The following is a 57,671-nucleotide window of genomic DNA, read 5'->3' as shown; positions in this document are numbered from 1 at the left end:
ACATAGACCTTTAGAAAGTTTTTGAAATTTTTTCTAAAGGTTTAATTTTCTAAAGTATTTTTAATGATTTAGGTTGACTAAACATATATATAATTATAAAATGAATATGTACAGAAATAGATTGGACATTATGTATTGTAAAATTTAATAAGTGAATGAAGGTTATTGGAGATACTCTTAAAGAGTAACCGAAGAAGAAAAGAGTAAATTTCGCTATGGATTTATTATGAAACTTTCAGGTGTAAGAACAATAACTGGACACACCCCTGGAGAGATCCGCAAGGGCATCGAAGAAGAAACTTAATATTTTAAAAAGGTATTATATTATTTAATATTACATTTTAAAAGTATTAAGGAATCTTTCAGGTAAAAGGACAGGGATAAATAGCAGAGAATAGAATTACTATCTCTGTATTTTTTTGTATCTGAAAGGAATAATATACTATTAATAGTAATATTCTATAGTATTAATACTAATATTGTGTAGTATTAATACACAACACTTCACAAAGATATAAAACGTGTTATAATAATAATTGTGAAAATTATAAATTTTTAAAACCTATAGCTTTAAAAATTTTAATATAAAATAATATGGAGGAATGACTATGTATAAGATTGTTGAGAAAAGACAATTATCTCCTCAAATATTTTTAATGAATATTGAGGCTCCAAGAGTTGCTAAGTCAGCTTTACCTGGACAATTTGTTATAGTTATAATGGATGAAAAGGGAGAAAGACTTCCACTTACAATTTGTGATTTTGATGAGGAAAAAGGAACAGTAACTATAGTTATACAAGCTATTGGTTGCTCAACACAAAGAATGATGGAGCTTAATGAAGGAGATTATCTACATGACTTCGTAGGACCACTAGGACAAGCTTCAGAATTTGTACATGAAGATCTTGAAAAATTAAAAGACAAGAAAATACTTTTCGTAGCTGGAGGATTAGGAACAGCACCTGTTTATCCACAAGCTAAATGGTTAAGTGAACATGGCGTAAAAGCAGATGTTATAATTGGTGCAAAAACTAAAGAATTAGTCATCTTAGAAGAAGAAATGAAAGCAGTTGCAGATAATGTATACATAGCTACTGATGATGGTTCTTATGGATTTAAGGGGCTTGTTACAAACTTAATAGAAGATTTAGTTAATAACCAAGGAAAGAAATATGACCAAGTTGTAGCAATTGGACCTATGATAATGATGAAATTCGTATGTTTAACAACTGAAAAATTAGGAATAAATACTGTAATTAGTTTAAATCCAATTATGGTTGATGGTACAGGCATGTGTGGTGCTTGTAGAGTAACTGTAGATGGAGAAACTAAATTTGCTTGCGTAGATGGACCAGAGTTTGATGGACATAAAGTAAACTTTGATGAAGCTATGAGAAGAGCTGCAATGTATAAGTCAGAAGAAGTAAAACAAACTGAAGGTATGAAAACAGGATGTGGCTTAGGAGGTGCTAAATAATGGCTATAGATAGAATGAAAAAAGTTCCAATTTCTGAGCAAGATCCAAAGGTAAGAGCAAAGAATTTTAAGGAAGTTTGCTTAGGATATACAGAGGAGGAAGCTGTACAAGAAGCTTCTAGATGTTTAAATTGTAAAAATCCAAGATGTGTTACTATGTGCCCTGTTAGCATAGCTATACCAGAGTTCATTCAACATGTTAAAAATAGAGAATTTGAAGAAGCAGCAAGAACTATAGCTAAATATAGTGCACTACCTGCAGTATGTGGAAGAGTCTGTCCACAAGAATTACAATGTGAGAGCACATGTGTTTTAGGCATAAAGGGAGAAGCAGTAGCTATAGGAAAATTAGAAAGATTTGTAGCTGACTGGACTAGAGAAAACAATGTAGACATTACAGAAACTAAACCTAGAAATGGTAAAAAAGTTGCTGTTATAGGCAGTGGCCCTGCAGGATTAACATGTGCTGGAGATCTTGCTAAAGATGGTTACGATGTAACTATTTTTGAAGCTTTACATGAACCAGGTGGAGTTTTAGTATATGGTATTCCAGAATTTAGATTACCTAAAGATACAGTTGTAAAACATGAAATAGACAACGTTAGAAAATTAGGTGTAAAAATTGAGACTAACGTAATAGTTGGTAGAACAGTTACTATAGATGATTTATTTGAAAAAGAAAAATTTGATGCAGTATTTATAGGTTCAGGAGCTGGACTTCCAAAGTTTATGGGCATTCCAGGAGAAAATTTAAATGGTGTTTGCTCAGCTAACGAATTCCTAACAAGAACTAACCTTATGAAAGCATTTAAAGAAGAGTACGATACTCCAATTAGAGTAGGAGAAAAAGTTGCAGTTGTTGGTGGCGGAAACGTTGCTATGGACGCTGTTAGAACTGCTTTAAGATTAGGAGCTAAGGAAGCACATATCGTATATAGAAGATCAGAACCAGAACTTCCAGCAAGGGTTGAAGAAGTTCACCATGCAAAGGATGAAGGGGTAATACTAGATCTTTTAGTTAATCCAGTAGAAATCTTAGGAGATGAAAAGGGCTGGGTTAAAGGTATGAAATGTGTAAGAATGGAATTAGGAGAACCAGACGAATCAGGAAGAAGAAGACCAATTGAAATTCCAGGTTCAGAGTTTGTTTTAGATGTTGATACAGTAATTATGTCACTTGGAACATCACCAAACCCATTAATTCCTTCAACAACAAAGGGTCTTGAAATTAATAAGAGAAGATGTATTGTAGCAGAAGAAGATACAGGATTAACATCAAGAGAAAAAGTTTATGCAGGTGGAGATGCTGTAACAGGAGCAGCTACAGTAATATTAGCTATGGAAGCTGGTAAAAAAGCAGCTAAAGCTATAGAGGACATGCTAAGCAAATAGAATATAAAAAGGTTTATTGCATAAGCAGTATCCGTAGATGATATAGAACCATGCATGAATGGGAATAAAAACTCCATTTTATGCATGGTTTTATTTTTAAAACTCGCTATGCTCAAACATTAAAAGAATGAATTTCATATATATGCTGAAAGTTTTATAGATATGAATATATATAGAAAAAATTTAATTATAAAAAATATTATTAATAGTTTGACATTTGCTGTTCATCTATATAAAATAGAATTAAAGTATATGAGGGACAGGAATTAGGGGAAAAATTATTTTGTTAATTTTTAGAATATTAAATTAATTTCGCCATTTCTCGTACTACTTTTATAAATTTTAGGAGGGGTTACTTTATGATCGGGGAAAAAACAAAAAATGAAGAAGTAAAAGAGACATCAAAAGAAACAACTAAAGAAAAAAGAATAGTTAAAGTTGTAACAACAGAAACCTATATAGCTTTTGTTGTTATTGCAATCCTATTTGGAGTATTTGCTAGTAAAATGGGTGTGGATAAAATGTTTAAAACCATGATGGGAACTGCACATGACATAATTTTAAACACCATATGGTTTTTAATGGGTGTTATTGTTATTGCAGGTTCATTTACAGCTCTATTATCTGAATTTGGAATAGTTTCTGTAATTAATAAGTTATTATATCCACTTATGAAACCGCTTTACGGATTACCAGGAGCTGCATCTGTAGGGGCAGTTACAACTTATTTATCTGATAATCCATCTATAGTTCCAATTGTACAAGATAAAGGATTTTTAAAATATTTTAAAAAATATCAAATACCTTCTCTTGTTAATTTTGGAACAACCTTTGGTATGGGACTTATAGTAACTACATTTATGCTTGCTCAGTCTACAGCAGAGGTACCATTAGGAAAAGCAGTTTTAATAGGAAATATTGCAGCTTTAGCTAGTGGTATTGTAGGAGTAAGATTAATGCTTAGGGTTGGTAAAAAAGTTTATGGGCCAGATGAAGACGTTATTAAAGGTGAATATGAAGGATATGATATATTAAAGTATAGGGAAATTAGAGATGGTAATGTTGCTCAAAGAGTACTACAAGCGCTATTAGATGGTGGTAAAACTGGTGTTGATACAGCACTTACAATTATACCAGGTGTTGTAATCATGTGCACATTTATAATGATGTTATCTAAGGGTGCAGGTCCTAATGGTGTTTACACAGGAGAAGCATATCAAGGTATAGGTTTCTTCCCATGGGCAGGTAAAAAGCTTGAGTTTATAATAAAACCATTATTCGGATTCTCAAATCCAGAAGCAGTGGCATTCCCAGTAACATCCTTAGCATCTGTAGGGGCTTCCTTAGCAGTTGTACCAGAGTTCCTTAAAAATGGTATAATAAATGCAAAAGATATTGCAGTATTTACAGCAATGGGTATAGCAAATGCTGGTTTCTTAAGTGTTCATGTTGGAATGATGGACGCTATAGGTGAAAGAGACCTAGTAAATCAAGCAATTGTAACTCAATTAATTGCTGGCCTTGTAGCTGGTATATTAGCTAATATACTGTATATGATATTCTAGCAATGAACAATTACCAAATTATCAATGAATAATTAGCAATTATATTTTAAGTTAATAATTTTTTCACAATGATATTACTAAATAGTAAACAGTTCCTATTATTAGGGGCTGTTTTAATTTTATGCTTTATTGGAATAAAATGTTCATATGAGAGTTACTTCATTACTGATTCACTGCCTTAAGAATTTCTAATATTTCTTCCATAAATATTACTAAAGTTTTAAAACTCGCTTTGCTCAAACATTAAAACTTTTTAACGTAATATTTACTACAGAAGTAAAGAAATTCTAAACTTGTTCATAGGTAATTGCGTAACCATCATATGAACAGAATTATCTAACAGAGGTAAAGTATTAATATATGCTTTGTTGGAATAAAATGTTCATATGACAGTCACTTCATCACTGATTCACTACCTTAAGAATTTTTATATAGTTAAAATATATGTTTTTGGTATAATATTATTATATGAAGTGTAAAAATAAATTTAAAAAAAGGAAGAAGTGAATGAGATGTCATATATAGATTATGAAAGTGTGGAAGAGGTTAAAGAAGGGGTTTTAATTAAGAAGGTACGTAATTTCGAACTTAAAGATATATTTGATTGTGGACAATGTTTTAGATGGAATAAGACGGAGAATGGCAGTTATATAGGGGTTGCCTATGGAAAGGTAATAGAAGTTGAGAAAATAAAAGAGGATGTTATGATTTATAACACCAATATGGATGAATTTTATAAAATATGGGAAGAGTATTTTGATTTAAAAAGGGATTATAAAAAAATTAAAGATAAATTAAGTGAAGATCCTATACTAAAGGAAGCTGTTAGGTTTGGGGAAGGTATAAGGATATTAAGGCAAGAACCTTTTGAGATAACTTTATCTTTTATAATTTCTGCAAATAATAGGATACCTATGATAAAAAAAGTTATAAATAATATAAGTGAAAAATGGGGAGAAGAGATAATTTACAAAGGAAAATCTTATTTCTCATTTCCAACTATGGAGCAGCTAAAAGAGGCAACTATAGAAGAATTAGAAGGCTGTAGTGCAGGTTTTAGGGCTAAATATATAAAAGATACGGTGAGTAAAATATATAATAAAGAACAAGATTTAGAATACATAAAGACCTTAGATGATGATCAGTGTCACGATGCAATGAAGGAGTTTAATGGAATAGGACCTAAGGTGTCAGATTGTATAATTTTATTTTCCATGCAAAAGTACTCAGCTTTTCCTGTGGATGTATGGGTTAAAAGGGCAATGCAACACTTTTATGTAGCACCAGATGTTTCTCTTCCTAAAATAAGAATATTTGCAAGAGAGAAGTTCGGAGAACTATCAGGATTTGCACAGCAATATTTATTTTTCTATGCTAGAGAGAATAATATAAAAATATAAAGAAGCAAGGGTTTAGTTAAAAAACTGTAGATAATTTATTAGACTAGGAATTAAAAATATAGTCCTAGTCTAAAATTTTGTTATAACTTATTTTGAACTTATATTATATGTAACCAAAAACTTACTTTAAATCTTTTTTTAGTACGCTTATTCCAGTAATAACCCCAAATAAGAACATAAAAAAACCAATTAATAAAAAAACCCAGGAAGTTTTAAATTCATCATTTATAATTACCAAACATGCTATACCAATTATCATTGTAAATAAAGATAGAAACATTAATTTAATAGTAGGCATGTTGTTAAGAAATACTCTATTTATAATGATGAACAACATAGATGGAATGAGGAGACCAAAAACTATAAAAAAATAATCCATGAAAATCACCCTTTTCAATAAAATGTAGAACGTAAGTATGAACTATACAATAATTAATATCAATTATAACAATATAAAGAAGCCCTAGGAGCTTCTTTTCTTTTTATGGTATATAAAATATAAAATTATGGATATAATAAAGATTATAAAAAGTAAAAAAATACCTTCATGCAAGAAAAACTTTTCTGGTAAAACAGTTATTACAGGATCTAGAGTTTCATCAAAAATCCAATAATCATTATTAAATAGTATATAGTGAAATACATCAAAGGATTTAGAAAAGTTTATCGCTAGTGGAAATAGTAAAATTACAGGTATAGCACATAAAAGTATAGATGTCCATTTTAAGAACTTTAGAGTTTTACTATGTAATTGTTTAAAAATATAAAAAATACTAATAGGCAAAGTTACACATAGACAATAGTTTAATGTTCTTATAATATTTCTAACTTCAAAAAAATGAATCTTACCTTCAGGCGAAGCAGGAAAATATGGCATAGAAAAATTATTACTATTAGAATATAAGAATTTCACTAAGTAGTCATAATTAGTTTTTAATTTGTTAAAACTTAATCCTGATATATTTTCTAAATCTAGTAATTTAATATCTAAATAATAAATATACTTAAAAAGCAATATAAAGTTTATACAAATGCCTATTATAGTAAATGCTAATAAGAGATAAATTATTAAGTTCTTTAATATTGAAAGTAATCTTGCACTTTTAAACCTCTTTAAAATCATATAAATCACCTAAACTTTATAATTTTTTACATCTATTTAATATTATATCATTTAAATTTAATATTAAAAAGGAAACAATTGATTTCATATGAAAAAATAAGAAAAGTTAAGTTATAGGCATTTAAATTAACCATTCATTAGTAAAATCATTAATTTAGGCTAAAATAGGATTTGATATTAAGTATAGTATTAATTAGTATAATAATTGTATTAGCACTCGACATTAAAGAGTGCTAATAAATATAAACTGATTAAATTTTAAAATACTAAATAATAATTTATTTATTAATTAAATAAACAAAACAATTAAGGAGGGTTTTAAATGAAAATAAGACCACTTGCTGACAGAGTTGTTATTAAAAGAATTGAAGCAGAAGAAACTACAAAAAGCGGAATAGTTATTCCAGGAGCTTCTAAAGAAAAACCACAAGAAGCAGAAATAGTTGCTGTGGGACCTGGTGCTGTAGTAGACGGAAAAGAAATAAAAATGGAAGTTGCAGTTGGAGACAGAGTATTATTCTCTAAGTATGCAGGAAATGAAATAAAATTCGAAGGCGAAGAGTACATCATATTAAGCCAAAGTGATATTTTAGCAGTTATTGAAAAGTAGTTTTATAAGGAGGGTCAAACATATGGCAAAACAAATTTTATTTAATGAAGATGCTAGAAGAGCTATGCAAAAAGGTGTAGATATTCTTGGAAATACAGTAAAGGTAACTTTAGGACCTAAAGGAAGAAATGTTGTTTTAGATAAGAAATTTGGTTCACCATTAATAACAAACGATGGTGTTACTATAGCTAGAGAAATAGAATTAGAAGATCCATATGAAAATATGGGAGCACAATTAGTAAAAGAAGTTGCTACAAAGACAAATGACGTAGCTGGAGATGGTACTACAACAGCAACTTTATTAGCTCAAGCTATTATAAGAGAAGGATTAAAAAATGTTACAGCTGGTGCTAATCCAATGATGATTAGAAATGGTATTAAAATGGCTGTAGACAAAGCTGTTGAGGAAATAAAGAAGACTTCTAAACCTATAAATGGTAAAGAAGATATAGCGAGAGTTGCAGCAATTTCAGCAGCAGATGAAGAGATTGGAAAGCTAATTGCTGATGCTATGGAGAGGGTTGGTAACGAAGGTGTTATCACTATTGAAGAATCAAAATCCATGGGAACAGAATTAAGCGTAGTTGAAGGTATGCAATTTGATAGAGGATACTTAAGCCCTTATATGTCAACAGATACAGAAAAAATGGAAGCTTCATTAGAAGATCCTTATATCTTAATCACTGATAAAAAGATAGGAAATATTCAAGAATTACTACCACTATTAGAACAAATAGTGCAACAAGGTAGAAAACTACTTATAATTGCTGATGATGTTGAAGGGGAAGCTCTAGCAACTTTAGTTGTAAATAAATTAAGAGGAACCTTTACTTGTGTAGCTGTTAAAGCTCCAGGATTCGGTGATAGAAGAAAAGAAATGTTAGCTGATATAGCTATATTAACTGGTGGAGAAGTAATTTCAGAAGAATTAGGAAGAGACATAAAAGATGTTACAGTTGATATGCTAGGAAGAGCAGAAAGCGTAAAAGTATCAAAGGATAATACAACTATTGTAAATGGAAAAGGAAGCAAAGAAGAAATCCAAAACAGAGTTGGACAATTAAAGGCTCAAATAGAAGAGACAACTTCTGAATTTGACAAAGAAAAACTTCAAGAAAGACTTGCAAAACTTGCAGGTGGAGTAGCTGTAGTTAAAGTTGGTGCAGTAACTGAAACTGAATTAAAAGAAAAGAAATTAAGAATAGAAGACGCTCTAGCAGCTACAAGAGCAGCAGTAGAAGAAGGTATAGTTCCAGGTGGAGGAACAGCTTATATAAATTCTATAAAAGAAGTTGCTAAGTTAACTGATGAAAATCCTGATGTACAATTAGGAATTAACATAATTGTAAGAGCTCTAGAAGAACCAGTTAGACAAATTGCTGAAAATGCAGGTCTAGAAGGTTCAGTAATAATAGAAAAAGTAAAATCAAGTGCACCAGGAGTAGGTTTTGACGCTTACAAAGAAGAGTATGTTGACATGATAAAATCTGGTATAGTAGATCCAACTAAGGTTACTAGATCAGCATTACAAAATGCAGCATCTGTATCTTCAACATTCTTAACTACTGAAGCTGCAGTAGTTGACATCCCAGAAAAACAACCAGCAATGCCAGCACCAGGAATGGGCGGTATGGGAATGGACGGAATGTACTAAAAATAAAACATTGTATGTAATATAATGAAATATAAAAAAAGGGACTTTGCTAAGCAAAGCCCCTTTTTTATTAGGCTTAGTTAGAAGCAAATACCTAAGAAAAAGTTTTAATGAAAAATAAGGCTCATTTAGAGCGAATACCTAAGAAGAACCTTTAATAAAAAAGTTTTGCTAAGCAAAACCTAATTTTTATATAAAAAACCATTGACAAATGTATAAACTTTAAATAGAATAAATATTAATAATTAGTCAGAAAAAAATGAAATATTACATTCATTTTATTTTAAAAATGAATAAAACTTTTCATATAATCTCTAAATAAGGTAGGGAGTATCTACAGGGAACCGTAAATTCCTCACTATGAAAAGAGCCTTTAGTTTATACAACTATGGACTCTTTTTTGATAGTGTCTCTATGGTTGTATTTTTTGTATTTGAAATTAAATTGATAGTGTAAAGTGAAATATGAAAAAGTTAAGTTTAAAAATGTTTTGCCCGAAGGGCGTAGAATACTAAAATATTTTGTGATTTAAAGATGGATTAACGAATTTTGAGCATGACAAAAAATCCTTTTCAGAGAAGGAAAATTTTTGATATTGCTAATCACCACATTAATTTATCCACGTAGTGGCTCAGAAATATCGTATATTTACTTTATAACTAAATTAAGCAGAGTTTTCAGCTTGCATCTTTAATATTGTTTGTTGACCAAGATAAATAAGTATTTGCCACTTAGCAGGCATATTGCCCGCATTAGTTAAAATATCTATCTCATTTAGTGGCTTCCAGTAGTTATAAGGATGAGGACGTAGAAAGTTATAATAGGCAACCCAAAGGGAAACGCCATAAAGTGCACCATTCTCGCTTCCATAACCGCAGGTAACGCGATAAGAAGATTTGAAGGTGCGGTTAAGTCGTTCTACTACTTGCTTTACCCAACGAAATTCGGTGGATACAGCATCATCATTGGTGAGTCCGATAACTTGAGTAACATCAAAGTCCCATCCATTAACGATTTTGCACTGCTGACTTGCAAGAGGATAGGCACTATAGCCGTCTGCAATGAATTTTAAGGCTTTATTAGGGAATTTTTTAAACTTCTCAAAAGCCATACGCATAGTGAGGATACATGGACCTACAGCACGAGTATCAGATACTTGATAGCCTAAGATAGACTTCTTACAGGCATCCATGATAATCCAAACGTAATGTTTTATACCTTTTACCTTGATATAGGTTTCATCAGCTGAAAGAATATTAGATGGTTTGTAGTCAAATGTGTCAACAAAAGGCTTTATAACTGCGGCAGCAGTCATAGCATAATTAGCAACCATTGTATGTGAAATCTTTATGCCGTGTACTTCTTCCAAGGCATGTGCTGTCTGTCTAGTAGATAGCTTAAGATTAACGTGATAAGTAAGGCAAAGCCCCATAATGTGGGCATTAAACTTCTTATACTTAAAGTTAATTGCTCTAGAAGGAAGTTCATGTAAGTCCATTTTAAAGAAATCTATGGTGAACTCACGATAGATGTAGTGGAGCTTGTACTTGTGTTTATTAGCGTCACTTAAGTCTTTAGGTAGCTTGTCTAAGTTATTGCGGTAGTAAGAACACTTAGGATTAACACATTTATGTATTCTAAAATGCTTACGATCTTTCTTAGGTGTTAAAATATGTCCACAATAAGGGCAACGTAAAGCTAAAGGTCTATTATAGATATTTATTTCGTTAAATAACTCTCCACATACTTTACACTGATATTGACCTTTAGAACCATTATTTTTGTAAATGTATTTGTGCGGAGCACCACAACGAGGGCACACGGTAGATTCACCAACTTTTGCACTTTCAGACCTACGATTTACTGGCTTAACAGTTTTTCCGTACCTGTTCTTGTAATAAGCTAAAAGCAATTGATAATCAACAGGTTCTGAATTGAAGATTTTAGGAAGTTTATCCACCTTAAACTTCTGATATTCAGGACTATGTGAATCCTCAAAAACCAATTGTTTAAGAGGAATATATTTAGATATAAATAAAAAAAGTTCTAAAATAATTTTGTTTTGGTATTGAATATATAAAAGTAAATAAGTTATAATTGAATCCATAGCAATGACATCCTTTCATGTTATTTTGGGTTTTGGCGATTCAATTATAGCATAAAAAAGGGGGTCATTGTTTTTTTGTTTAAAAAAATTCTGTAACCCTTGATATATAAAGATAAAGTAAAAAATATAGTGTGAAAAACTTTACACTAACATTAAATTAAGGGAGGATAAAAAAATGGCAATTATCTTAAAACAAGCATACACTTTTGATGACGTTTTATTAATACCTAATAAATCTGAAGTATTACCTAAGGAAGTTTCTTTAAAAACAAACTTAACTAAGAAAATTAAATTAAATATACCACTTATGAGTGCAGGGATGGACACAGTTACTCAGGCTAAAATGGCTATAGCTATGGCTAGAGAAGGTGGCATAGGAATAGTTCACAAGAATATGTCAATTGATGCACAAGCTGCAGAAGTAGATACAGTAAAGAGACAAGAAAATGGAGTAATTACAAATCCTTTTTATTTAGCACCTCATAATAAAATTCAAGATGCCTTAGACTTAATGAAAAAATATAGAATATCTGGAATACCTGTAACTTCAGAAGGAAAATTAGTTGGTATAATTACTAATAGAGATATAGTTTATGAAACAGACTATTCAAAAGAAATTAAAGAAGTTATGACTAGTAAAAACCTAGTTACAGCACCAGAGGGAACTTCTATAGAAGAAGCTAAGGAAATACTACAAAAACATAAAATTGAAAAATTACCTTTAGTAGATAAGGATAATAACTTAATAGGACTAATAACTATAAAAGATATTCAAAAGACAATTAAGCATCCAAATGCAGCTAAGGATGAAAGAGGAAGATTACTTTGTGGAGCAGCAATTGGAATAACTGCAGATATGATGGATAGAGTAGATGCCCTAGTTAAAGTTGGAGTAGACGTTGTAGTATTAGATACAGCTCACGGACATTCTAAAGGAGTTATAGAAGGAGTAAAGAGAGTAAAAGAAAAATATCCTGAACTTCAAGTTATTGCAGGAAATGTTGCTACTCCTGAAGCTGTTGAAGATTTAATTAAAGCAGGGGCTGACTGTGTTAAAGTTGGAATCGGACCTGGATCTATTTGTACAACAAGAGTAGTTGCAGGAGTTGGAGTTCCTCAATTAACAGCAGTTATGGACTGTGCAGAAGTTGGAAGAAAATATGGTATTCCTGTAATAGCAGACGGTGGATTAAAATATTCAGGAGACTTAGTAAAAGCATTAGCAGCAGGAGCTAGCGTATGTATGATGGGTTCATTATTTGCAGGTTGTGAAGAATCTCCAGGAGAATTAGAAATATACCAAGGAAGAAGTTACAAAGTATATAGAGGAATGGGATCTCTAGCAGCTATGGCATCAGGAAGTAAGGATAGATATTTCCAAGAAGGAAATAAAAAATTAGTTCCAGAAGGAGTTGAAGGTAGAGTTCCATTTAAAGGAGCTGTATCAGAAACTATATATCAATTACTTGGTGGTATTAAATCAGGAATGGGATACTTAGGATCTAAGGATTTAGATACACTATATGAAACTGCAAGATTTGTAGTTCAAAGTTCAGCAGGACTTAGAGAAAGTCATCCTCATGATATAAATATTACTAAGGAAGCACCAAACTACAGTATTAATATGTAATAAGAATGGAGGAACTAAAGTGGCTAAAAATGAATTAATTTTAATAATAGACTTTGGTGGTCAATATAAGCAGCTTATTGGAAGAAGAGTAAGAGAAAACCACGTATACTGTGAAATAGTATCTAATGATATAAGCATTGAAGAAATTAAAGAAAAAGATCCTAAGGGGATAATTTTCACAGGAGGACCAAACAGTGTTTATGCAGAAGGTGCTCCAAAGGTAGATAAAGAATTATTTGACTTAGGAGTTCCAGTGCTTGGAATTTGCTACGGTGCACAATTAATGTCATATACTCTAGGTGGAAAAGTTAGCACTGCAACAGTTAGAGAATATGGAAAAACTGATGTAGATTTAAATGGAGAATCTTTAATTTTCAAAGGCTTAAATGAAAAGCAATGCTGGATGAGTCATACAGACTATATTTCAGAAGTGCCAGAAGGATTTAAAATAACAGCAACAACTAGCGAATGTCCTGTAGCAGCTTTTGAAAATAAAGAGAGAAGATTATACGGAGTTCAATTCCATCCAGAAGTTGAACATACACTATTTGGAAGAGAAATGCTTAAGAGTTTCTTATTTGATGTATGTGAAGTTTCAGGGGATTGGTCTATGACTTCCTTTATAGAAGAAAAGATAAGTGAAATAAAAGAAAAAGTTGGAGATAAAAAAGTTCTATGTGCATTATCAGGAGGAGTAGATTCTTCAGTAGCAGCAGTGCTTGTGCATAGAGCTATAGGAAAACAATTAACTTGTGTATTCGTTGATCATGGCCTTTTAAGAAAAGATGAAGGAGATCAAGTTGAAAAAATCTTTAGGGAAAAATTTGATATGAACCTTGTTAGAGTAAATGCACAAGAGAGATTCTTTGGAAAATTAAAAGGTGTATCAGACCCAGAGAGAAAGAGAAAAATTATTGGAGAAGAATTCATAAGAGTATTTGAAGAAGAATCAAATAAACTTGGTAAAATGGATTTCTTAGTTCAAGGAACAATATATGCAGACGTAGTTGAAAGTGGTACAAAAACTTCTGCTGTAATAAAAAGCCATCACAATGTAGGTGGACTTCCAGAAGATATAGAGTTTACACTAATAGAGCCACTAAGAGAGTTATTTAAAGATGAAGTAAGAGCTGTAGGAGAAGAATTAGGAATACCTAAGGATTTAGTTTGGAGACAGCCATTCCCAGGACCAGGACTTGCAATTAGAGTCTTAGGAGAAGTTACAGAGGAAAAACTTCACATAGTAAGAGAAGCAGATGCAATATTAAGAGAAGAAGTTGCAAAAGCAGGCCTTGAAAGAGAAATATGGCAGTACTTTGCCTGCCTACCTAACATCCGTTCCGTTGGAGTTATGGGAGATGAAAGAACATATTGCCATACAGTAGGCTTAAGAGCAGTTACATCTTCAGATGGAATGACATCAGATTGGGCTAGAATCCCATATGACGTATTAGATAAAATATCTAGAAGAATAGTAAATGAAGTTGAAGGAGTAAATAGAATCGTGTATGATATCACTTCTAAGCCGCCTTCAACAATTGAGTGGGAATAAAAGAATAGCATCAATGATTTATGTTTGTAGATAATGAAAGCAATCAGTAAGTATTATTCTTGCTGGTTGTTTTTTTATTGAGCTTATGAAATAAATGTACAAAAAATGGAGTGACTTATTTAAGACACTCCATTAAAAATGTAATATGTTATTCTAGAAATATTGCTCTAACTCTTCTATTGAATTTAGTTCAAATATATCCGTTGCAATTATTTCTAAAGTTTCTTCTGGAAGTAATTTTATCTTTTATTTATATTGATCAGGTAATTTTTTAAATTTTTTTTATCAACAGTTTAATTAGAAGATCTGATTTTCCTTCTTCTCGACCTTCTTCTCGACCTTTTTCCATTCCTTCTTGTATTAAACTCTTACCTAGTTCAGTCATTCGCAATTCCTCCTTTACTTTTTCTAAATCTTTTCCACTTAAAAATTTATTTGCAAAGGCATATAGTATTGATTCCACATCATACTTATAGTGATTATTTATGTCTTTTACTATATGTATAGCATTAATTATTTTATCAGCTATCTCTATGTTTCCACCCATAATAGGAGTGAATGTTAAAGATATTATATCTTGTTTTGTGATTTCCTTACCTAATTTTATTTTTTGTACAATATCACTATATATCTTATCTCCATCTTTATCAGCCATAGATATTGAATTAACTTTATATTCATTTATTCCAGTTTCTAAAATATTAGCTGGAGATTTTATATTACCTGAATAAATAACATATGTAACTGTATCTTTTCCTGTTTGATGACTTAACAATGCTTCATAGGCTCTAAACCTTCTTAAATCGGTTTTCACTTTATGTGTTGTTTGAAATTCAAAATGTATAAAAGTATCATCTTCCATTAGGAACGTGTAGTCCATAAACATATTTTTAGTTTCTAAAACTACTAATTCTGTTGACCCAATTTCCTTAACTTTTTTGTTTATACCAAAGAATTTTAGACCTTCCTATGCAAAAAGGTTCATTGTTCTTTTCGTAATTAAATCTTCATAATTTGCAGGCTTCACTAGTTCACCTTCTTAGTTTCTTATTATAAATCTATTTTAATTCATTATTAAAATAAGAGTTTTAATATGGGTTTGAATTTTTTAAAGCATTAATGAATTTTTTTATTTCCTATTAATAAAACACTCCTTTTTATATGTTATATACTACTTAAGGGTATTTATGAACTTAGAAAGTAATCCCATATGAAATATAATTTTCATGTATATTTATAAATATAGCATAGTGTCCCAAAATAAATTTATACGCATATATACACTCCAGGAAGGGGTGTATTTTTATGCAAAATTTATATGTTTTATTAAAACAATTTGATGCTATAGGTGGGGTTGAAAAAACTGGTCAAGCTGCTTTTTGTCTTCTTATGGCTTTGTGGAGAAAGTCTAACGAGTTAGGATGGAGAAATGATTTTACCATGACTAATACTGAGATTAAATACAGAGGTGGTTTTGGTAGCGATAAAACTGTAATCGCAGCAAGAGGTAAGCTTATAGAACAGGGCTTTATTAAGCATGCTAAATCAAAGAAATTAGGAAAGTGTGGTATGTATATATTAAATTTTGACTTATTATCTTTAAATGGGGGAATTGAAAGTGATTATGAAGAGGAGTACATAGAAGAAGAGGATCTTTCAGAAGCGTCTAGGGAGAATTTTAATGAAGAGGGGTTATCAGAGGTAGCTTGTGACAATTGTGATAAGGAAGAGTATGAAAATATAGATGAATATTTAATAGAAAAAGAAAGCTATGTGAGAGAAAAGGGAGAATCAAGTAATTCTGAAAATTCCGTGATAGGCAATGGTTTTGAGTATAAAACAGAGAATGAGGTAAAGCCTGCACTAGGGCATTTCCTAGAGAATTCAGCAAAGCACTTACTAGAGACAACATTAAATGAAGGAGTATTAAGTAAAAGTTTAGAACATTTACCAGAGTACTTACCAAACCATGTACCAGATGACTTACCAAAGTATGCACCAGGGTACTTACCAAAGTACTTACCAGACCATATACCAAAGTACTTACCAAACCACTTACCAAAACATGATAAAAAGGTAAACATTAATATACTAGACTATACTAAACTATACAAGACTATAACAGACAATAATAATAACAATAGCAATAATAAACATAGTAAGTATACCTGATGAACATGATTATGAGGAAATGTTATGAAAGTTCTAGGGCATTACTGATAGAGGTAACTACGGGTAATGGTCAATATTTTATTTTCTGTAAATTTAATTTACAAAGTGACTAATTTTAACACGCATAATTTATAGTATTATTTATTGACACATCATATTTTTCACATTATAATTAAAAAATAATTATTATCTGTTAATATAAATTACAATAAATAGATTTAATAATACAATGACTACAGTAGTAAATGGAGGTGCTAAAGATGAAAAAACCTATTATCGGAATATCAGGTAGTTTAATTATTGATAATGGCGGCATGTTTCCAGGATATAAACGTGCGTACGTAAATGATGATTATGTACAAGCTGTTATTAAGGCAGGGGGAATACCATTTATAATCCCTTTTTCTGAGGATAAGTCAGTGATAGAAATGTCAGTTCAACATATTGATGGATTAATTTTATCAGGAGGACATGATGTTTCTCCCTTAAATTATAATGAGGAACCAGATGGGAAATTAGGAGAGGTATTTCCAGAGCGTGATGAATTTGATTTTCAATTATTAGCAGCGGCTAAGAAAAGAGAGATTCCTGTTTTTGGGGTATGTAGAGGTTTTCAAATTATTAATGTTGCACATGGAGGGACTCTTTATCAAGATTTATCTTGTAGGGAGGAGAAGTGTATTAAACATTCCCAAGGACATTCTCCAAGCTTAGGAACTCATTCTGTAAAAATAGAAGAAGATAGCAGGTTGGCTTCTATTTTAGGAATTGATTTAAAAATTAATAGTTTCCATCATCAAATTATAAAAGAGGTTGCTCCTTCTTTTAAGGCTGTAGCTCATGCATCAGATGGTGTAGTAGAAGCTATAGAAAGCAATACTGGAGAACCTATATTTGGAACTCAGTGGCATCCAGAGATGATGGCAGGAACAAATAGCTCTATGTTAGATTTATTCAAATATTTTATAGAATTAGCAAAGAAATAATACTCATTAAAGAATAAAGAATAAAGAATAAACATTAAATAATAAGCAGGAAAGAAGAATAAACATAAAAGAAAATAATAAGCAGGAAAGAAGAATAAACATAAAAGAAAATTAAATACAAAAAAGTAATAAACACAAAAGAATAATAGACACAAAAATAATAAGCACGAAAGAATAAATAATAAAGGAAAGATGAACTATGAAAGATAAATTAAAACTCCCGAGTATTATATTACTAGGGTTAAATGCAATTATAGGTTCCGGCATATTTTTGCTTCCCAATAAGGCTATGTCACTTATAGGACCAGCCAGTATTGGGGTAATCTTATTTGATATGTTACTTGTTATTAGTATTGCGCTTTGTTTTGCAGAGGCAGCAGGTATGTTTTCAAAAAATGGTGGACCTTATGTTTATGCTAAAGAGGCTTTTGGTGATTTTGTAGGTTTTGAGGTTGGTTTTATGAAGTGGGCTATTAGTATTATAGCTTGGGCAGCTATGGCTGTTGGATTTGCAACTGCACTTGGCAAGGTATGGGCTCCAGCAGAGAGTCAATCTATGCAAAATATAATTGTAGTATCTATTTTAGTAGGTTTAGGTATCATAAATATTTTAGGTGTTAATTTTTCAAAAGTACTTGGTAATATTATTACTGTTTCAAAGTTAGTTCCTCTAATAATTGTTGTTGCTGTAGGGATTTTCTTTATTAATGGAAGCAACTTTACTCCTATGTTTCCAGGGCCTAATGGAACTTATATATCAGGTTCCTTTGGAGCAGCAGCATTATTAATGTTTTATGCATTTACAGGATTTGAGTCCATAGCAGTAGCGGCTAAAGATATGGAAGATCCTCAAAAAAATCTTCCAAAAGCTATAATTATAGTTATGATTATAGTATCAGTATTCTATATAGCTTTACTAGTAGTTTCTATTGGTATTTTAGGAGCAGATTTAGCTAAAGACCTTACTCCAATTCAAACAGTTGCAAGAAAACTTATGGGATCCTTTGGAAATGCTTTAGTAGCATCAGGAACATTAATTTCAATAGGTGGAATTAACGTAGCAGCTGCATTTATAACTCCTCGTAGTGGGGTTGCTTTAGCAGAAGATGGATTATTACCTAAAGTAGTTGGCAAACAAAGTAAAAAGGGAACACCATATGTAGCAATAATCATCACTGTACTATTAGCTATTCCTATAGCTTTATCAGGAAGTTTTACTACATTAGCAGCAATTAGCGTAGTGTCAAGATTTGTTCAATATGTTCCAACATGTTTAGCTATAATTGTATTAAGAAAGAGAAAGGATTTAACAGGTTCTTTTAGAGTTCCATTTGGTCCAGTAATTCCTATCTTAGCAGTTTTAGTAAGCTTTTGGCTTTTACTTCAAGCATCTATGCAACAAATAATTTGGGGACTAGGTGGCTTAATATTAGGAATCCCATTCTATTTTTTAATGAAAAATTCAAATAAAAGGGCGTCATAATAATTATTGTAGTATTTATTCTTAATAGGACAGCCTCTTTATAGCAAAGTGCGTAAAACCTCATGGTATTGTACCTTAGGATTTACGCACTTTAATTATATATATTAAAAAAAGTAGTGTTATGTGCCTAAATGCACTATACAGTAGGGAAAGAAGTGTATGCTCCTACTACAATAAGAGAGCATACATTATAGTCTTCTATAGGAAACCTGTGCTCTTCTCATAGTGGAAATTCACGATTTTATGAAATAAATTATTGTATAAAGCTTTGTAACTTTTAAAGTTATTATTCCATATAATAAATTAAGAAGTGAAAGTTAAGGGGGGGAGTGATGAGTAGCAATATAGAAAATTGTAATTTAATATGTGGTCAAGGACAGGTAAAATTTAAACCTTTCGATGTTTTTAAAAATATAGATATAGACATAAATGCAGATGTAGATATGGATGATTCATTACCCCCTCCAATTAAATGTACAATTAATATAGAGCTTATATTTATAATAATAATTGTACTAATACTTCTTAAAAAATGTTGTTGTGGTAGGTATTACTACAATCAATGTTATTACTAATGCTTAATATAGTGGTTAAATATTAAAATAAAAACGTGAGGTGTATTTATAAATGAAAAAAGAAATTGGTATGGGGAAATTAGACATAAATGAAATAGAAGTAAAAGACGAAATGTATCCAGAAAACTTAGGGATGAGCATGGCGGGGTGTGATCCAGTTTCTGTGAGTCCATGTGAGGTTTGTGCAAATTTAATTCCTTCTGACCCAGAACTAACAAATGCAGGATTAATAATAAATGTTCCTACAACTATTAATAATGTATGTGTTGGTAAGAAAATTTCAGTAGCTTGTATACTATGTGAAAGAGTAGGTGGTTTGGATAAAGTTAGAGCAGTTCAAGTTTTAGAAGGAACAGCAACATGCCCTTCAGGACGACAAAATTTTTCCTGTGCAAATTTAAATGTAGAATTTACCTTTGCTCTTAAACAAAGCAACTGTACTTCAGGAAATAGAACATTTAAAGCAAAGATTATTGCTCACTATATAGACCCAACTAATTGTAAATGTCCTAGCACAATATAAAGACATTATAATAGAGAAGATTAAATATAAAAAAAGAGGTTGTCCAAAAGGACGATCTCTTTTTTAGTTAATAGGTGTAAATAAAGTAGAAATAGAGTCTGTGGCAGCAATATCTAAATAATAAAAAGCAAGGAACTGAAGCAAATTAAATTTGAGACAGCTCATTTCTTGTTTTTTATGGTTAGTGGTAATTATATCATATTGTTAGTGCTTGGCAAATGAGAATCATGTAGTTTTATGATAAATCAAAACAGATGACAAATCAAATGAAATCACAGCAATTCCTAAATTAATTGAAATATTAGAATTAAAAGATACTATTGCTACAATCGATGCTATGGGAACTTAAAAGAAAATAGTAGAAGTCATTATAAAAAAAGAGACTGATACTTTAAATACCCTTTTTAAAATCATTTTGGCTAAAGTAATCATCAAATTTTTATATAAAAAATTGATAAGAAGAATACCTTTTGGTAAAATAAAGGGGTTAATTTAAAAAACAAAAAAATATATATGGGGGGTATTAGATGGGAACATTAGTTTATTATTCTATTCCAATAGCAATTTTTGTAGGAATTAAATGTATGACAAATATTTTTAAAAAGGTTCAAAGTAATAAAAATAGTACAATAGATACTATATATTTAACAATTATAATATCATATGTGATTTATATTTGTATGGCTGCATAAAGATAAATCATTAATACTTATTTTATATCCTTCTTTAGTAATAAACTTAATAATCCCATTGGGTTTTCTTTAATATTTATTAAGAAAAGAAATTGTTATTGATATTTATATATGTCCACAGCAAGTACATCTCAAGCTGATTTTTCTACTATAAATAGTAATCTCTTACTAAGAAATCTTTTTTATCATGCAGTCTATAAGCTATTCTATAGTATTTATGAAATTTTAAAGATCGTTTTATTGAAGAAACTCTTATAAAAATAGTATTATTACATTATTCAGACTTCAGAATGTTAGATATTAAAATCTGATAAATCTATTGAAACTTTGATACAATTATTTTGCATTTGCCTTCTCCTTTTAGTGTGAGTATTGAGGTTATCACTACAATAATGACAAATGCATATTTGTTTTTATTCTATGATTTAACTGTTACTATATTGTCCCAATTATTGATATTATGTCCCTTAAAGTATATAATAAAAAATATTATGACCTTAGAGTTTTCCTACATATAATATAATTAAAAGGGGAATGTAAATAATAAATAGGAGGGAAAAAATATGTCAAAAATAACTTTAGATTTAAATAAAGCAAATCCATATTTAACTGAAGAAGAAGTAATGAAAATGCAAGGCATGGTAAATGAAGCACATAATGAGCTTCATAATAAAATAGGAGAGGGCAATGATTTTTTAGGGTGGTTAGATCTTCCTGTTGATTATGATAAAGAGGAGTTTTCTAGAATTCAAAAAGCTGCTAAAAAAATACAAAATAATTCAGAGGTTTTAATAGTTATAGGTATTGGTGGTTCTTATTTAGGAGCAAGAGCTGCTATAGAGATGTTAAGTCATTCTTTTTATAATTATCTTCCAAAGGAAAAAAGAAATACACCTGAAATATATTTTGTAGGAAATAGTATAAGTTCTACTTATATTCAAGATTTAATAGAATTTGTACAACACAAAGATTTTTCTGTTAATGTAGTTTCAAAGTCAGGAACAACTACAGAACCTGCCATTGCTTTTAGAATATTTAAAGAACTTTTAGAGAAGAAATATGGAAAAGATGGAGCAAAGGAGAGGATATTTGCCACAACTGATAAGGAAAAAGGTGCTTTAAAGAGCTTATCTGATGCAGAAGTATACGAAACTTTTGTTATTCCAGATGATGTTGGTGGAAGATTTTCTGTTTTAACAGCAGTAGGGTTGCTTCCTATAGCTACAGCTGGCATAGACATAGAAAAAATAATGGAAGGCGCGAGAGATGCAAGGGAAGTTTATAATAAACCATTATTAAAAGAAAACCCTTGCTATATGTATGCAGCAGCTAGAAATTGTTTATATAGAAAAGGAAAAACTACAGAAATACTAGTAAATTATGAGCCAAGACTTCAATATATGTCTGAATGGTGGAAACAACTATATGGTGAAAGTGAAGGAAAGGATGGAAAGGGTATTTTCCCTGCTTCTGTTAACTTTTCAACAGATCTTCATTCCATGGGACAATATATTCAAGATGGATTAAGAAATATATTTGAAACTGTTATAAATATAGAAAATCCAAGTAAAGACATGGAATTAAAAGCTATAGAAGAGGATATAGATGGATTAAATTATCTTTCAGGAAAAACTATAGATTTTGTAAATAAAAAAGCTTTTCAGGGTACAATGCTTGCACACAATGATGGAGGAGTTCCTAATTTTATAATAAACGTTCCAGAGATAAGTCCATACTATTTTGGATACCTAGTATATTTCTTTGAAAAAGCTTGCGGTATAAGCGGATACTTATTAGGAGTAAATCCATTTAATCAACCAGGAGTTGAAGCATACAAGAAAAATATGTTTGCACTTCTAGGAAAACCAGGGTTTGAAGACCTTAAAAGCAAATTAGAAGAAAGATTATAATAGAAAAACCATGTATAAAGTGAACAGCCGCCAATCAAGTAGACAGGGGCTGTTCATTTTTTAAGTATTCTTTTTATTTATATAAACAAATTTCTATACTACTTTCTATACTACAATAATTTTTTATAAGACTTTGTTAGAAATTTTGTTGATATGATATTACGTAATCACCTATGAACAAGTTTTAGAATTTCATTATTTCTGTAGTAAATATTACGTTAAAAAGTTTTAATGTTTGAGCATAGCGAGTTTTAAAACTTTAGTAATATTTATGGAAGAAATAATAGAAATTCTTAACATAGTGAATCAGTGATGAAGTGATTTTCATATCAACATTTTTCACCTAACAAAGCCTTTTATAACAAATATTTTTTATTGAACTATCTTCATTTTAACTATAAAAGTTAATATATGAGTTACCATCTAAAGGTATTAAAACTTGTAGTGGTGGTTCATCATTTAATAAACCTACTACATAAATTGTATAAAATTTATTTGCATTTAATCTTATGTTAGGCACATATAAAATTGAGGTTGTTGTATCTGCAAGTCTAACATCCACGGAATAAATTCCTGGAGGTAATGGTATATATCCTTGTAGTTGCTTATAGGATACATTTTTAAAAAGTGTTATTCCTGTAGAAGTAACTATGTCTACAGGAGGCGTATTAGGTGAAAGATGGGCAATTCTTAAGTACACTTTGCTGTTGTCTATATTTATTTTAGGGTCTAATATAGGAAGTAAGGATAAAGTTCTAGGATCTCTTCCTATAGCTGCTATGGTAACAATTTTATTAGGAGCTATGGTTACACTTTGTTCTAGAATTAAGTCAGTCCTATTTCCAGTAGGATAAATTTTAATATTATAGTTTCCAGCAGAAATAGGAAGATACTCTGTAAAACCCCTATATCTTAAGTCTCTTATAGTAGGAACATTATTAATATATATATCTACTGAGGGACTTTTAGGGGATGCATGTAAAACTCTTATAAATGATTTTAAAGAATTTGGAATATTAGGATTCATATTTAACACCTTTCATAAGTTCTCTTAAATTATTATATGTAAAGATTCGTAAAGTGTTAATTCTTTATTTTAAAATAAAAAAATTTTATTTTAATGCATTTATATATAGATTTACAAAATATATAATTTAAAATATATAGCATGCTCTCTAAACTTATTGTAATTTTTATAAAATATTTATAATAGATTAATAAAAACATTAGGTTTAGGGGGAGAAAGTTGGAATTTAAGGATTTACTTTTGGTGGCCTTAGCATTAGCTTTAGATGCCTTTGGTGTTGCTTTAGGTATAGGATTAAATCCTATAGTAAAAAAGAAAAATAAAATAACTTTTATACTGTCTTTTGGTTTTTTTCAGTTTTTATTTGCTTTTATAGGGGGATATGGTGGTTCTTTATTTAGTAAATACATATTGTGCTTACCTAAAGTTGTAGGGGGTACTATTGTATCATTAGTAGGAGTTTTTATGCTAAAAGAGAGTATGGAAAATAAGAAAGAGGATAAATTAATACTAAGAAACAAAACAAATATTATTTTAGGTGCATCCGTTAGTGTGGATGCTATGGTTGTTGGATTTACAGTGCTTAATGGATTTAATAGCATATTTATTTTAACAAGGGATACTCTATTTATGGGTATTGTTGCTTTAATTATGACTACCATAGCATTTTGTATTTCTAAAAGTTTAAAAAAATTTGATGGTTTTGAGAAGTATGCTGACCTTATTGGTGGTATAATACTTATATTGTTTGGTATTAAAATGATGTTTTTATAGAAAGGATGGGTTTTATGTTAGAGACATTAAAAAATTTAAAAAGCTATGAAGTATTTAAGTATTTTAAAGAAATGAATGAAATACCAAGGGGATCTGGAAATGAGAAGGCTATTAGCGATTGGTTAGTTAATTTTGCAAAAGAACATAACTTAGAAGTTAAACAAGATGAAGTTTTAAATGTAATTATAAGAAAGCCTGGTACAAAGGGATATGAAAATTCAGAAACAGTAATTCTTCAAGGGCATATGGATATGGTTTGTGAAAAAGAATCAAATAATCCACATGATTTTACTAAGGATCCTATAGACTTTATAGTTGAAGGGGATTATTTAAGAGCAAATGGCACTACTTTAGGGGCAGACAATGGAATTGCTGTTGCTATAGGTCTTGCTATTTTAGCATCAAAGGATATTTCTCATCCTCCAATAGAACTTTTAGTAACTACAGAAGAAGAAACAGGAATGGGTGGAGCTCAAGGTTTAAATCCAAAAGACGTAACTGGAAAAAGACTAATTAATATAGATTCAGAAGAAGAAGGAAAGTTATTAGTTAGTTGTGCAGGAGGAGTAAGAGAAGTTATAACTCTTCCAATTAACAAGGAAGATATGAAAGATGGTACCTTAGCTTATAGAATTTTTGTTCACGGATTACAAGGTGGACACTCTGGCATGGAAATAGATAAGGAAAGAGGAAATGCTAATATAATTTTAGGTCGTATATTATATGATTTAAGCTTGGATTTAGATTTTAATATTGCTTCTATAAATGGTGGAGCAAAGATGAATGCAATACCAAGAGAGTCAGAAGCTTTAATTACTATAAATGAAAGTGGAGTAAAAGCTTTAGAAGAGAAGATTAAGAAATGGGAAGAAATTTTAAAAGTTGAGCTATATGGCAAAGATCCTAATGTAGCACTATGCTTAGAAAAAGTAGAATATAAAGAAAAAGTATTTACTTGCGAAAGTACAGAAAAAGTAATTCAAACATTGATCTTAATGCCTAATGGTATCCAAAGTATGAGCATGGATATAAAGGGATTAGTTCAAAGCTCAACTAATATAGGGGTTTTAGTTACTAAAGAAGACTCTGTTTATTTTGAAAGTTGTATAAGAAGTTCTGTTGGAACTCTTAAGGAAGATATAGTTAGAAAAGGTGAAGTACTTTCTAAATTAATAGGAGCTAAATTTGAATTATTTGCAGATTATCCAGAGTGGCAATACAATCCAAATTCAAAATTAAGAGAAAAATTTATAGAAGTATATAAGAATTTATATGGTAAGGAACCAGAAATATCTGCAATTCATGCCGGACTTGAATGTGGATTATTTGGAGGAAAGTTTAAAGGTGAAATGGATATGATTTCTCTAGGACCTGATATTTTTGATGTTCACACACCAAAAGAACATCTATGCATTTCTTCAACAGATAGAACTTATGAATATATATTAAAAGTATTAGAGAACTTAAAGTAGTTTTAGCTTAAAATATGAAACTTACAACAAATAATATCTATAGATACGAATAATATAATAAATTAATTTAATGTAAGAATCCTATGATAACAACTCATAGGATTTTTTTATTTAATATGTTAAAATAAAAGAGAGGTGAAATGTATGAATTGTGAAGCATATTTAAAGAATGCTAAAATAAAAATAACTAAAGGAAGAGTAAGTGTTTTAAAACTTTTTATAGAAAATTCATCTCCTATAAATGCAGAAGAAATATATCTTTCTCTTAGAAATGAAAAAATTAAGATTGATTTATCTACGGTTTATAGAACCTTAGAATTATTTGAAGAAAAACATATAGTAACTAAAATTATAGGAGAAGACGATAGAAAAACTTTTATCTTAAAAGAAAAAGGTCATAAACATACTTTAGAATGCTCCCTTTGTCATAAGGAAGTTGAGTATGAATGTCCAATGCCTAAAATAAAAGAAATATTAAAGAAAGAAACAGGATTTGATGTTACTTGTGGAGATGTTAGCTTAAAAGGGATTTGCGATTCTTGCAAAGGAAAAGGATAAATAGAAAAATAAATAAAGGTATTTATTTTTTATATTTTATATATTTATTTTTAAAGGGGGATTTGTGATGAGTGAAAATTTAAAAATCAAAACAAGAGAAGAAATTGAGAAAAAATATAAGTGGGCTATAGAAAATATATATAGTTCTTTAGAGGAATTTCAAAATGACTATGCAAAAGTAAAAGCAGAAGGTATTAAATTAAAAGAATACCAAGGAAAATTACATAAAGGTGAAGACCTTTTAGAATTTTTTAAAAAGGATGAAGAGGTATGCAGACTTGCAGATAAATTATTTGTATTTGCTTCATTAAGATATGATGAAGATACAACAGTTGCAGAGTCACAGATAATAAAGAAAAAGATGGATTCTTATATGACAGAATTAGCTGGAATTAGAGCATTTATAGTTCCAGAGCTATTATCTATAGATAAGGAAGTTTTAGATAAAGAAGTAGAGAGAATACCAGGGCTTCAAATGTATAAATTCCATTTGGAAACTGTATTAGCTGCAAAACCTCATACCTTAGATAAGGAAAAAGAAGAGTTAATAGCAAACATATCTGATTCCTTTGGTGTGCCAGTAAATACCTTTGGAATGTTAACAAGTTCAGATATGGAATTTCCAAGTATAAAAGATGAAAATGGCAATGAAATTAAATTAAGTGATAGTAACTTTACTGGAATGTTAAAACACAAAGATAGAAGGGTAAGAAAAGATGCTTTTAAAGGAGCTTTTGGAACTTATGCACAGTTTAAAAGTACTTTTGCAAATTTAATGACATCATCTATGAAAAGCTTTGCTGATATGGCTAAGATAAAGAATTATAAGGATTCTTTAGAATATGCCTTAAAGCCTGACAACATTCCTACATCTGTATACTATACAACAATAGATACTATAAATAAGAATTTAGAACATCTTCATAAATATATAGCATTAAAGAAGAGATTATTAAATTTAGATGAAATGCATATGTACGATATTTATATGCCTATAATTGAAGAAATAGAGGACTATACTCCATATGAAGAAGGGGTAGAATTAGTTAGAAAAGGATTAAAGCCCTTAGGAGAAGAATATTTAAGTGTATTTAATAATGGTATAGAAACTAGATGGGTAGACGTTTATGAAAATAAGGGTAAAAAAGGTGGAGCTTACTCTTGGGGAACTTATGATATACCAGCTTATGTACACATAAACTATGCAAACCATTATAATGATGTTTCAATGTTAGCGCATGAAATGGGTCACTCAATTCATTCTCATTATTCTAACAAAAATCAACCATATATTTATTCAAGTTATAGTTATTTCTGTGCAGAGGTGGCATCTACAACTAATGAATCACTTCTTATTAGCTATTTAATAGATAATGAAAATGATAAGCTTAAAAAAATGTTCTATATAGCAGCTCAATTAGAACAAATGAGAGTAGTTGTATTTAGACAAGCACTTTTTGCAGAATTTGAACTTAGAGTACATGAGGAAATTGAAAAAGGAAATATACTTTCAGCGGATGATTTATGCAAAATGTATGTTGAATTAAATAAAAAGTATTATGGAGATGCTATAGTAGTTGATGAAGAAATAGGTATGGAATGGGCAAGAATTCCTCAATACTATACAGACTACTATACTTATCAATACGTTACAGGATTTGCAGCTGCAAACTCCTTTAGCAAAGCTATATTAGAAGAGGGAGAGGAAGCAAGAGAAAGATATATGAACTTCTTAAAGAGTGGTTGCTCTGATTACTCTATAGAATTATTAAAGAAGGCAGGAGTTGATATGACTTCTTCAAAACCTCTTCAAGATACTATGGATATATTTGCTGAAAGGCTTAATATGCTAGAAAAATTAATTAATGAGTAGGAGAATTTAATAAAATATGACTAAGAATACTAAAACCTTTATAGATTTTTTAATAAGGGAAAGAGGGTATAGGGTCATAGAGATAAAAGGTGAAGGAAGGGTACCAAACACTTGGTGCCTTTCTTATATTAATTCTGGTGTTGAAGATTATTTTGTAATTTTAAATCCAGAAACTTATGTCTATGCCTCTATGTATGAGAATATTATTTTAGCTAACACAAGAAATACTAATAACTATATCAATATTTTCAATATTTTAATTGAAGAAGAAAAAAATAATTTACAATTATTTCAAAACACTATGGTTTTAAACTTTGAAGAAAATAGTTTTAAGATTATAGGGGATTTTAAGGAAGAAAATATAACCCATATAAAAGAAGGCTTTTATATAGTTGCAAGAAGTAAGGAAAAGAAAAAAGAAATACTTAAGGAAAATTTATGCGCTATTTCTTTAATTATAGCTAATGTAATTTATTTTTTAATTTCCATTTACTGTAATTTAAAATTAGGGGAAGGATTTATTGATATAGATTCACAGGTCCTATATAAACTAGGATCTAATGTTAATATTTCTCTTTTAAATGGGGAAGTTTATAGATTTATAACTAGTATGTTCTTACATGGGGGAATGGCTCATTTATTTTTTAATATGTATGCATTGTATTCTATGGGTTCTTTGGTTGAAGGGGTATATGGAAGAAAGAACTTTTTTAAAATATATTTAATTTCAGGAGTAACTGCCTCTATTATAAGTTCCTTTACATTGAAAGGAATATCCATAGGTGCCTCTGGAGCTATTTTTGGATTACTTGGTGCAGTGCTTGTATTTGCATATAAGGTGAGAAGTAAAATAGGAAAAGGGCTTTTATATAATATAATAACAGTAATTGCAATAAACATTTTTATTGGGATCACACTGCCTAATATAGATAACTTTGCTCATGGTATAGGACTATTATCAGGTATGATTGTTGGTTTTATATTATATGCAGAAGCTTAAAATAAAAATTAAGAAAAGCATATCTTTAGATTATATATAAGCTTTGTTAGAATAAAATGTTTATATGAGAGTTACTTCATTACTGATTCACTGCCTTAAGAATTTCTAATATTTCTTCCATAAATATTACTAAAGTTTTAAAACTCGCTTTGCTCAAACATTAAAACTTTTTAACGTAATATTTACTACAGAAATAAAGAAATTCTAAAACTTGTTCATAGGTAATTGCGTAACCATCATATGAACAAAATTGTCTAACAAAGCCTAATGTTTAAATAAAAGGGGGTGTTGCACTAAGGAATTTACATTAACTAGCTTTAGAATTTAATATGCAGTCTATATCATTTTCATATAAGGTTTCTTTTTGAAGTAGGGTATCCTTCATAATATCTAAGATAGATTTATTCTCTAAAATTAGCTTTTTAGTGTCCTCATATAAGTTTTCTATAGTGGTTTTACATTCATCTAACACCATGGATGGGTTGTTTATTCCATGTTTTTTTAGTTCATCTATATTAAGGAGACCTAAACTTGTCCCCATTCCATATCTACTAATCATATTAAAAACTAAATCTGTGGATTTTTGCATATCATTATATGCTCCTGTGGTTATATTCTTTTCTCCAAAATAAATTTCTTCTGCAGCTCTACCAGCCAGTAGTATCATTATCCTATTTTCTAGATAGGATTTATTTCTAAATAGACGGTCTTCAGGAATGCTTAAAGTGTAACCACCAGCGCCCTTAGTACTTGGGATTATTGTAACCTTTGAAACTTTTTCCTCTGGCATTATTAAGCTATTTACTAATGCATGTCCACTTTCATGCACAGCTGTTATCTCTTTATCTTCATCCTTTATATAATCTCTATTAAATTTTTCATGACCGGTAAGAACAATAGAATAAGCCTTATCTAAAACACTGTTATCTATATAGCTTTTATCTTCCTTACAAGCTATAATAGCAGCTTCATTTATAAGACTTTCTAATTTAGCCCCAGAAAAGTAAGAAGTTTTCTTAGCCCACTGCTTAACATCAATATTTTTAGTAGGTTTATTTTTAAGATAAAGCTCAATTATCTTTTCTCTTGCAATAAGATCTGGCAAGGTAACTTCAATGTGTCTATCAAATCTACCAGGTCTTAAAAGGGCTGGGTCTAGCATGTCTAACCTATTTGTTGCGGCTATAACAATTATACCCTCTTTTTCATTAAATCCTGACATTTCAGTAAGTAGGGCATTTAAAGTTTGGTCTTTTTCATCAGAACTTCCGCTACCAGAACCATTATCTCTTTTCTTACCAATTGCGTCTATTTCATCAATGAAAATAACGGCTTTTCCATGTTTTTTAGCCTTTTTGAATAAATCTCTTATACGTCCAGCACCAACACCTACATACATTTGTACGAAGTCAGAACCAGATACAGCATAAAAAGGTACATTGGCTTCCCCAGCAATAGCTTTTGCAAGAAGGGTTTTACCAGTTCCCGGTTCCCCGTAAAAAATAATACCCTTAGGCATTCTAGCACCGTAAGCACTATATTTATCAGGGTTTTTAAGAAAATCAACCATATCTTCTACGCTATGCTTTGCTTCATCATTTCCAGCTACAATAGAGAAGTTGTAACTACAATTTTCAATAGCTTCTACGTTTAAGCTAGAGAAAGAAAAACTACCTTTTGATTTTAGCTTAGAATTTTTAAGAGATACAAAGATAAAAGTAGATGCTGATAGGAATAAGGCAACAGCAGGAATTAATTCAGGAATTGACATAAAGGAATTTTCATAAACCTTTATATTTTTATTTAAAAGTTCTGCTTTAAAGTTTTCTTTTCTAGGGTTATCAGTTTCGTATATTTGTCCATTTATTAATTTTACCCTTATGGTAGAGGCATCATCTAAATATACAGCAGTAATTTTTTTAGAATTAAGATCTTGTAAAAATTCAGTATAGTTTTTTTGCATATTTCCTATATAAAAAATTTTCACAGAAAAGAAGAGTAAAAGGGAAATTAAAGTGGCAATTAAAGAAAGCTTGTTAATGTTGTTTTTTAATTTCACTTATATCACCTACATTTTATTTTATTTTAATTTAACATCTGTGTACGATTATAAAGAGTTTTAAAAAATATGTCTAATAAAAATCATAAAATATGGGTATGTAATTTTTGCATAAATTATATTTAATATCCTAAGCTTATAGTGTATACTAGAATGTAAAGTATGATTACAAGAGGTGGAGAACTTGAATATATCTAATGCAGAGGTTCTTTTAAATGAAGAAGATTTACTTAGTATTTTAAAAGATGTAATAACTTATGGAAATGTAAAAGGCTTAGAAATAAGTAAAGTTAATTATGAAGAAGGCCTTATAAATATAAAGGGTACATATAAGTTTAAAATAAGAATTCCTTTTAGTATAAAATTAAGTTTTATGTATTTAAAGGATAATTTTCTTAAATTAAAAATAAATAAAATCTCTATAGCAAAACTTGGTATCTTTTCTTTTATAAAAAACTTTGCTCTTAAAAAATTATTAAAGGATTTTATGGTTATAGGAATTATAAGTCACAAGGGGGAAGTCTGTTTAGAGTTAAATACTTTATTTACTATAGTTCCCTATGTATCTTTAATCTTAGATGAAGTTAGAATAGAAAAGGACAAGCTATTGGTAAAGGCAAAAGAAATTAATATAGATTTAAATAAAAAATATTTAAACTTTGAAGAAGCTATGAAAAAGAATGAAAAGATACAAAATGTATGGGAACTAAATCCTAAAAAGGTAAAAGTTCAAGAGGATTTTACAAAGAAGCTAAATAAGGATAATAAAGTAGAAGATATGTATTCAGCTGTAAGAAATAATATAGAGATGAAAACACAAGAAGATTATAAAGATATAGTTAAATGTGCCTTAGTTCTACCAGATTTAATAGCATTATTGTATAGGTTATTTAAGGATCCTAGAGTGCCTAAAAAGGAAAAGATAATATTAGGTGGTGTTATGGGGTATATTGTTATGCCAATAGATATTATACCAGATAAGATTCCTTTTGTAGGTAAGATAGATGAACTTGCCTTAGTTTTTTTTAGTTTAGACAAAATTATAAATTCTATTCCAGAGGAAGTTGTAATCCAAAATTGGGAAGGGGAAGAAAATGTAATTTTAATTATAAAAGAAGGAATATCTTTTATAAACCCTATGGTTGGTGGAGAAAATGTTAATAAGATATTTTCTTTTATTGATTCAGGATTTAAAAGTATATAAATAAAACTCTTTATTATGTGATTACGTAACCATAATATCAACAAAAATCTCTAACAGAGCAAAAATATAAAAATTTATATGTTTAATTTTAAAAAAAATACACATTCTATAAATGAAATGATTTTTAGAAAGGGTGTGTAGAAATGGGTACAAAGTTTATTAGAGGCATGACTACTGGTGCTTTAATGGGTATGGCAGCTGCAATGATGATGAATCCATCAATGGATAGAAGAACAAAGAGAAAAATGAGAAGAGCAGCTAGAAATATTACAAGTACAACAGGTGATATGTTCAATTCTGTAATGGGTATGATGAGATAAATATTTAAATTCAAAAAATATCTTAAAAATTACAGTGAATAATCATTGCACAGCTTATATTTAATTTAATTTAAATATAAGCTGTTTTTATATAAAATACAGAAAATTTTTTATATAATTTTGCAGTAATATATAAATTTATGCTATAATAAGATTAATATTTTATAAAAAAATTTAAATTTTATTAAAGATTTTAATACCATGAAAAGGAAGAGTGGACATATGGACATGGAAATTTTGTCTTTAGGAGAAAAGATTAAAAGAAAAAGAAAAGAACTTAATATGACACTTAAAGATTTGGCAGGGGACAGAATAACACCAGGGCAAATAAGTTTGGTAGAGTCTGGAAAATCCAATCCGAGTATGGATTTATTAGAGTACTTAGCTCAGTCATTAAATACTACGGTGGAGTATTTAATGGAATCAGAAGAAAGTCAGGCTGAAAAAATTTGTACCTTCTTTGAAAACATAGCAGAAGCCCATATGTTGGAAGAGGACTTAATTAAAAGTGAACAATATATAGAAAGGGCTCTCTATTACGCTGAAAAGTATAATTTAGAGTATACTAGGGGCAGAACCCTATTTTTAAGAGGAAAAATTCATATGCTAAAATCTGAAATGGCTTTGGCACAACAATTATTTCTTTCTGCAAATGTAATATTTATTAAACATAATAGACATGAGGAAGTAATTAATACATTTTTAAATTTGGGTATTATAACCTTAGAATTAAAGGCATATCATTCATCAAGCACGTACTTTCAGCAGGCTGAAAAGGTCTTTTTAGATAACAATGTAGGTAATGACTTCTTAATAGGACAAATTTATTATTATATAGCTTATACTTTCTTTAAATTAGAACAGATAGATAAATCTATAAAGTATTCATACATAGCTCAAGAAAAGTTTAAACAATTAAATGATAAGAAAGAATATGCAAAATCTCTATTATTACTTTCAGAACAATACTCTAAAAAAGATGATATGGAAAGTGCAATAAAATATTCTAAAAAGGCTTTAAGTATATTTAAAGAAATGCATGATGTTAAAAATATATCATCAATTGAAAATAATTTAGGAAAATTATTTTCTGATTTTGGTAATGTTGATGAGGCATTTATACATTTAGAGAGAGCTAAAATACTTAGAAATAATAATAAAGATCCTAAATTAATAGATACTTTAATAACTATGTGCCAAAATTATATTAAATTAAAGGATATAAAAAGATCAAAAGAAATTTTAGAAGAGATAATGTCAGAGGTTCAAAACGGAAATAAGAGAGCCCTTGTTCAATACTATCTCTTAAAGTTTAGAATTGATATGCAAGAAGAAAACTTTATCGAAGCGGAAAACACTCTAATAATTGCTTTAAATTTTGCAAAAAGTATGAATTATTTAAAAGAGTCAGCAGAGATATCCATGATGATTGGAAAATTCTACATGGATAAAGGAGATGAAGTTTCAGCAGCTAAGTATTTAAATGACGGAGTTGATATATTTAAAGAGCTAGGAATTATTAGTTATCTATAATGCTACTTGAATGGGTGAGGTTTAGTATGGAAATATTATCAACAGGGGAAAAGATTAAAAAAGCCCGCGTATATAAAGGCTTAACGTTAAAAGAATTATGTGAAGATAAGGTATCTGTATCTAAGATGAGTTGTATAGAAAATAATAAGATTAAAGCAGAACCTTGGATATTAGAATTTATAAGTAAGAAGTTAGAAATTGAATATGAGTATTTGAAAAAAGATGTAGAAGATCATCTTTTAGAAAACCTAAAATTAATAGAAAAAATGCCAAAAGAAAAAAATGACTATGAAAATAATTTAATATATAACTTAGAATATGCTGAAGAGTATAATCATTACGATATTTCTATGAAGCTTATACATTTACTTTTTGAGTATTATTTAATGAAAGAAGATATTAAATCCTTAGAAGATATTCAGTGTAGATATTATAATGTTTATGAAAAGGTATATAGTGATAAGCATCACCAAATGTACTATACAGATATTGCAAATTATTTATATGCAACAGGAGAATATCTTCAAGCTGCTAACTATTATAATAATGTTAAGCATTCTCTTCTTAAAGAAAAAGAAGACAATGAAGAGTATTATGAAACTATAGTAAATATTATATCTAAAGAAACTTACTGCTATATAAAGGAACAGAAATATAGTAAAGCATATGAGCTTTCAAAACAAGTTAATGAATACATAGATCTTATTGAAGATGATTTAATAAAAGCTAAATCTTATAATATGATGGCATTTTTATGTTTAAGAATGAGTGACCCTAATTTTACTAAATATGAAAAGAAATCTTTTAAATTTTATAAAAATAATTATTTTGAAAAATCAAAAGCCTTAAATGAATATGCAAGTACAATGTTAGAAATAGGACTTAGAGCAGAAGCACTAGAGTATATTGAAAAAGGACTAGCTACATGCCCTAAGGAACAAAAATCAAAGTTTATAGAATATTTAATTATAGTAACGGAAACTTTAATAAAAGGTGAATTTTTAAAAAGAGCAGAAGAAGTAGGAGATGAAGCCCTAAATATAGCTATAGAACTAAATGATGTGGTTCTCATAGAGAGAGCATATTATAATAAAGCTACTATATGCATGAAACAACAGAGTCATTACTCAGCTGAAATGTATATGAATCTGTCATTAGATACTTTGGTTAAGTTTGGGACAAAGGCTCAAATATATAAAAGATATTTACAAATGGGAGAAATGTATTATAAAATAAAAAATACTACAGAAGCTTTAAAGTATTTTAATCTTGCTATAAAAATGGAAACGTACATATGATGTGATAGTTAATGGTTAAGAGTGGACAGTTAATAGTTAAGAATGATAAGTAATAGGGAATAGATAAATGAAGATAAACATCCTGCTGTGATTATTAGTGGGGTGTTTATATTTTTATATTAAATTTTAAATGTAAAAGTATTATAATAAATATAAACAGAGTTTTAAGCTTCAGTGGGAGTAAAGTTCTCCTTGAAGTTTGGAAATAGTATCTAGGGCATAGCTACCCAATTTGAAGTCAGGTAGAGAGTCACAAACTTCCATTTGGTAGAAATTATTTCACAGAGTCAATGGGAGTATTAGAGTGGATAGTTGTGTGGCAAATAGGTAAAATATATACTAAAGTGATTAAAGAAAGAAAGTAAATAGAAAGGAGAGAGAAAAATGGATATTGAAAAACTTACTATTAAAGTTCAAAAGTCTATTAATGAAGCTCATGGTATAGCGGTAAAATATAATCATCAACAGCTAGATTCTATTCATCTTTTTATGGCTTTAATTTCTGAAGATGAATCACTTATACCTAATATTTTTTCTAAAATGGGGGTTAATATAAAGAAATTAAGAGAGGAAACCCATAAGGAATTAGAAAAAATGCCTAAGGTTTTAGGAGAGGGGGCTAGAACTTCTGGGGTTTATCCGACAAGAAGATTTGAAGAGATTTTTGTTAAAGCTGAAGATATATCTAAAAGATTTAAGGATAGTTATATAAGTGTTGAACATTTAATTTTATCTATGATGGATTTAGAGGATAGGGGTGCTATAGGTAGTATTCTAAGAAGATTTGGAATAAGTAAGGATGGTTTTCTAAAAACCTTAATGGAGGTTAGGGGAAATCAAACAGTAGATACACAAGATCCTGAAGGAACTTATGATGCTCTATCTAAGTATGGAAGAAATTTAATTGAAGATGCAAAAAAACATAAGCTTAATCCTGTAATAGGAAGAGATGATGAAATAAGACGAGTTGTTAGAATACTATCCAGAAGAACTAAAAATAATCCTGTACTTCTTGGAGAACCTGGAGTTGGTAAGACAGCTATAGTAGAGGGCTTAGCAGAGAGAATAGTTAGAGGGGATGTTCCAGAAGGGTTAAGGGATAAAATAGTATTTTCCTTAGATATGGGAGCTTTAATTGCAGGAGCAAAATATAGAGGAGAATTTGAAGAAAGACTTAAGGCAGTTTTAAAAGAAGTTAGTTCTAGTGAAGGAAAAATAATTTTATTTATTGATGAAATTCACACCATAGTTGGAGCAGGAAAGACAGAAGGGGCTATGGATGCAGGAAATTTAATTAAACCAATGCTTGCAAGAGGAGAGTTACATTGCATAGGAGCTACTACTTTTGATGAATATAGAAAGTATATAGAAAAAGATAAGGCACTAGAGAGAAGATTCCAGCAAGTTTCAGTAAATGAGCCTTCTGTGGAAGAATGTATAACCATATTAAGGGGTCTTAAGGAAAAATTTGAGATATATCATGGCATAAGAATACATGATAATGCTATTGTTGCCTCAGCTAAACTTTCTCAAAGATATATAAATAATAGATTTCTACCGGATAAGGCTATAGATTTAATAGATGAAGCCTGTGCTATGATAAGAACAGAAATTGATAGCCTTCCTACAGAAATGGACGATATAAGAAGAAAGATATTTAATTTTAAAATTGAGAGAGAAGCGCTTTCAAAAGAAATAGATGAAATTTCTAAAGAGAGATTAAAAGAGGTAGAAAAAGAGCTTAGCAATCTTGAAGAAATTGATAAGGAATATACTGCAAGATATGAAAGAGAAAAGGCACAAATAAAAGAAGTTAAAGAATTAAAAGAAAAAATTGATGAAAGAAAAGTAGAACTTGAAAAGGCTGAAAGAGAATATGACCTAAATAGAGTTGCAGAAATAAAATATGGAGTTATACCAGAACTTGAAAAACAATTAAAAGAAAAGGATGAGCTTTTAAAACAGGGCAAAGGTTCACTTTTAAAACAAGAGGTTACAGAGAGAGAAATCTCAGATATAGTATCTAAATGGACTGGAATTCCTGTAACTAGTTTAGTAGAAGGTGAAAGAAGAAAATTATTAAGACTAGAAGAAGAGTTAAGAAAAAGAGTAATAGGTCAAGAAGAAGCAGTAGAGGCAGTTGCTAATGCAGTAATAAGAGCACGTTCTGGACTTAAAGACCCAAGAAGGCCAATTGGCTCCTTTATATTCTTAGGACCTACAGGAGTTGGAAAAACTCAACTGGCTAAAAGTTTAGCAAAAAACCTATTTGATACTGAAGAAAATATTATTAGAATAGATATGTCAGAGTATATGGAAAAATATGCAGTGTCAAGACTTATAGGAGCTCCTCCAGGATATGTAGGATATGAAGAGGGAGGGCAGCTTACAGAGGCTGTTAGAAGGAATCCATATAGTGTTATTTTATTTGACGAAATTGAAAAAGCACATGAAGATGTATTTAATATCTTCCTTCAAATATTAGATGATGGTAGGCTTACAGACAATAAAGGTCAAGTAGTTGACTTTAAAAATACCATAATTATTATGACTTCAAATATAGGAAGTGCCTATCTTTTAGATAATATTAATGATGGAAAAATAGATGAAAATGTAAGAGAAGAAGTAATGAATGAACTAAAGCTTAGGTTTAAGCCGGAATTTTTAAATAGGCTAGATGATACCATAGTATTTAAACCATTAGAATTGAAAGATATAGAAAAAGTTATAGAAATATTCTTAGAAGATACAAAAAATAGATTAAAGGAAAAGAATATAGAGCTTCATATAACAGAAAGAGCTAAAGAATTTATAGCTAAAGAAGCTTATGACCCAATATATGGGGCAAGACCTTTAAAAAGATATATAGAAAATCATATAGAAACTCATCTTGCAAAGGAAATTATAAAAGGAAATATAGAAGATGGCATGAATATAGAATTTGATATAGATGGGGAAGAATTTAGGATTAAATATTAATTGCGGAACAGTTTTTTAGTGAATAAGTAATTATTAACAGTTAACATTGAATAAGTAATAGGTAACAGTGAATAGTTATGGATATTTTTCTTCGCTTTGCTATGAAAAAATTTAATTTTACTTAATTAGTTAAAGATAGTAGGACTATGGAAAATTCCTTTAGCAAAGTTATTCCTAACTATTCACTTTATAAGAAAATTACATAGTAATTTTCTTTAATTGCTAAGGTGTTTTTTAGTAAATAACTAATAGTAAAAAGTGAATAGTTTAGGATATTTCTCTTTGATTTGTTACGAAAAATGTTAACATATAAGTTATAATGTGATATAATCAATTTAATTAAAAATTACATATGAAGGTAGCGAAATTATGTTTTGTTTATTAAATATAATCATAGAAAAGGTTTTCTATTAAGGAGGGAAAGTAATGAAAGTTTTAGTTTGTGGTGGTGCTGGATATATTGGAAGTCATATGGTGGCGGAACTGCTGGAAAAGGGTCATGAAGTTATAGTATTAGATAATTTTCAAAAGGGACATAGGGATGCTATTTTAGGTGGCAAAATATATGAAGGTGATATAAGAGATAGAAAAGTTTTGGACAAGGTATTTGTTGAAAATAAAATTGATGCGGTTATTGATTTTGCTGCAGAATCCTTAGTTGGAGAGAGTGTGGTAGAGCCTTTAAAATATTTCAATAACAACGTATATGGTACCATATGTTTATTAGAAGCTATGAGAGATTATAATGTTAAATATATAATATTTTCATCTACAGCAGCAACTTATGGAGAACCTGAAAATATTCCAATATTAGAAAAGGATAAAACTTTTCCAACTAATCCTTATGGAGAATCTAAATTAGCAGTAGAGAAAATTTTAAAATGGTGTGATAATGCTTATGGTATAAAATATACAGCTCTTAGATATTTTAATGCTGCAGGAGCTCATATAAGCGGAAAAATAGGTGAGGATCATAATCCAGAAACTCATTTAATTCCTATAATAATTCAAGCTGCTTTAGGTAAGAGAGAAAAAGTATTTATTTTTGGCGATGACTATAATACACCAGATGGAACTTGTGTTAGAGATTATATACATGTTACAGACCTTGCTAATGCACATCTTCTAGCTTTAGAGAGATTAATGAGAGGAGAAGAAAGTGCTATATATAATTTAGGAAATGGAAAAGGGTTCTCAGTTAAAGAGGTTATAGAAACTGTAAAAAAAGTAACAGGAAAAGAATTTAAAGTAGAAATGGGCGATAGAAGAGCTGGTGATCCTGGAACTTTAATTGCATCTTCAGAAAGAGCGACTAAAGAATTAGGATGGAATTGTAGATATAATTCTTTAGAAAAAATTATTGAAACAGCATGGAACTGGCACTTAAATCATTTAGACGGCTATAAAAAATAATATAAAATATTGGAGTGGGGATATGTTTAAAGAAATTATTTTTAAAGGTATTAATGCTTTAGAGTTTGAAAATAATATTCTTAAGGTTAAAATAATTCCTTCCATAGGTGGGAAAATAGCTTCTATTTATCATAAGGAAAAGGAATTTGAACTTTTATTTCAAAATAAGGATGACAGTTATAAAAAACCAGAACTTTATGATGATTTTTCAAAGTATGATGCAGCTGGATTTGATGATGCATTTCCAACTATAGACTATGGAGAAGTAGAAGTGAATGGGAAAAAGGTTAAGTATCCGGATCATGGAGAAGTATGGACTTCAGAATTTAATGTTGATGAGATAAAAGACAATACTCTTACTTTAAGTTTTAAAAGTTCTATACTACCTTATACCTATTCAAAAAAAATCACCATAGAAGAGTGTGGAATAAAAATAGATTATTTAATTAAAAACCTTGGGGATTTTGATTTCCCGTGTATTTGGGCAGCTCATTATTTGGTTAATTGTAGCGGAGATATGGAAATTATATTTCCAAAAGGCACTACTGAAGTTGTAAATGTTCAAAAAAGTTCTAAGCTTGGAGAAGTAGATGTAATCCACAAGTATCCTATGACTAAGACTTTAAAAAATGAAGAATATAACCTAGGAAGAGTATTAAGTCAAAATAGTAATCACACGGAAAAATACTATGTAAATGGCAAGGTTAATGAGGGTGAATGTTCTATTTATTATAAAAATAAGGATTTAACTTATACTTTAAAATATGATAGAGAAATACTTCCTTATTTAGGTTTTTGGGTTACAGAAGGTGGATTTAGAGGTGACTATAACTGTGCACTAGAACCTACTAATGGATATTATGATAGTATAGATATAGCAGAGAGAAAAAATAAAGTTTTTACTTTAAAAAGTGGAGAGTCCTTAGAATTTACTGTAAATATATTCTTAAAATAGTATATAAAAAAGTGTATTAAAAGTATTGCAGTGCATATCCTAAAGTTAAAAGCTTTTAAGGAGATGAAAACTGTGAGAAAAAGTGGATTTACGAAAGTTTCATTACTTATTGTATTTATTTTGTCCTTAGTTACCTTTAATATATATACTGTTAAGGGAGAGGGGGAAAAAGTGATTTATCTTACTTTTGATGATGGTCCCTCTCCTAATAACACTTTAAAAGTACTGGAGATTTTAAAAGAAGAAAAAGTACCTGCTACTTTTTTTGTTATTGGAGAAAATGCAGAAAAATACCCTAATATAATAAAAGAGTTAGATAAAAGTGGTATGGCTATAGGTGCTCATAGTTATACTCATAAGGTTTCTTATATATATAAGTCTAAGGGGAATTATAGTAAGGACTTAGAAAAGTGCATAGAAACACTTAATGAAATCATAGGTAAAAATTATATAGATATAATTAGAATGCCATGTGGTTCTAGTAATAATAATTGTAATAAGGGGAATAAAACTCAGATTAAGGATTTTGTTAAAAATAAAAATCTAAGTTACATTGATTGGAATGTTAGTGGGGAAGATGCTATAGGGCGTAATGTACCTGTGGGTAAAATTAAAAATAATATACTAAAGAGTACTAAGGGAAAAGAATGCGTAGTACTTCTTTTGCATGATGGATATTATAATACTACTAGTATGCAAGTGTTAAAAGAAGTTATTAAATATTATAAAGATCAAGGATATACTTTTAAGAGTCTAAAAAATTTACCAAAGGAAGAAAGAACTAGACTAGAAAAATTAAAAATTTTAAATAAATAAGAGAGGGTTTCAAAAGGAATATTAATTAACTTCTTAAGAATAAAACCATGCATAAAAGGGCTTTTTATTATACCCCAATTATGCATGGTTTTCTATTATTAAAGTTTACTGTGAATTATGTTATGAACTCTGTTTATCTTTTGTATAAGTTTTTATTATATATTCTTTTGCATTTAATTCTAAAGTGTCATTAAGAGGACATAAGTTTACTTCTTCATATTTGCTCTTTAAAGCTAACATAAGAAGTCTATCTGCTAATTCAGGATTTTTTGAAAGTAGGGAACCATGAAAATAAGTACAGAAGGTATTTTTATATATACATCCTTCGTAACCATCCTCTCCATTATTACCATAGCCATATAAAACCTCTCCGAGAGGCTTTAAATCTCCTATATATGTTCTTCCTGAATGATTTTCAAAACCTACATAAGTTTCTTTAAACTCTTCATTATATATAACTGTGTTTCCAATAAATCTATTGTCACCAGATTCTGTGTATATATCTAATATAGAAAGACCAGGAAGCTTTTCACCTTCAGGAGTTGTGTAGTATTTTCCTAAAAGCTGATATCCACCGCAAATGCTTAAAAATACTTTTCCATCTTCTATGTATTTTTGTATGTTATTTTTTTTAGTTTCTACCATATCTTTAGAAACTATAGATTGCTCAAAGTCCTGTCCTCCGCCGAAAAGTACTATATCATATAATTTATCATCAAAAGCTTCATCAACGGATAAATTTATTATATTAACTTTAATACCTCTTTTTTCTGCCCTATATTTAAGAACTAAAATATTTCCATAGTCTCCATATACATTTAGTAGGTCTGGATATAGGTGACATATATTTAATTCCATATTAATCGTCTCCTTTTAAACTACCAAATTTCTTTTGCATAACCTTTAGTATTTAGGAACTTTCTAAAGTCAGTCATGGCTGTATAAGTTGCTAATACATAAGTGAAATCTTCTTCATTAGTTTTAATTTTATTTATTACTTCTTCATCATTATTACATATAATAAATCCCTCTTCATTAAATCCAGATATCTTTAATCTTACTGACATATCATATTTTCTCATACCAGATATTAAGATTTTATCCACATTTAAATTTTGTAGTTTTTCAAAGTTTACATCCCATATCCAGGATACATCTCTACCATCTGCATAGTTGTCATTTAACATAAAGCATAGGTTTATTTTTCTCTTATCTAGGAGTATGGTGTTTAGTGCTTCATCATATCCAGCAGGATTTTTAACTAATATAATTTTAAGTTTCTTTCCTTCAATATCTATCTCTTCTTGACGACCAAAGCTACTTTCTTGGTTTTCTAGAGAGGATTTAATATTTTCCACAGCAATAGAAAGTTCAGAACCTATGGCAAAAGCACATAGTCCATTATAAATATTATAAGTTCCTGGCTGATTAATTAAAATTTCTTCATCATTAATTATTACAGAAGAACTAGAAGGTGTTTTATCTAAAACTTTATCCACTTTATATTTTAATTCGGGATGTTTATATCCACAATTAGGGCAATAATAATCCCCTAAATGGTTATAAGTCACAAAGTTATAGTTATAAGATGTTTTGCAAAACTTACAAAACTTAGCGTCAGAGTTTATATGAACTTGATTATTTTCTAAATCATAGTTTTGGAAGCCATAATAAATAACCTTATTTTTAAGAGGTAAATTACCTAATAAAGATTCATCTCCATTTAAAATTAAAGTAGAGTTTTCTACCTTTTTTACTCCTTCAAGTATTTTTTCTAAGGTAGTATAAACCTCACCATATCTATCTAATTGATCCCTAAATAAATTTGTTATGGTAATAATTTCAGGAGAAATATGTTCTGTTATAAATTTTACATTGGCTTCATCTACTTCAATAATGGCATATTTTTCTCCTACATTCTTTTTAAAAGAAAAATTAGATACAAAGGTGGTTATAATTCCTGCATAAAGGTTTGCACCAGAGGAATTTGTTATAACTTTTTTACCACTAGACTTTACTATGCTATATATCATATTAGTAGTGGTGGTTTTACCGTTAGTTCCTGTAACAAGCACTACTTTATAATCTTTTGCTATGGTTTTTAAAATATTTCTATCTAATTTTAAAGCTATTTTGCCAGGGAAGTTAGTTCCACCCTTAGAAAAAATCTTACATAATTTAATAACTAGTTTAGAACAAATTATACTAAAAAAAGATTTTATATTAATTTTAGTCACCGCCTCTATTTATGTCTTAGTGTTTTTCGTAATGAAATTCTTCAGAGATTTTAAAACCAGAATTCGGAGAAACACTGTTAATTTTATTTAGAACTCTATTTTTTTCATTTTCCTTTAAAGGGGTAGGGCAATAGTCATTTTTATAAGTTACAGAAGAAACTCTGCAAGGTATAGCCTTAAATCCAGTTTCAACTAAGGTATCATTTTTAAATTTAAAATTTGTTTGCATTATAAAAGTATCCTTATCACTTGGATTGGTATTTCCTCCAAAACAGAAATTTCCTAAACTATAGGCAATATACTTTCCTTTATAAGTTTCAATTCCTTGAACTACATGTGGATGATGGCCAACTATTAAATCTGCACCATTGTCTATGGAGAATTTAGCAAGTTTTTTTTGAAACCCTATTGGATGATATTGTCGCTCTATTCCCCAATGGAAGTTAATAATTACTATACATCCTTCTTTTTTTAACTCTGTAATTTCGGTTTTTAACTTAGAAAAATCTATACTACCTTCCCAACCTTGATAACCTAAAAAGGCAAATTTTTTACCTTTTATAGTGGTCTTAAAAATAGTACCTTCTCCAAAGAAATTAATTTTTTCACCTTTTAGGGTTTCTTTTGTATCAATAAACCCTTTTTCATTATAATCATAAATATGATTATTAGCAATATTAACTGCTTCTATAGAACCTAAAGTTAAAGATTTTACATAAGAAGGTGGAGCTTTAAAGTTAAAAGCCTTTTGCACTTTATTGTTACTATTTGTAAAAGTAGTTTCTAAATTTACTATGGTCATATCATCATTTTTGAAATAAGGAGATACATTTTTAAAGAAATATGAGTAGTCCATACCTTTGTTAGCAAGAACCACTGGCAAAGTTTCGCCAGAGAATTTAGGATCATTCCCGATGGTGCAGTCTCCAGCAAAAGAAAGCAAAATTTCTGTGGAGGTATCAGCTTTTTTTTCTTCAGGCTTTTTTTCTTCAACTTTCTTTTTTTCCTCAACCTTATTTTTCCCATCTTGATTATTTTTAGGCTTATCTTCTGTATTTTTATGTGAAATATTTTTGTTTTCTGTGTTTCCTTTATTTTTAGAGTGAACTTTGTCAACCATATATACTATAGAACTAAGAATACCAAGTAATAAAACTAACATAACAATATAAGAAAAATGCTTTGCTCTTTTTTTATTTTTATTATTCAAAGGAAAAACCGCCTTTCTTAAATGTTGTAAGTATATTGTATCAATTTTTAGCTTCTAAAACTATAATAAAGAAGTTTTATTATAAAAAAATTAATATGACTAGTAGTTATATGATTATTTTTTTGGTAATATGTTAATATAAAAAAATAAATAAAAGTAAAAAAAACAAAAGAAAGTATAAAAAACAAACGAAGGGGGAATGTTTATGAAAAAAGGATATATATATGCTATCCTATCTGCGGTTTTATTTGGAAGTGCAGGCTTATTTGTAAAAATGTCTTTTAAGACTGGTTTAAGTTCCACGTCTCTTTTAATACATCAATATACATTAGCTATAATACTAATGTTTATATTATTATTAATTTTAGACAAAAAAGATATAAAACTTACTAGACATGAATTAAAGTATCTTATGATTTTAGGGGTAATAGGGAATACTTTTATGACCGTATTTTATTATATGGCTTTTAATTATTTACCCGTTGCCTTAGTAAATATGCTTTTATACACTTGTCCTATAATGGTATTTTTTTATGAGTTTTTCTTTCAAGGGATAAAATTTAATAGAAATAAACTAATGGCTCTCCTATTAGCTATAGTAGGATGTTTTTTAAGTTTAGGATTATCTTCTGGACATCTTAACTATTCTATAATAGGAATTATATTAGCTTTAATTAGTGCATTATTCTATGCTTTTATGAATATATGTACGGAAAAGTATTTAAGTAATGTAAAACCTTTAAAAATAAATGCATATGCTACTTTGTTTTCTCTTATGTCCTTAATAGTAATTCAAATAGGCATAGGAGTATATAATGGAGGGGGAATATCTATATATAATACCTCTCTAAGTATGGAAAGTCTTAAGTATATAACAATCTTAGCTATATTTTGCGAAATAATTCCTTTAACTCTTTTGTATGCAGCAATCAACAATATAGGTGCATTTAAAACTTCTATAATAGGTAATATAGAAATACCTACAGCAATGGTTTTAGGATATTTATTTTTAAGTGAAGGAATATCTATAATGCAGATATTTGGTGCTTTATTCATAGTTGTAGCAGTATACTTAATAAAGCAGTAATATTAGAAACAATAGCTGTGTTAGAGTAAAATATTGATATAAAGGCCAATTCACATCAAAAAAAGTGTCTAACAAAGTCTAATAAATTAAATAACCTATATTAAAGTAATTTCATTTAATACAGTATGTATAACTAGAAAATTAATATGTTTTGTAGTTATTTTATGTTGTATTAATTGAAATTATTTTTTTATCCGATGACTACCCGCTCTAGAGAAAAGAGCGTGTAGTCATCGGATAACGATCTCCCCTAAAGCCAAGAGCTCTGTTTATCCTATATTACCACATATATGTGATAATAAATAAAATATATTTGATTAATAGAAAAAATGTGATATACTAATTAGGAAAAAAACAATAAATAATATTAATATATATAATAAATAGGAGTGAATCTAATGTGTAGATGTTTAAAAGGGGAACTAGAGCATATAGGTATAAAGACTTCTGGAGAGGTATTTAGAAATTTACCTACATGTAAATTAGTAGAGGATGCAGTTAAAAGGGGAGAAGGCAATTTAGGTAGTAATGGGGCATTAGTTATTGATACAGGAAAATATACAGGAAGATCACCTAAGGATAGATTTATAGTTAGACATGAGAGTATAAATGAAAAAGTAAACTGGGGAAGTACAAACCTTCCTATTGAGAAAGATAAATTTGATAGATTATATAAAAGAATGTGTGAATACTTAGAAGCAAAAGATTTATATGTATTTGATGGATTTGTTGGAGCTATGGAAGAGCATAGACTATCTATTAGGGTAATTAACGAGCTAGCTTCTCAATGTCTTTTTGCAAGTTCACTTTTTAGAAAGCCAAGTGAAGAAGAATTAAAAGAACACAAAGCTGAATTTACAATAATTGCAGCACCAGGATTAAAGGTAGATCCTAAGGAATATGGAATAAACTCAGAAGCTTTTATCTTAGTTAATTTCCATGAAAAAATAGTTTTAATAGGGGGAACACAGTATTCTGGAGAAATTAAAAAATCTATGTTCTCTGTTATGAACTTTTTACTTCCAGAGAAAAATGTTTTCCCAATGCACTGTTCAGCTAACATTGGAGAAGAAGGGGATACAGCTATTTTCTTTGGATTATCAGGAACAGGTAAAACTACATTGTCAGCAGACAAGCATAGAAGACTTATTGGAGACGATGAACATGGTTGGTGTGATGAAGGAGTTTTTAACTTCGAGGGTGGATGCTATGCTAAGACCATAAGTTTAAGTAGGGAAAAGGAAAGAGAAATTTATGATGCCCTAAGATTTGGAGCTATTTTAGAAAATGTTGTATTAGATGAAAATGGGGAACCAGATTATAATGATGGAAGCAAAACAGAAAATACAAGGGGTGCATATCCACTATGTCATATTTCTAATATAGAAAAGAGTGGAAAAAGTGGACATCCTAATACAATAATCTTCTTAACAGCAGATGCTTTTGGAGTATTGCCTCCAATTTCTAAACTTACTAAGGAAAGTGCTATGTATCACTTTATGTCAGGGTATACAAGTAAGCTTGCAGGAACAGAAAGAGGAATAACAGAACCTAAGGCTACTTTCTCAACTTGTTTCGGTGAGCCATTTATGTTAATGAGCCCTTATGTTTATGCTAAGCTTTTAGGAGAAAAAATAAACAAGCATAATACAGAAGTATATCTTGTAAATACAGGATGGATTGCTGGAGGATATGGAAAAGGGTATAGAATGCATCTTCCATATACAAGAGCCATGGTTAATGCAGCACTGTCTGGAGAATTAAAAGATGTTGAATACACTAAAGACGAGAGATTTAATCTTTTAATTCCAAAAGAAGTTAAGGGAGTTCCTTCTGAATTATTAGAACCAATAAATACTTGGGAAAATAAAGAGGAATACCATGTTAAAGCAAGAGAACTTGCAGAAAAGTTCATAGAAAACTTTAAAAAATATACAGACGTACCAAAGGAAGTTATAGAAGCTGGACCTAAAAATATATAATTAATATTTTTTAAAAATTTAAGTAGCTTCGGGAAGAATAAAAGAATAACTTGTACATCTTTTTTTAAGAGTATTTGTTTAAAGTATATGTTATTTGTTTAAAATAGGTATTATAGGATAGAAAGCTTTCCTATAATACCTATTTTCTTCTTTTAGTACAGGACTATCTGTAAATATTCTAATGTTCTTTAAAATGGTGAAAAATAGTGCATTGAATTTAGTTATTAAAATTTCCTTACAAATATACTATTATAAAAAGCTTTATAGTATAATTATAAAAGTAGTATTTAGGATTTAGGGGGCGTTTTAAATCCATATAAGTAATAAAAATCTAGAAAAGGTGGAAATCAAATGGACATTATTTTAATATTTAAAGCTATTATTATAGCCATAGTAGAAGGTATAACAGAATTCTTACCAGTATCATCTACAGGACATATGATAATAGTTGGACACTTTATTAATTTTACAGGTAGCTTTGCAAATTTATTTGAAATTGTAATTCAGTTAGGGGCTATTTTAGCAATAGTTGTTTTATATTGGAATAAGATTTGGACAAGTGTTGTAGAATTCTTTACTTTAAAACCAAGGGGATTAAAGTTTTGGTTTACAATTTTAGTGGGAGCAATTCCAGCTGCTGTACTAGGAGTTTTATTTGATGACTTAATTGAAGAAAAACTTATGAACCCTTATACAGTTGCCTTAGCTCTAATTGTAGGAGCTATACTTATGATAATAATTGAAGGAAAGTATAGAAATAGAAATGGAATACAAGAAGTTCATGATATAAGTTATAAAAAAGCATTTATAATAGGTATGTTTCAATGTTTAGCTATGTGGCCAGGAATGTCAAGGTCAGCATCTACTATAATGGGAGCTTGGATAGTTGGATTAAATACAGTAGGAGCTGCAGAATTTTCATTCTTCTTAGCTTTACCAACCATGGTAGGAGCATCAGGACTAAAATTATATAAGAGTGGTCTTGCTTTAAGTAGTAATGAAGTTATAGTTCTTCTTATAGGATTTGTGGTATCCTTTATAGTTGCTTTAATTGTAGTAAAACAATTTATTAATTATCTTAAAAAGAAACCAATGAAAGTATTTGCTATATATAGACTTATCCTAGGATTTATAATTCTTGGACTTACTTTTGTAAATTTCCTTTAATATTATTTTCAATATGAAAAATTTATTTATTGTCAAGGTGGGAATTTAAATAGTAAACCTTTCACGAAGTCACGGTTGCTTGTCTCCGTGGTGGTCTACCGGTATATTAATTTCATTGAATCACCGTGTATCTAGGAGGATATACAGTAGTGTGAGTAGAGGCTGAATAAAATAATTATTCAGCCTCTACTCCATTTTATTTTTCAGGATAAATATTTACCCCTAATACATATACTGAGTCAAGTGTATTATTAGTTGAATATAAAAATAAAAAACTATATCCATCTACCTTTTTAATTTCATATCTATATGAAGCATCTCCAATAAATAATTTATTTCCTCTCTTATAATAAGCGCTATTTCCAATAAGGCCGTTTTTTTCAAAGGAGGTTTCAATACTTTTACTAAAAATAATGCATTCATTTTTTCTTATATTAGAGGGGATATTTTTATCTTCTAGAATATTTTTACCATGGTATTTGTACCATATACCATATAATCCTTCGTCTTTAAAAAATGAGGGTACGGTAATAATAGCTAGAAGTATTATAAATAATAATATTATTATTATATTTTTTTTGTTTTTAAGTATTTTCAATCTATGTTACCCCTTTTAATATAATTTTATAATTGTAGTAAAGATAAACAATTATTGTTATATAATTCTATAAAAAAGTATAAATCCCTTTATTTTTTATTTAATTTTTGTATAGAGTTTCCATCGCTTGTTAAGATTATGGTTCCATCAATATCAGTCCTATATATTTTCATATTCATAGCTTTAATTTTATCTAGAGTTTGCTTATGAGGATGTCCATATTTATTTCCTTTAGCACAAGAAATTATGCCTATTTTAGGGTTAACCTTATTTAAAAATTCCTTTGAGGAGGAAGTTTTACTTCCATGATGACCAAATTTTAAAACATCTGCGCTTACATCTGATCCAGCACTTAAGGTTTCTTTTTCACTTAATGCCTCGGCATCTCCAGTGAATAAAAATTTATTATTTCCATAGGTAATTTTAAGAACTGCAGAATAATCGTTTGTGTCTTCGTAGTTATCTTTATTTGGAGCTAGGATTTCACAATTTATATCCTTATCTAAGTTTAACTTTAATCCAGCTTTGGCTGTGGTTATTTTTAATCCCTTCTTTTTAAGATTTTTTAGCATCCATTCAAAGGCTTTTGTATTAGCAGAAGCTTTTGGAGCTATAAATTCTCCTATTTCAAACTCATTGATAACATCATCCATGTTTCCAATATGGTCTTCATGGGGATGAGTTGCAATAACATAATCTAGTTTTTTAACCCCAGCTCTTTTTAAATAAGTCATAAAAGCTTCTCTAGAATCATTTGGGCCAGCATCAATAAGAATATTCTTACCCTTAAATTGAATTAACTCTGCATCTCCTTGTCCAACATCTATATAATGAACAACAAGTTTATCTTTTACAGAATCCCTAACAGGATTAGATTTTTTATCTTTAGGTAAGTTTTCTTTTTTATTTTCTTTAGTTGAGTTGGAAGTAGGGGGTGTACTTTTATTATTATTGTTATTTGAATTTTCTACAGTACATCCAGATAAAACTAAAGAAAGAGATAAAAATATGCTAATTGGTATAAAAAATATCTTATTTAATTTTTTCAAATATATCTCTCCTCGTATAATAAGTTTATAGCAGTTATTTTATCAACTATAAACTCATTAAATTTTTTATAGGTATATAGTAATTATAAGGCTATATTAGATTTAAAACAATAAATGTTATATAGTTTAAATTTTCTAAAAATATTCATTTCTGCTTATGATATAAGGTATAATTGAAAATATATCTTAATAAAGGTATAATATTTGTGTGGAAAAAATATAGTTAAATAATTAGAGATGAAAGGAAGAAATCATGAAAACATATATATTATTTTTAGAGTTTGGACTTTATATGATAGGATGTTATTTTAAAAAAATAAAATATAATAGTTTAAAGAAAAACTCTCCTAAGGAGGCAGAGGAGTTCTTAAGTAAACTAGTAAAAGAATGGTCAGAATTTATTGTGAAAAAAGTTCCTATGGAAGTTGAAATAAGTGGAATTGAGAACATACCAGAGGACCCTTGTTTATTTGCAGCAAATCATCAAAGTTTATTAGATATTCCAGTTATGTTATACGCAATTCCTAGAACTATAGGAGTAGTTGCTAAAAAGGAACTTATGAAATCACCTAGCATAACTTTTTGGATGAGAGAAATTAAATGCGTATTTATAGATAGGCAAAATCCAAGAGAGGGAATAAAAGCTATTATAGAGGGAAGTAATAACTTAAAGGAAGGTCATTCTATGCTAATTTTCCCAGAGGGGACAAGGAGTAGATCTTCTAATATGAATGAATTTAAAAAGGGAAGCTTAAAAATGGCCCTTAAGTCTGAAAGACCTATAGTTCCAGTTACCTTAGATGGAACATATAAAAGTTATGAGGGGAATAATAATAAGTTACAAAAAAGCAAGGTAAAGGTTGTATTTCATAAACCTATTTATGTAGATAATTTATCTAAGGAAGAAAAGGATAATATCCATTTAACAGTTGGAGAAATAGTTAAAAGTGCTATATAAAACTAAAACCCCTATATAGGGGTTTTAATTTTATAATTAATTATTTTTCTTCAACAACTTCTCTGTCTCTTCCAAAGAAAGAAATAGCATATAATCCTGCTAAACCAACTAAGGAATATATTACTCTACTAAATGCAGTCATGTTACCAAATAGAGCTGCTACAAGATCAAATCTAAAAAATCCTATTAGTCCCCAGTTAATTGCTCCAATAACCACAAGAGTTAGTGCAATAGCATCTAAAGTTTTCACCGCAATACATCTCCTTTATTATGATTTTCATATATTAGTATTAGCATTTTTTTATATATTATAAGTTTCAATATAAAAATTTTAATATACAAACTTTTAAAAGAGATATATTTAAGTTATGCTGTGTTAGATGATTTTTGTTGATATGATGGTTACGTAATCACCTATGAACAAGTTTTAGAATTTCATTATTTCTGTAGTAAATATTACGTAAAAAAGTTTTAATGTTTGAGCAAAGCGAGTTTTAAAACTTTAGTAATATTTACGGAAGAAATAATAGAAATTCAAAGCGTAGTGAATCAGTGATGAAGTGACTTTCATATCAACATTTTATCCTAACTAGCATTAGTTTAAGTAACTACTTAATTTCTCCATGGGTTTCATAATTAATGATTTCAGAAACCTTATTATTTTCATCTACAAAAACTACTGTAGGCCTATAAGATTTTGCTTCATTTTCATCCATAAAAGCATAGGACATAATTATGATTTTGTCATCTTTTTGTACTAGTCTTGCTGCTGCACCATTTAAACATATCATACCACTATTTTCTTCTCCAGGTATTACATAAGTATCTAGTCTTTCACCATTATTTATGTCTACAATTTGAACTTTTTCATATTCAAGTATGCCAGAGGCTTTTAAAAGTGCAGAATCAATAGTAATACTGCCAACATAATTTAAATTAGCTTCTGTAATTGTAGCACGATGAATTTTTGCTTTTAACATATTAAGTTGCATTGTTTATAACCATCCTATCTAATTATAATATTGTCAATTAATCTAGTTTTACCAATATATACAGCTATGGCAATTAAGGTTTCATCTTTAATTTCTTCAATGTTTTCTATAGTTTTAAAATCTACAATTTCTACATAATCTATTCTTGCACTAGGTTCTGAAGAAAGGTTTTTTATTAAAAAATCTTCTATTTTAGCTACAGATTTTTCGCCATTTTGGATTAATTCCTTAGCTTTAAATAAACTTTTGCTTAGTATTAGGGCAGATTTTTTTTCTTCTTCTGATAAATAGGCATTTCTTGAGCTTTTAGCAAGGCCACTTTCTTCTCTTACTATAGGACAACCTATAATTTCAATATCAAAATTTAAATCCTTAACCATCTTTTTTATAACAGCTAATTGCTGAGCATCTTTTTCACCAAAATAAGCTCTATCAGGTTTAACTATGTTAAAAAGTTTTGAAACTACAGTACAAACACCATCAAAATGTCCAGGCCTTTTAGCACCACAAAGTCCTGCGGTAAGTTTACTTAGTTTTACTGTAGTTAGAATTTCTTCAGGATACATTTCTGAAACTTCAGGATTAAATATTAAATCTGCACCGGCACTTTCACAAAGCTTAGAATCTTTTTCAATATCTCTAGGATATTTGTCATAATCCTCATTTGGACCAAATTGAATAGGGTTTACAAATACACTAACTACTACTTTTTTATTTTCACTATGAGCCTTTTCTATAAGACTTTTATGACCTTCATGTAAGTAACCCATAGTAGGAACTAAAGCTATAGAATAACCTTCTTTTCTCCAAGAGTTTACTTGTTTTCTTACTTCATCAATAGTTTTTAAAATCATCATATATCTTGCTGCAAAGGCAGCTTCACATCCTTTCGAGGAATTTAGTATAATTTATTTAAAGTTTCTTCAGATATTTTGAAACAATGTTCTTCACTAGGAAAGCTTTCTTCTTTTACTTCATCTATATAATTTTGTATTCCTTCTCTTATAACATCACCAACATTTGCAAAAGTCTTTACAAACTTAGGTTTAAAATCTGAGAACATATTAAGCATGTCTTGGTAAACTAATATTTGTCCATCACAACCAGCACCAGCACCAATTCCTATAGTAGGAACGGAAACTTCTTTTGAGATTATATCTGCAAGTTTTGCAGGGATACATTCTAATACTATAGCAAAGACACCTGCATCTTCTAATCTTTTAGCGTCTTCTATTAAAGCTCTTGCGGCCTCTTCACTTTTACCTTGAACCTTAAAGCCACCAAGCATATTTACAGATTGAGGTGTCAATCCTAAATGGCCCATAACAGGGATTTGTGCCCTTACAATAGCCTTAACTTCCTCTATTACAGTTGCTCCACCTTCTAACTTTACAGCTTCAGCACCAGCTTCTTTTATAAATTTTCCAGCATTTTTTACAGCATCATAAGTTGAAGTTTGATAGGATAGAAAAGGCATATCACCAACAATAAGAGCATTTTTAGCCCCTCTAGACACAGCTTTTGTATGATGTATCATATCTTCCATGGTAACACTTAAAGTGTCCTTATATCCAAGGCAAACCATGCCTAAGGAGTCTCCAACTAAAATTCCATTAATACCGGATTCATCTATTAATTTTGCCATAGAGTAGTCATAGGCAGTTAACATGGTAAGCTTTTCACCCTTAGATTTAGCTTCTAAAAAAGTTCCTATGGTATTTTTCATTTAACATTCCTCCTGTAGAATTTTTTCTAATTCCTTATAATTTTTATTTGGATTTTTCTCTTTTGAAAGTTTAACTAAGTTTAAAGAGAGACCTTTATATATATCAATATGTTCTTGAGGAATAACACTAAGATGATGTTCTATGGTTCCAAGGTCCAAGCGCTCTATAGGACCTGTTAAGGAGTCTATAAAGCCCTTTTCTTTAATGCTATTAATATTATTAAGAATTAAAGGCATTAAGGCATCCTTAGCGTTGTTTTCATCTATGCCACAAAGACTTAAATATTCTGTACCTAAATTTATTAGAGATAAAACAAGATTAGATACAGCTACATTTGCAGCATGATATAGAGTTTTATGTTCTTTAGATATAATAAAGGAGTTATTTCCAAGAGAGTTTATGAACTTTTCCACAGTATGAATTTTTTCTATGTTTCCTTCTATGGAAAAGTAGGCTTCTTTTAAGCCTTTGTAGGAGGTATGCTTATCTGAAAATGGCCACATAGGGTGAACTGAAAAGCCATAGGCACCAAATTTGTTTATATCAGTAAATACGTCGGAATTTAAGGAACCGCTTACATGTACCAAAAATTTATTATTTAAATCTTTGGTTTCTTTTAATATGTTCCATATATTTTTAATTTCATCATCAGGAGTAGTAATAAAAATTGCATCACTACTTTTTACTAATAAATGGAGAGAGCTAAAAGTTTTTAAATTCAAAGTTTCTTCTATAAATTGTTTTGAATTTAAAGAGTTGCAAAAAAAGCCATTAATATTATATCCTTTTTCCATAAAATATTTGGCAAGGTTGCAACCAACTTTTCCTGCTCCTATAAAAGATATATTATTGAACATGTTATCACCACCAGTTTTAATTACTGGTTCCTTAATTGTCTTATTCTCTTTTGAGATATAAGCAATAAATTAATAAATTATTAATAAACTTAATAAACAAAGGTGCAGTTCTTCAGATAAGATACTACCCAAAAGAATTTTATCACAAAAAAACCCTTCACTCAATGAATTAAGAAAATTCAGATTTAAAAACAACTTGATAATATTTGAGAAATATTTAATAATAGTATTGTTATCTATTTTTAAGGAGGAGAATTAATATGAAAATTTTAATGTTTTTATTATCTACATTATTATCTGCTTTTATAGGATTTTTAATATTTTCTTTTTTAAGAGAATTTGTGTTTTCAAAAATTAAGTTAAATAAATGGATAATTCTTGGAATTAATGTTGCGATTTTAATTATTCCAGCAATTTTAAAAATCCCTATGGATGGGCTTTTAGGGAGAACTATATTTCCAACCATATATATAATATTTTTCTTATGGTTCTTAGATGCAGCAGGACTTTTCGCGGCTGCAGAAGGTAAGGGGAAAGCCTATGGAGATAAGAAGAGAAAAGAGAATGATATTATAAAACCTAAGGCTAAACCTAATAGGGTAAAGAATATAAATAAAGAAAAAGAAGATAAGTAGTAGTTTATAATAAGAATAATGTAAAACTTTTTTGTATTAATATTAATTAATATAAAAAGGAAAAAACTATATCCTAGTTAAAAGAAAACTTATTTCACTACATCATTAAAATATAATTAAAAATATCAATAATGAATAGATAACCTATAGACTTTTTTTATTAGACTAAAAATGATATGTACGTTACAATTTATTAGGGGTATTTAGTAAAAAATACTATAATAATATGTAAGTGGGAAGTGGTATATGATGATTAGGGATATAAAATCAGATGAAATGACATCTAAAGAGAGAATGGCAGCTTTTGCTAAGGGGGAAGAGATTGACAGGATACCTTGTTCACCTATTATGGGAGAAACTTGTGCACCTTTATTTGGTATTTGGCCAAGGGAGCATAATCATTCTGCTGAATTAATGGCAAAGGTTGAAATAGAGATTTATAAGGCTTTTAAAGGTGATGGGGCAGGCATAGGGACAGGACTAAGAGGGGTTGCAGAAGCTATGGGTACAAAGCTTGTATATCCTGAAAAAAGTATGTCTTATGTAAAAGAACCTCTTTTAAAATCCTATGATGATCTTCATAAATTAAAGCCAGCAGATCCATATAAAGATGGAAGACTTCCTCTTATTTTAAAAGCTCTTCAAATGATTGATAAGGAAATTGGTCATGAGGTAGGGGTTTCAACAGATATAGCAGGGCCTATGAGTGTAGCTGCTGCCATTCGTGGGGCAGAAAATCTAATGAAGGATATTAGAAAACACCCAGATAAGGTTCACGAACTTTTAGAGCTTGTAACTGAAAGCAATTTAAGATTTATAGATGCTGCTTGTGGAATGGGCTATGACCTTGGATTTTCAGATCCAGTTGCATCCTGCAGTATGATTAGTGAAAAGCAATTTAAAGAATTTGCACAACCTTATCTAAAAAAGTGTATAGATAGAGTTGCACATTGGAGAGGGGAAGGAGCGCTTTTACATATATGTGGTAAAAGTAAAGATATCTGGAATGATATGGTTGAATCCGGTATATCAACTTTAAG

Annotated in this window: 48 protein-coding genes, 1 pseudogene and 2 riboswitches (1 of these 51 only partly in view); of the genes and pseudogenes, 34 read left to right on the top strand and 15 right to left on the bottom strand. The window is 29.4% G+C overall.

The window, feature by feature from the left end:
* Positions 1 to 155 precede the first annotated feature (155 nt).
* A riboswitch (glycine riboswitch) is annotated at positions 156 to 261 on the top strand.
* 347 nt (positions 262 to 608) lie between these two features.
* The 4 genes from FNZ64_RS01915 to FNZ64_RS01900 all read left to right on the top strand — a co-directional run bounded on the left by FNZ64_RS01915 (position 609) and on the right by FNZ64_RS01900 (position 5,834).
* Positions 609 to 1,478, top strand: coding sequence for a sulfide/dihydroorotate dehydrogenase-like FAD/NAD-binding protein (locus tag FNZ64_RS01915; protein ID WP_142413191.1), 870 nt, complete (start codon positions 609 to 611; stop codon positions 1,476 to 1,478).
* 5 nt (positions 1,479 to 1,483) lie between these two features.
* The gene (gene gltA, locus FNZ64_RS01910) at positions 1,484 to 2,869 is read left to right on the top strand and encodes an NADPH-dependent glutamate synthase (RefSeq protein ID WP_142413775.1); all 1,386 of its coding nucleotides are present in this window, start codon (positions 1,484 to 1,486) and stop codon (positions 2,867 to 2,869) included.
* A gap of 359 nt (positions 2,870 to 3,228) precedes the next feature.
* Positions 3,229 to 4,434 carry a CD0519/CD1768 family membrane protein gene (locus FNZ64_RS01905; protein ID WP_142413190.1) on the top strand — a complete coding sequence of 402 codons (1,206 nt, stop codon included), beginning with the start codon at positions 3,229 to 3,231 and terminating at the stop codon, positions 4,432 to 4,434.
* A gap of 521 nt (positions 4,435 to 4,955) precedes the next feature.
* Positions 4,956 to 5,834, top strand: a complete 879-nt coding sequence (locus FNZ64_RS01900; RefSeq protein ID WP_142413774.1) for a DNA-3-methyladenine glycosylase family protein — start codon at positions 4,956 to 4,958, stop codon at positions 5,832 to 5,834.
* 463 nt (positions 5,835 to 6,297) lie between these two features.
* On the opposite strand, the gene FNZ64_RS01895 is transcribed toward FNZ64_RS01900, so the two are convergent.
* Positions 6,298 to 6,957, bottom strand: coding sequence for a TIGR01906 family membrane protein (locus FNZ64_RS01895; protein WP_142413189.1), 660 nt, complete (start codon positions 6,955 to 6,957; stop codon positions 6,298 to 6,300).
* A gap of 322 nt (positions 6,958 to 7,279) precedes the next feature.
* On the opposite strand from FNZ64_RS01895, the gene groES reads away from it, so the two are divergent.
* Both groES and groL read left to right on the top strand, forming a co-directional pair.
* Positions 7,280 to 7,567 (top strand): co-chaperone GroES, encoded by a 288-nt coding sequence (gene groES / locus FNZ64_RS01890; RefSeq protein ID WP_142413188.1) that lies wholly within the window; start codon positions 7,280 to 7,282, stop codon positions 7,565 to 7,567.
* Between the two features lie 22 nt (positions 7,568 to 7,589).
* Positions 7,590 to 9,221 carry a chaperonin GroEL gene (gene groL, locus FNZ64_RS01885; RefSeq protein WP_142413187.1) on the top strand — a complete coding sequence of 544 codons (1,632 nt, stop codon included), beginning with the start codon at positions 7,590 to 7,592 and terminating at the stop codon, positions 9,219 to 9,221.
* Between the two features lie 283 nt (positions 9,222 to 9,504).
* A riboswitch (purine riboswitch) is annotated at positions 9,505 to 9,602 on the top strand.
* 283 nt (positions 9,603 to 9,885) lie between these two features.
* Here groL and FNZ64_RS01880 read toward each other — a convergent pair.
* The gene (locus FNZ64_RS01880; protein WP_142413186.1) at positions 9,886 to 11,328 is read right to left on the bottom strand and encodes a DDE-type integrase/transposase/recombinase; all 1,443 of its coding nucleotides are present in this window, start codon (positions 11,326 to 11,328) and stop codon (positions 9,886 to 9,888) included.
* A gap of 175 nt (positions 11,329 to 11,503) precedes the next feature.
* Between FNZ64_RS01880 and guaB the strand changes: the two genes are divergently transcribed.
* Positions 11,504 to 12,958 (top strand): IMP dehydrogenase, encoded by a 1,455-nt coding sequence (guaB, locus tag FNZ64_RS01875; protein WP_142413185.1) that lies wholly within the window; start codon positions 11,504 to 11,506, stop codon positions 12,956 to 12,958.
* Between the two features lie 19 nt (positions 12,959 to 12,977).
* On the top strand, positions 12,978 to 14,510 hold the full coding sequence (guaA, locus tag FNZ64_RS01870) for a glutamine-hydrolyzing GMP synthase (protein WP_142413184.1): 1,533 nt from the start codon (positions 12,978 to 12,980) through the stop codon (positions 14,508 to 14,510).
* 277 nt (positions 14,511 to 14,787) lie between these two features.
* Here the strand turns inward: guaA and FNZ64_RS01865 are convergent.
* Positions 14,788 to 15,537, bottom strand: a pseudogene (locus tag FNZ64_RS01865) (hypothetical protein); the annotation flags it as partial.
* Positions 15,538 to 15,815: 278 nt separating this feature from the next.
* On the opposite strand from FNZ64_RS01865, the gene FNZ64_RS01860 reads away from it, so the two are divergent.
* The 7 genes from FNZ64_RS01860 to FNZ64_RS01835 all read left to right on the top strand — a co-directional run bounded on the left by FNZ64_RS01860 (position 15,816) and on the right by FNZ64_RS01835 (position 22,851).
* Positions 15,816 to 16,682 carry a hypothetical protein gene (locus tag FNZ64_RS01860; RefSeq protein ID WP_142413183.1) on the top strand — a complete coding sequence of 289 codons (867 nt, stop codon included), beginning with the start codon at positions 15,816 to 15,818 and terminating at the stop codon, positions 16,680 to 16,682.
* Between the two features lie 260 nt (positions 16,683 to 16,942).
* The gene (locus tag FNZ64_RS01855) at positions 16,943 to 17,668 is read left to right on the top strand and encodes a gamma-glutamyl-gamma-aminobutyrate hydrolase family protein (RefSeq protein ID WP_142413182.1); all 726 of its coding nucleotides are present in this window, start codon (positions 16,943 to 16,945) and stop codon (positions 17,666 to 17,668) included.
* 199 nt (positions 17,669 to 17,867) lie between these two features.
* On the top strand, positions 17,868 to 19,151 hold the full coding sequence (locus FNZ64_RS01850) for an APC family permease (RefSeq protein ID WP_142413181.1): 1,284 nt from the start codon (positions 17,868 to 17,870) through the stop codon (positions 19,149 to 19,151).
* A gap of 332 nt (positions 19,152 to 19,483) precedes the next feature.
* A complete protein-coding gene (locus FNZ64_RS01845) occupies positions 19,484 to 19,726 on the top strand; it encodes a hypothetical protein (RefSeq protein WP_142413180.1) in 243 nt (80 codons plus the stop codon).
* A 52-nt stretch (positions 19,727 to 19,778) separates the two neighbouring features.
* Positions 19,779 to 20,249, top strand: a complete 471-nt coding sequence (locus FNZ64_RS01840; RefSeq protein ID WP_142413179.1) for a hypothetical protein — start codon at positions 19,779 to 19,781, stop codon at positions 20,247 to 20,249.
* A 527-nt stretch (positions 20,250 to 20,776) separates the two neighbouring features.
* Entirely contained in the window at positions 20,777 to 20,941 is a 165-nt protein-coding gene (locus FNZ64_RS14595) for a hypothetical protein (protein ID WP_185903649.1), read from the top strand.
* Positions 20,942 to 21,504: 563 nt separating this feature from the next.
* Positions 21,505 to 22,851, top strand: a complete 1,347-nt coding sequence (locus FNZ64_RS01835) for a glucose-6-phosphate isomerase (protein ID WP_142413178.1) — start codon at positions 21,505 to 21,507, stop codon at positions 22,849 to 22,851.
* Between the two features lie 391 nt (positions 22,852 to 23,242).
* Here the strand turns inward: FNZ64_RS01835 and FNZ64_RS01830 are convergent, their stop codons facing one another.
* The gene (locus FNZ64_RS01830; protein ID WP_142413177.1) at positions 23,243 to 23,878 is read right to left on the bottom strand and encodes a DUF4397 domain-containing protein; all 636 of its coding nucleotides are present in this window, start codon (positions 23,876 to 23,878) and stop codon (positions 23,243 to 23,245) included.
* A gap of 219 nt (positions 23,879 to 24,097) precedes the next feature.
* Here FNZ64_RS01830 and FNZ64_RS01825 point away from each other — a divergent pair, with 219 nt between their 5' ends.
* The 5 genes from FNZ64_RS01825 (at position 24,098) to FNZ64_RS01805 (ending at position 29,555) form a co-directional block, all read left to right on the top strand.
* Entirely contained in the window at positions 24,098 to 24,652 is a 555-nt protein-coding gene (locus FNZ64_RS01825; protein WP_142413176.1) for a manganese efflux pump, read from the top strand.
* Between the two features lie 14 nt (positions 24,653 to 24,666).
* Positions 24,667 to 26,124, top strand: a complete 1,458-nt coding sequence (locus tag FNZ64_RS01820) for an aminoacyl-histidine dipeptidase (RefSeq protein ID WP_142413175.1) — start codon at positions 24,667 to 24,669, stop codon at positions 26,122 to 26,124.
* 144 nt (positions 26,125 to 26,268) lie between these two features.
* The gene (locus tag FNZ64_RS01815) at positions 26,269 to 26,682 is read left to right on the top strand and encodes a Fur family transcriptional regulator (RefSeq protein ID WP_142413174.1); all 414 of its coding nucleotides are present in this window, start codon (positions 26,269 to 26,271) and stop codon (positions 26,680 to 26,682) included.
* Positions 26,683 to 26,749: 67 nt separating this feature from the next.
* Complete coding sequence (gene pepF / locus FNZ64_RS01810; protein WP_142413173.1) at positions 26,750 to 28,555, top strand: oligoendopeptidase F; 1,806 nt, start codon at positions 26,750 to 26,752, stop codon at positions 28,553 to 28,555.
* Positions 28,556 to 28,571: 16 nt separating this feature from the next.
* Positions 28,572 to 29,555, top strand: coding sequence for a rhomboid family intramembrane serine protease (locus tag FNZ64_RS01805; protein WP_142413172.1), 984 nt, complete (start codon positions 28,572 to 28,574; stop codon positions 29,553 to 29,555).
* A 307-nt stretch (positions 29,556 to 29,862) separates the two neighbouring features.
* Here FNZ64_RS01805 and FNZ64_RS01800 read toward each other — a convergent pair whose 3' ends face one another.
* On the bottom strand, positions 29,863 to 31,542 hold the full coding sequence (locus tag FNZ64_RS01800) for an ATP-dependent metallopeptidase FtsH/Yme1/Tma family protein (protein ID WP_423244916.1): 1,680 nt from the start codon (positions 31,540 to 31,542) through the stop codon (positions 29,863 to 29,865).
* A 256-nt stretch (positions 31,543 to 31,798) separates the two neighbouring features.
* Here FNZ64_RS01800 and FNZ64_RS01795 point away from each other — a divergent pair, with 256 nt between their 5' ends.
* The 8 genes from FNZ64_RS01795 (at position 31,799) to FNZ64_RS01765 (ending at position 42,132) form a co-directional block, all read left to right on the top strand.
* Positions 31,799 to 32,818, top strand: coding sequence for a YkvA family protein (locus tag FNZ64_RS01795; RefSeq protein ID WP_142413170.1), 1,020 nt, complete (start codon positions 31,799 to 31,801; stop codon positions 32,816 to 32,818).
* 143 nt (positions 32,819 to 32,961) lie between these two features.
* A complete protein-coding gene (locus tag FNZ64_RS14590; RefSeq protein ID WP_185903648.1) occupies positions 32,962 to 33,138 on the top strand; it encodes a hypothetical protein in 177 nt (58 codons plus the stop codon).
* A gap of 228 nt (positions 33,139 to 33,366) precedes the next feature.
* Entirely contained in the window at positions 33,367 to 34,671 is a 1,305-nt protein-coding gene (locus FNZ64_RS01790) for a helix-turn-helix domain-containing protein (RefSeq protein WP_142413773.1), read from the top strand.
* Positions 34,672 to 34,697: 26 nt separating this feature from the next.
* The gene (locus tag FNZ64_RS01785; protein ID WP_185903647.1) at positions 34,698 to 35,969 is read left to right on the top strand and encodes a helix-turn-helix domain-containing protein; all 1,272 of its coding nucleotides are present in this window, start codon (positions 34,698 to 34,700) and stop codon (positions 35,967 to 35,969) included.
* A gap of 384 nt (positions 35,970 to 36,353) precedes the next feature.
* Positions 36,354 to 38,948, top strand: a complete 2,595-nt coding sequence (clpB, locus tag FNZ64_RS01780) for an ATP-dependent chaperone ClpB (protein WP_142413168.1) — start codon at positions 36,354 to 36,356, stop codon at positions 38,946 to 38,948.
* Positions 38,949 to 39,374: 426 nt separating this feature from the next.
* Complete coding sequence (galE, locus tag FNZ64_RS01775; RefSeq protein ID WP_142413167.1) at positions 39,375 to 40,361, top strand: UDP-glucose 4-epimerase GalE; 987 nt, start codon at positions 39,375 to 39,377, stop codon at positions 40,359 to 40,361.
* A 22-nt stretch (positions 40,362 to 40,383) separates the two neighbouring features.
* A complete protein-coding gene (locus tag FNZ64_RS01770; RefSeq protein ID WP_142413166.1) occupies positions 40,384 to 41,316 on the top strand; it encodes an aldose epimerase family protein in 933 nt (310 codons plus the stop codon).
* Between the two features lie 72 nt (positions 41,317 to 41,388).
* Positions 41,389 to 42,132 carry a polysaccharide deacetylase family protein gene (locus FNZ64_RS01765; RefSeq protein WP_185903646.1) on the top strand — a complete coding sequence of 248 codons (744 nt, stop codon included), beginning with the start codon at positions 41,389 to 41,391 and terminating at the stop codon, positions 42,130 to 42,132.
* 120 nt (positions 42,133 to 42,252) lie between these two features.
* Here FNZ64_RS01765 and FNZ64_RS01760 read toward each other — a convergent pair whose 3' ends face one another.
* The 3 genes from FNZ64_RS01760 to FNZ64_RS01750 are packed head-to-tail and all read right to left on the bottom strand — an operon-like array spanning position 42,253 to position 45,579.
* Complete coding sequence (locus FNZ64_RS01760; protein ID WP_142413164.1) at positions 42,253 to 42,990, bottom strand: type 1 glutamine amidotransferase; 738 nt, start codon at positions 42,988 to 42,990, stop codon at positions 42,253 to 42,255.
* Between the two features lie 20 nt (positions 42,991 to 43,010).
* The gene (locus FNZ64_RS01755; RefSeq protein ID WP_142413163.1) at positions 43,011 to 44,369 is read right to left on the bottom strand and encodes a Mur ligase family protein; all 1,359 of its coding nucleotides are present in this window, start codon (positions 44,367 to 44,369) and stop codon (positions 43,011 to 43,013) included.
* Positions 44,370 to 44,385: 16 nt separating this feature from the next.
* A complete protein-coding gene (locus FNZ64_RS01750; protein WP_142413162.1) occupies positions 44,386 to 45,579 on the bottom strand; it encodes a CapA family protein in 1,194 nt (397 codons plus the stop codon).
* 205 nt (positions 45,580 to 45,784) lie between these two features.
* Between FNZ64_RS01750 and FNZ64_RS01745 the strand changes: the two genes are divergently transcribed.
* From FNZ64_RS01745 to FNZ64_RS01735, 3 genes are all read left to right on the top strand, one after another.
* Positions 45,785 to 46,666: a DMT family transporter gene (locus FNZ64_RS01745; RefSeq protein WP_142413161.1), complete on the top strand. Its 882-nt coding sequence runs from the start codon at positions 45,785 to 45,787 to the stop codon at positions 46,664 to 46,666.
* Positions 46,667 to 47,064: 398 nt separating this feature from the next.
* Complete coding sequence (gene pckA, locus FNZ64_RS01740) at positions 47,065 to 48,648, top strand: phosphoenolpyruvate carboxykinase (ATP) (RefSeq protein WP_142413160.1); 1,584 nt, start codon at positions 47,065 to 47,067, stop codon at positions 48,646 to 48,648.
* 357 nt (positions 48,649 to 49,005) lie between these two features.
* A complete protein-coding gene (locus FNZ64_RS01735) occupies positions 49,006 to 49,815 on the top strand; it encodes an undecaprenyl-diphosphate phosphatase (protein WP_142413772.1) in 810 nt (269 codons plus the stop codon).
* Positions 49,816 to 50,011: 196 nt separating this feature from the next.
* On the opposite strand, the gene FNZ64_RS01730 is transcribed toward FNZ64_RS01735, so the two are convergent.
* Positions 50,012 to 50,413 carry a hypothetical protein gene (locus FNZ64_RS01730; RefSeq protein ID WP_142413159.1) on the bottom strand — a complete coding sequence of 134 codons (402 nt, stop codon included), beginning with the start codon at positions 50,411 to 50,413 and terminating at the stop codon, positions 50,012 to 50,014.
* A gap of 89 nt (positions 50,414 to 50,502) precedes the next feature.
* Positions 50,503 to 51,462 (bottom strand): ComEC/Rec2 family competence protein, encoded by a 960-nt coding sequence (locus tag FNZ64_RS01725; protein WP_243129172.1) that lies wholly within the window; start codon positions 51,460 to 51,462, stop codon positions 50,503 to 50,505.
* Positions 51,463 to 51,715: 253 nt separating this feature from the next.
* On the opposite strand from FNZ64_RS01725, the gene FNZ64_RS01720 reads away from it, so the two are divergent.
* Positions 51,716 to 52,420 carry a lysophospholipid acyltransferase family protein gene (locus tag FNZ64_RS01720; protein ID WP_142413158.1) on the top strand — a complete coding sequence of 235 codons (705 nt, stop codon included), beginning with the start codon at positions 51,716 to 51,718 and terminating at the stop codon, positions 52,418 to 52,420.
* Between the two features lie 40 nt (positions 52,421 to 52,460).
* On the opposite strand, the gene FNZ64_RS01715 is transcribed toward FNZ64_RS01720, so the two are convergent.
* From FNZ64_RS01715 to FNZ64_RS01695, 5 genes are all read right to left on the bottom strand, one after another.
* Complete coding sequence (locus FNZ64_RS01715) at positions 52,461 to 52,670, bottom strand: DUF378 domain-containing protein (protein WP_142413157.1); 210 nt, start codon at positions 52,668 to 52,670, stop codon at positions 52,461 to 52,463.
* A gap of 358 nt (positions 52,671 to 53,028) precedes the next feature.
* A complete protein-coding gene (panD, locus tag FNZ64_RS01710) occupies positions 53,029 to 53,412 on the bottom strand; it encodes an aspartate 1-decarboxylase (RefSeq protein ID WP_142413156.1) in 384 nt (127 codons plus the stop codon).
* Between the two features lie 14 nt (positions 53,413 to 53,426).
* A complete protein-coding gene (panC, locus tag FNZ64_RS01705; protein WP_142413155.1) occupies positions 53,427 to 54,269 on the bottom strand; it encodes a pantoate--beta-alanine ligase in 843 nt (280 codons plus the stop codon).
* A gap of 41 nt (positions 54,270 to 54,310) precedes the next feature.
* Positions 54,311 to 55,138, bottom strand: coding sequence for a 3-methyl-2-oxobutanoate hydroxymethyltransferase (gene panB / locus FNZ64_RS01700; protein WP_142413154.1), 828 nt, complete (start codon positions 55,136 to 55,138; stop codon positions 54,311 to 54,313).
* A complete protein-coding gene (locus FNZ64_RS01695; protein ID WP_142413153.1) occupies positions 55,139 to 55,996 on the bottom strand; it encodes a Rossmann-like and DUF2520 domain-containing protein in 858 nt (285 codons plus the stop codon).
* A 260-nt stretch (positions 55,997 to 56,256) separates the two neighbouring features.
* Here FNZ64_RS01695 and FNZ64_RS01690 point away from each other — a divergent pair, with 260 nt between their 5' ends.
* Both FNZ64_RS01690 and FNZ64_RS01685 read left to right on the top strand, forming a co-directional pair.
* The gene (locus tag FNZ64_RS01690; protein WP_142413152.1) at positions 56,257 to 56,631 is read left to right on the top strand and encodes a hypothetical protein; all 375 of its coding nucleotides are present in this window, start codon (positions 56,257 to 56,259) and stop codon (positions 56,629 to 56,631) included.
* Positions 56,632 to 56,877: 246 nt separating this feature from the next.
* Positions 56,878 to 57,671: the 5' portion of a uroporphyrinogen decarboxylase family protein gene (locus FNZ64_RS01685; protein ID WP_142413151.1), read on the top strand. It continues 289 nt past the right edge of the window; the window shows 794 of its 1,083 coding nt (coding positions 1-794); it begins with the start codon at positions 56,878 to 56,880; its stop codon lies off the right edge, out of view.

This window comes from Hathewaya massiliensis (genome assembly GCF_902143515.1).
In the GTDB taxonomy this organism is placed as follows: Bacteria; Bacillota; Clostridia; order Clostridiales; family Clostridiaceae; genus Hathewaya; species Hathewaya massiliensis.
Note: the sequence above shows the minus strand (reverse complement) of the source record. Positions and strands in the feature narration are given on the sequence as shown.

What these genes read in the sequence shown, in the direction of transcription:
- FNZ64_RS01915 (WP_142413191.1), top strand. Translation starts at nt 609, where the DNA reads ATGTATAAGATTGTTGAGAAAAGACAATTATCTCCTCAAATATTTTTA.
- FNZ64_RS01905 (WP_142413190.1), top strand. Translation starts at nt 3,229, where the DNA reads ATGATCGGGGAAAAAACAAAAAATGAAGAAGTAAAAGAGACATCAAAA.
- FNZ64_RS01895 (WP_142413189.1), bottom strand. Translation starts at nt 6,957, where the DNA reads ATGATTTTAAAGAGGTTTAAAAGTGCAAGATTACTTTCAATATTAAAG.
- groES (WP_142413188.1), top strand. Translation starts at nt 7,280, where the DNA reads ATGAAAATAAGACCACTTGCTGACAGAGTTGTTATTAAAAGAATTGAA.
- groL (WP_142413187.1), top strand. Translation starts at nt 7,590, where the DNA reads ATGGCAAAACAAATTTTATTTAATGAAGATGCTAGAAGAGCTATGCAA.
- FNZ64_RS01880 (WP_142413186.1), bottom strand. Translation starts at nt 11,328, where the DNA reads ATGGATTCAATTATAACTTATTTACTTTTATATATTCAATACCAAAAC.
- guaB (WP_142413185.1), top strand. Translation starts at nt 11,504, where the DNA reads ATGGCAATTATCTTAAAACAAGCATACACTTTTGATGACGTTTTATTA.
- FNZ64_RS01860 (WP_142413183.1), top strand. Translation starts at nt 15,816, where the DNA reads ATGCAAAATTTATATGTTTTATTAAAACAATTTGATGCTATAGGTGGG.
- FNZ64_RS01855 (WP_142413182.1), top strand. Translation starts at nt 16,943, where the DNA reads ATGAAAAAACCTATTATCGGAATATCAGGTAGTTTAATTATTGATAAT.
- FNZ64_RS01850 (WP_142413181.1), top strand. Translation starts at nt 17,868, where the DNA reads ATGAAAGATAAATTAAAACTCCCGAGTATTATATTACTAGGGTTAAAT.
- FNZ64_RS01845 (WP_142413180.1), top strand. Translation starts at nt 19,484, where the DNA reads ATGAGTAGCAATATAGAAAATTGTAATTTAATATGTGGTCAAGGACAG.
- FNZ64_RS01840 (WP_142413179.1), top strand. Translation starts at nt 19,779, where the DNA reads ATGAAAAAAGAAATTGGTATGGGGAAATTAGACATAAATGAAATAGAA.
- FNZ64_RS14595 (WP_185903649.1), top strand. Translation starts at nt 20,777, where the DNA reads ATGGGAACATTAGTTTATTATTCTATTCCAATAGCAATTTTTGTAGGA.
- FNZ64_RS01835 (WP_142413178.1), top strand. Translation starts at nt 21,505, where the DNA reads ATGTCAAAAATAACTTTAGATTTAAATAAAGCAAATCCATATTTAACT.
- FNZ64_RS01830 (WP_142413177.1), bottom strand. Translation starts at nt 23,878, where the DNA reads ATGAATCCTAATATTCCAAATTCTTTAAAATCATTTATAAGAGTTTTA.
- FNZ64_RS01820 (WP_142413175.1), top strand. Translation starts at nt 24,667, where the DNA reads ATGTTAGAGACATTAAAAAATTTAAAAAGCTATGAAGTATTTAAGTAT.
- FNZ64_RS01815 (WP_142413174.1), top strand. Translation starts at nt 26,269, where the DNA reads ATGAATTGTGAAGCATATTTAAAGAATGCTAAAATAAAAATAACTAAA.
- pepF (WP_142413173.1), top strand. Translation starts at nt 26,750, where the DNA reads ATGAGTGAAAATTTAAAAATCAAAACAAGAGAAGAAATTGAGAAAAAA.
- FNZ64_RS01805 (WP_142413172.1), top strand. Translation starts at nt 28,572, where the DNA reads ATGACTAAGAATACTAAAACCTTTATAGATTTTTTAATAAGGGAAAGA.
- FNZ64_RS14590 (WP_185903648.1), top strand. Translation starts at nt 32,962, where the DNA reads ATGGGTACAAAGTTTATTAGAGGCATGACTACTGGTGCTTTAATGGGT.
- FNZ64_RS01790 (WP_142413773.1), top strand. Translation starts at nt 33,367, where the DNA reads ATGGAAATTTTGTCTTTAGGAGAAAAGATTAAAAGAAAAAGAAAAGAA.
- FNZ64_RS01785 (WP_185903647.1), top strand. Translation starts at nt 34,698, where the DNA reads ATGGAAATATTATCAACAGGGGAAAAGATTAAAAAAGCCCGCGTATAT.
- clpB (WP_142413168.1), top strand. Translation starts at nt 36,354, where the DNA reads ATGGATATTGAAAAACTTACTATTAAAGTTCAAAAGTCTATTAATGAA.
- galE (WP_142413167.1), top strand. Translation starts at nt 39,375, where the DNA reads ATGAAAGTTTTAGTTTGTGGTGGTGCTGGATATATTGGAAGTCATATG.
- FNZ64_RS01770 (WP_142413166.1), top strand. Translation starts at nt 40,384, where the DNA reads ATGTTTAAAGAAATTATTTTTAAAGGTATTAATGCTTTAGAGTTTGAA.
- FNZ64_RS01760 (WP_142413164.1), bottom strand. Translation starts at nt 42,990, where the DNA reads ATGGAATTAAATATATGTCACCTATATCCAGACCTACTAAATGTATAT.
- FNZ64_RS01745 (WP_142413161.1), top strand. Translation starts at nt 45,785, where the DNA reads ATGAAAAAAGGATATATATATGCTATCCTATCTGCGGTTTTATTTGGA.
- pckA (WP_142413160.1), top strand. Translation starts at nt 47,065, where the DNA reads ATGTGTAGATGTTTAAAAGGGGAACTAGAGCATATAGGTATAAAGACT.
- FNZ64_RS01720 (WP_142413158.1), top strand. Translation starts at nt 51,716, where the DNA reads ATGAAAACATATATATTATTTTTAGAGTTTGGACTTTATATGATAGGA.
- panD (WP_142413156.1), bottom strand. Translation starts at nt 53,412, where the DNA reads ATGCAACTTAATATGTTAAAAGCAAAAATTCATCGTGCTACAATTACA.
- panC (WP_142413155.1), bottom strand. Translation starts at nt 54,269, where the DNA reads ATGATGATTTTAAAAACTATTGATGAAGTAAGAAAACAAGTAAACTCT.
- panB (WP_142413154.1), bottom strand. Translation starts at nt 55,138, where the DNA reads ATGAAAAATACCATAGGAACTTTTTTAGAAGCTAAATCTAAGGGTGAA.
- FNZ64_RS01695 (WP_142413153.1), bottom strand. Translation starts at nt 55,996, where the DNA reads ATGTTCAATAATATATCTTTTATAGGAGCAGGAAAAGTTGGTTGCAAC.
- FNZ64_RS01690 (WP_142413152.1), top strand. Translation starts at nt 56,257, where the DNA reads ATGAAAATTTTAATGTTTTTATTATCTACATTATTATCTGCTTTTATA.